The following is a 57,671-nucleotide window of genomic DNA, read 5'->3' as shown; positions in this document are numbered from 1 at the left end:
CATTTTTATGAATTTTACGCCCTTTTAAGATATCGGCGGCTATTTTAAGATCTTCTAAACGCCCATTTGTGCAAGATCCTATAAATACAATGTCGATTTTTACCCCTTCTATAACTTGATCTTGCTCTAAATTTACATAAGATAAAGCATCAAGCAAAGATTTTTGCTCGCTTTGATTTTTAAAATCACTTATTTTTGGAATTTTTTCATCTATGCCAATCACTTGCGAAGGATTTGTTCCATAGCTAATTTGTGGTTTTATCTTGCTTACATCTAGAGTAATACTCTCATCATATTTTGCTCCTTCATCGCTTCTTAAACTCTTCCAATACTCACAATACTTTTGAAATTCTTCTCCTTTAGGTGCAAATTCCTTTCCCTTAATATACTCAAAAGTGATCTCATCAGGAGCTATCATACCTACTTTAGCTCCAAATTCTATAGCCATATTACAAAGAGTCATTCTAGCTTCCATACTTAAATTTCTTATAAGTTCTCCGCAAAATTCTATAGCATAACCTGTGCCTTTTGCCGTGCCGTATTGTGCGATCAAATACAAAATCAAATCCTTAGCATAAACGCCTTTTTGAAACTGCCCTTTACATTCGATTTTCATAGTTTTAAGTTTGGCTTGTTTTAAAGTTTGCGTTGCCATGACATGCTCTACTTCACTCGTGCCTATACCAAAGGCTAAAGCTCCAAAAGCCCCATGTGTTGCCGTATGAGAATCCCCACAAACTAAAGTAACCCCAGGTAAAGTAAAGCCAAGCTCAGGACTTACTATATGAACTATGCCTTGATTTTTATCTCCAAGTCCTAAAAGCCTTACTCCAAATTCCTTAGTATTTTGCATCAAAGTTGTAATTTGCTCTTTTGCCATATCAGAACAAGCATTTAAATCCACACTTTTAGTTGAAACATCATGATCTATAGTAGCCAAAGTTAAATCCGCTCTTGCCATTCTACGCTTAGCCATTTTAAGCCCTGAAAATGCTTGAGGGCTTGTTACTTCATGGATTAAATGTCTATCGATATAAAGTATAGGAAGTTCGTTTTTGCCTTCATAAACCACATGAGCATCAAAGACTTTCTCATATAAAGTTTTAGCCATTGTCATTCTCCTTTAAAATTTCTAAAATACAATCCCCCATTTCATCGGTATTTAAATACGACTTAGCATTTAAATCCTTAGTCATTTTTCCTTGTGCCAATGCTAAAGATATAGCATTTTCTATATCCTGTGCGGCTTGTTCTTCTTTGAAACTATACTTTAACATCAAAGCCGCACTTAAAATTTGAGCTATGGGATTGGCTATATTTAAATGAGCTATATCAGGCGCACTTCCACCTGCTGGCTCATAAAGTCCAAAACCTTTATCATTCAAACTTGCTGAACTTAACAAACCCAAAGATCCATTAATGGCAGCTAACTCATCGCTCAAAATATCACCAAAAAGATTTGAACAAAGCATAACATCAAAAATGCTAGGATTTTTTACAATCTGCATCGCAGCATTATCCACATACATATACTCTAAGCTTATATCTTTATAATCTTTTGCAACATTTGCCACCACTTCTCGCCACAAAATAGAACTTGCTAAAACATTTGCTTTGTCGATTAAATGCACTTTTTTCTTTCTTATTCTTGCACTTTCAAAAGCAATATGAGCTATCCTTTCTATCTCTTTTTTAGTGTAAATTTCAGTATCATACGCACTTTCTTTACCTAAATCCTGCTTACCAAAATAAATCCCACCTGTAAGCTCTCTAACACATAAAATATCCACTCCTTTTTGGATAATCTCATTTTTTAAAGGTGAAGCATGAGTTAAACTTTCATAAATTTTACAAGGACGCAAATTTGCAAACAAATTAAAATGCTTTCTTAAAGGCAAAAGCGAGGCTCTTTCAGGTCTTTGATCTATGGGCAAATTATCCCATTTAGGCCCACCCACAGAACCAAATAAAATCGCATCACTTTGCTCACAAAGCTTTAAAGTTTCATCACTTAAAGCCACTCCATAAGCATCTATACTTGCACCACCTATTTTAGCTTCATTAAATTCAAAACTAAAATTGTATTTTTGTGCGATAAAAGTTAAAATTTTTAAAGCCTCTTTCATCACCAAAGGTCCTATACCATCTCCTGCTAGGACAGCTACTTTATAAGTTTTCATGCCATTTTCCTTTCTTCTACTTTTAAAGAGCGATAAATCGCATTGTAAGCACTCACAAAAGCTTGTGCTGAAGCTTCTATAACATCTGTTGAAATTCCTTTTCCATGGAATTTTCTCCCTTTAAATTCCAAATCCACATCCACTTGTCCTTGAGCATCTACCCCTGAACTTTTTGCATTGATACTATAAGCTTTTAGCGCAGGCTTTAAATTCGTTATCCTAGCAATGCAGTTAAAAACTGCTTCAACAGGACCATTTCCTGTGCAAGCTTCAGTTTTTAACTCTTCTTTAATACGCATACAAACACAAGCAGTTGGGATATTGCCACTAATCACGCTTAATTTTTCAATCACAAATTCATTTTCTTCTTCATTTTCATAGCTTAAAAACATCAAAGCTTCCAAATCATAATCATACACTTGACCCTTTTTATCCGCAAGGCGTAAAAAACGCTCATAAACATCATCTAAATTATAAGTATTTTCATCATAGCCTAAATTTTCAAGGCAAGTTTTTATCATAGCCCTTCCACTTCTTGCCGTCATTAACATACGATTTTCATGAATTCCTATGGCACTAGGGCTTATGATCTCGTAAGTTTGCCTATTTTTAAGCACTCCATCTTGATGAATGCCTGAACTATGAGAAAACGCATTGCTACCCACTATAGCTTTATGCGAAGGTATACTTTCATTAGTGATAGCTGAAACTAATTTTGAAGTTTTAAAGATATTTTCACATTTAATATCAGTATAAAAACCTTTTAAATAATCTTTCCTAGTTTTTATCGCCATAACCACTTCTTCTAAAGCACAATTACCCGCCCTTTCGCCAAGTCCATTTATAGTGCACTCTATCTGTCTTGCACCTTGTAAAATAGCACTTAAACTATTGCCCGTTGCCACACCTAAGTCATTGTGACAATGCACAGAAATGATAGCTTTGTCTATATTTGGCACTTTGTTAAATAAAATTTTGATGATATTAGCAAATTCGCTTGGCAGAGTATAGCCTACGGTATCTGGGATATTTATAGTTTTAGCACCTGCTTTTATCGCATTTTCCACCATAAAACAAAGATTATCTATAGGCGTTCTTCCTGCATCTTCGCATGAAAATTCTACATCATCAGTATAAGATCTTGCTCTTATAATCGCTCTTTTTGCCATAGACAAAATTTCATCAAAATCTTTTTTTAATTTATCTTGCATATGCAAAGTCGAAGTGGCTATAAAAGTATGAATTCTAAAATGCTTTGCCACTTTTAAAGCTTCATAAGCCATATCTATATCTTTATCCAATGCTCTAGAAAGTGCACAAATAGTTGAGTTTTTAACCTTAGAAGCGATCTTTTGCACCGCTTTAAAATCCCCTTGTGAAGATACCGGAAAACCTGCTTCTATAACATCTACGCCTAAATTTTCAAGCGCTAAAGCGATTTGTAATTTTTGATTGATACCCAAAGAACTGCCTAAAGCTTGTTCTCCATCTCGCAAAGTGGTATCAAAGATTATGATTTTATTATCTTTCATGATTTAATCCTTTAAAACCAAACAGACTGAATGAATTAAAAATTCAAAAACTTAACAACAACAATAAAAAATTAAAAATGTAAAAAATGATTAAAAATAAAATTGAGTTTTAGAGTGAAAGTTGCAGTAGCAGATTAAAAGTATTGTCTTTACTTTTTTGTTGAACTGAATTTGAAATTTCAAAAATTTGTTTCATCTTTTCCTCCTTTGTTAAAATTAATACTTAATGTATCATATTTTTAGTAAATGTGTTTGTAAAATTCTTAAATTAAGAAAATTATTGATATAATTGTAATTTTAAGTAACAAAAAGGAAGTTGATGTTAAAAGAACTCTTAGAGATTAAAAAAGAAATGGAACCTGTTATCCACGAAGCCAATGTGAAATTAAATGTCCTAGCTCGTGAAGTCATAGTCCGAAAAAAAGAATACGAAATTTATGGGCCTATGGTAGATCGTGTTTATCTTGATAATGCCATTTATGTTAAAGTTATGTCAAGCGGACGCGATGTAAAAACAGACAATGTGACTATAAAAAATGGTTTTTATATGGTTTTTGTTGCCCCTGAAAAAGAAAGTACAAAAGATATCAAAAATAAACTCAAAGTAGCTTATGAAGGACTTGATAACAAATTTATCGCTACACTTATACGCTCTTGCCAACGCTTTAAAGAGATCATAAACAAAACCCAAGCTACACTTGCTAAAGCTTCTAAAATGAATGTGGTAGTAAAAACGAATTTAGGTGAAGCAAGTGCTGCTCTAAAATTTAACATCACTATAGAATATACTAAAGAGAATCAAAAACTCACTCGTGAAAATTCAAAATCAGCAGGAAGTTTCAGAGATACTAAAACTTATATCAATCTTGTAGTAGAAAAAAATACAGATTCTCAAATTTGTGAAAAACTACTTGATGATGTTGAAAAATACTTTATCGGTGGAGGTTGATTTCATTAATGCAAGTTATAAAAACTTGCATTAGATTAAAATTTATAATTATATCCTAAATATACACCATAATTTGTTTGTTTAGGATCGTAAAAGTTTGAACCCACTTTATTTTGATAAAAATTTCTAGAATTATAATGAATTTGCTCTGCTTTAAAGCCTAATTCTATTTCATTATGTGGTGTCAAATCATATAAAGCACCTATTTTCGCTCCATAAAAATAACCGTCAAAATTTTGCGACAAAGATAAAAAGCTTGTTTTTAAGGTAAGATCTGTTCTTGTATATCCTCCATACACACCTAAAACAGCTCTGGTTTTTTCAAAAAGCTTAGGAGTAAAATCATAACCTGTTAAAAATTTATGTGTAGCAAAATCACCTTCGATTTGAATTTTAGGAGTTTTGATAAAATCACTAAATTCATCAGAATAATTATAACCAGCATAAATTCTATGATTTTCATTTAAACGATATCCAAGTTTTAGACCAAACGATGGTATATTACCTGAAATATCTCCATTAAAATTTTGCTTTGTATTCTTATGTTTTAACTCACTTTTTACTTGAGCATGCATCCAAGCTGCATCAGCACCTATAAAAAAACCAGAATTCTCATCTGCTAAAGCCAAATTTGAAAACAAAGTAGCACTTGCGATAATGCTTAATAATTTTTTATTCATAACCTAACTCCTTATAATAAAATTCGATCTAAAAAATTTAGATCTTTTTATATTATATATTCTTCAAAGATTAAATAAGAATTTTTTATAAAATACTTAATCTTTACATAAAAATATGTTAATATTTTACTTAAATATTATTTTGGCACTACCATATCGCTACGACATTCTATCACCGTATGCACATTTCCACGCGGGTTAAAATCCCCCACAACTTTAATCCATTTTGGCTTGAGTTTGTCTTTTAGAGTATTATAAATTTCATTGATACTTGCTTCATGTGAAACATTTCTATACATAAAAGTATTGATATAAAGTTTTATCGCTTTAAGCTCAACCACAAATTTATCAGGCATATACTCAAGATAAATCGTTGCAAAATCAGGATAACCTGAACGCGGACAACAACACATAAATTCAGGCAAGGTGATTTTAATGATATAGTCATTTTTAGCATCATTTGGCCAAATTTCCATATTTTCTACATCAAATTCTTTAATTTCTTTTTCACCATAACGCATGAGCTTTCCTTATTGAAAATTTTTAGAAAATTATATAAAAAATTACTTTTAGAGCAATTGAAAAATAAACATTTTTAGCAAATTGCATAAAAAAGACAAATATTATATTAAATAAAGCTTTTTATACTAGAATAAGGCAAATCTTTCAAAAGGAAAAAAATGAGAAAATCAATTGCAATTATAGGCGGTAGCATCGCAGGACTTAGCGCGGCTTTATTTTTCGCTTCAGCTAAAAATAAAGAACTTGACTTTGATATCACTGTTTTTGATGAGGGTAAAGCAGATTTAAAAGCAGCAGCAATTTACAATGTTCCTTTTTTCCCAAAAGGTGCAAAAGCAGATGAAATTTACACTCACATAAAAGCACAAATTGCTTCTATGCTCGAAGTAAAATACATCGATTCAAAAGTAGTAAGCATAAGCGGAGAAAAAGGAGATTTTACTGTTAATGATGAGCAAGGCTTGGGTATAAAAGCAGATTATATCATCGTAGCAACAGGGGCAAACAAAAGCGATATCAAAGAACTTGAAGATTTTGTAATACCGCATGAGCTTATGCCAAAACCAAACAAATTTTGCTTCAAACATCACGGGAGACAGATTATCAAAGAAGGAATTTACGCAGCAGGACTTGCTTCAGGTGTTACGACTATGGTAGCTTGCGCGATGGGAAGTGCCAATGAAGCAGCTTGCGCGATTTTAAGCGATATCAAAGGTGCAGTAAGCGTATATCACGATACACCTACTACAAGAGTTTAAATCATCAAAGCACAAAAGGTGTGCTTTGATACACATCATAATTGAGCCAATTTGCAAAAATGGTATTTGCATTTGAACGCCAATTGTATTTTATATTGCCCTTTTTATCATAATAATTTTTAGCTTTTTGTATGAAATTATCTCTTACATATTCTTGATGTAAAGTCTCTTTAAAATATTCCAAATGCCCTAAAATAAAAATATTCTTTTCATCTCTTAATAAAGCCGAACCGATTTTTTTATTTCTAAGCAAAATTTTTAATTTCCCTTGTTTTTGTAGTGCTAAAATTTGCTCTTCATCCATGCTAGAATGTCTTGAATGAGGCATTAAAACCTTTTCATCTAAATTTGTTAAAAGCAGATCAGGCGAAACTTTATCATGCTTATAGACTCCAAAAATTTTCTTATCTAAAGAGATTTTATCCACACCATAAAAGTATTTTAAAGCAGCCATGGCACCCCAACAAATATACATAGAACTTGTTACATTTTGCTTTAAAAAATCAAAAATTTCTAGCAATTCTTCCCAGTAAGCAACCTTTTCAAAATCCATTTGTTCCACAGGAGCTCCTGTAACAATAGCACCATCAAATTTATGTTTTTTAACCTCTTCAAGACCCTTGTAAAATTTTTCCAAATGAGTAAAAGGAGTATTTTTACCCACATAGCTAGTCGTGGCTAAAAGTGTGATATTTACTTGCAAAGGAGAATTTGCAAGTAAGCTTAGAATTTGATTTTCTGTTTCAATTTTTTTTGGCATAAGATTGACAATCAAAATTTCTTGCGGCCTGATATCTTGATGCTTTGCTCTCCTTAATCCCATGATAAAAGCATGCTCTTTTAAAAGCTCATAAGCGGGTATATTTTCTGGAATAATCAGTGGCATTTTTTCTCCTTTATTTAATAAACCTTATTTATGATAAAGCATGGTGGAATTTTTATCTCATTCACTCAATGCAAACACACTTTTAACTTTCTATAGCTTGTTTTAAATCCGCTATCAAATCATCGCTATTTTCAAGTCCTATGCTTAAGCGTATAGTAGCTTTCGTAATGCCTGCTTTTTGGAGTTCTTCTTCGCTTAGTTGCGAATGAGTAGTAGAAGCAGGATGGATGATCAAAGACTTGCTATCACCCAAATTTGCAGCAAGTAAGAAAAGTTGAGTTTTATCACAAATTCTTCTAGCATGCTCATAATCTTTAGCTTCAAAGCTTAAAAGCCCGCTAGCAAAATTTTTATCAAAATATTTTTTAAATAAATTATGATAAGCATTACTTGCTAAAGTAGGATAATTTACGCCCTTGATATCAGGATGAGAATTTAAAAAATTCGCAACTTTTTCAGCATTTTGACTGTGTTTTTCTATACGCACTGCCAAGGTTTCAAGTCCTTGTAAAAGTAACCAAGCATTTTGAGGTGCTAAGCTAGCTCCTAGATCTCTAAGCCAAGTGATGATGACTCTAATACTAAAAATCGGCAAATCAAGTGTATTTAAATTCAGTCCATGATAACTTGGATCAAGAGTGTTAAAAGCTTTATATCTATCGTTATTTTTAAGCAAGTCGTTTAAATCTTTTCTTTCTATAAGTGCTCCACCCAAAGCAGTGCCTTGACCGCTTACATATTTACTTAAACTATGCACGATTACATCCACGCCATGTTTAAAAGGTTGGAGTAAGAAAGGAGTAGCAACGGTATTATCACAAATGCTAACGATTTTATGTTTTTTTGCTATTTGGCTTATTTTTTCTATATCAGCTATGGCAATTTGAGGATTTGAAAGACTTTCGAAAAAAATCGCTTTTGTGTTTTGATCTATAACTTTTTCCAAGCTATCTAAATCATCGATATCAAATTCCCTAGCTTCTATGCCAAAATTTTTAAGTGTGTGAGAAATTAAAGTTTGAGTCCCACCATAAATTTTGTTCGAATACGCGACATTATCTCCCGAACTTGCTAAATTGATAAGAGCATAAAAACAAGCTGCCATACCGCTAGTAACAGGAATTCCAAAAGCCCCTCCTTCGATATTAGCAAGTCTTTGTCCTAAAACATCGCTTGTAGGATTGCTAAGTCTTGAGTAAATATTGCCAAGTTCTTGAAGATTAAACCTTGCTGCAGCTTGATCCAAATTTTCAAAATTATACGCAGTGTTTTGATATATAGGCACACTAATACTTCTTTGAGTATCAAAATTATAAGCTCCGTGTAATGCTAAAGTTTCTTTATTGAAATTCATTTTTTATCCTTATTGTGTCAATGAAAAAATGTTAAAAAGCTTTTTATCGGCTTTAAACTAGGCTATTTGAAAATGTAAATTTATAGAATATGAGTATATACGAGCAGATTAAGCGTGCCAAGCACGCATACAGAAAGAAGAAAGCATTAAGTTAAAACTAATATAAGACATTTTTTCTCCTTTCTAAAAAATTATTGATTATTCTATCTTTAAAAAATAAAATTAAAATTAAATTTTAAAAAATTTATATCACATTGCTTAAAATTTTATTGCAACTCACCCCTAGCAAGAGTGAGTTAGCAATAAATTGAAGGCAGTTCAAGCCTAAGCCTAGTATTACAAGACTACCAAGATAGGCTTGTAAAGCAAGGCTTGCTCCCTTAAGGGAGCAAAAAACAATATTTTATAGAATACTAAGCTTAAATTATTGTTTAAGCTGGATTAGAGTTTGAAGCATTTGATCACTCGTTGAAATGGTTTTTGAATTTGCTTGATAACCTCTTTGAATGATAATAAGCTCTGTTAAAGAACGACTTAAATCCACATTTGACATTTCAAGAGCTGAGGTTTTCATCTCACCACGACCTCCTGTTCCTGCTTCGCCTACTACGATATTACCACTATTTGCAGTGACTTTAAAAAGATTTCCACCAATTTCCTCAAGACCTGAGTTATTTGCCACTGAAGCCATTGCTATTTTTGCTACAGCAAAGGTTTTGCCATTAGTAAATTCACCTAAGATATTACCTTTGTCATCCACACGGATAGCATCAGGTTTTAAGTTACCTGAAGTATAACCATCAGTTGCCTGTCCTGTTAGAGTTGAAGCAGAATTTGAGCTTACAAGGCCGTCATTGCTTCCACTTGTTCCAAAGGAAAGTTTGATTTGTTGATTTGGTGCGGCACCATTATTTGGTGAAAAATTTATCGTTCTTGGATTATAATTTGACAAAGATCCATCATTATTAAATCTTGCTGTTCCTACGATGATATTATTTGGTCCTTCGCCTGTAGTGTTAATCTCTGCAGGTTCGGGTACACGGATGATCATTTGCCATTCATTACCCCCATCTTGAGTGGTGCTTTGCTTAACAAACTGCACTTCTAAAGTATGTTTTGAACCTAAGGAATCATAAATTTCAAGTCCTGCTGAAAAAGCAGAAAGTTTTAGAAGTTCACTTTGCTTAACCTGATTGCCTGCAGGGAAAGAACCATCAAGTCCTTTAAAGATTTTAGTAAAAGCATCATTAGTGCTTACTGTTCCTCTTTCATCTGTATAAGCAGTGATATTGAAATTCATATTATGAGAGCCAAAAGTCAATGCTCCCTGACCTGTAACAAGTGTTGGACTATTTGAAGTTTCATTAACATTTGTAAGAGAAAAAGCTCCTGAAGAATTTACTACAACTTTAACATTTTCATTGACATCTGCTGCAGCAAAAGTTCCACTTCCATCATAATCAACCCCATATCTAGCATCTCTTTGTAAAAGCTCTCTTAAATCTTCGGTAGTGTGAAAAGTCCTTATATTGGTATTTAATAAAGAACCATTCATTACTGCATTATAATAATTTTGCGAACCTATAGTAGCAGCATCTGTACCATTCCAAGTAGGGGGATTACCTGGTGTACCTGGAATATAATTAAAACCTCCATCGGGATTATACATAGGAGGAAGAGTTTGAGGCGAAGAACTATAGATATATTTATGCGCTGTTATTATTTGGGCATTTGCTGGACCTGTAAATTGAATTTGGGTAATTGGCCCGGGAGCAGGTGGAGCTGGAGTCAAATTCTGTCCAGTAGCAGTCCATAAAGAAGAACCATTTTTATTAATAGCAGGCTGCTGACCACCGTTACCTTGGTTAAAACTAAATGTTTGAGTATTATTATTCCATACAGCATTCCAAAGTTCACCTGCTGTATTGTTAGCATTAACTACAAGATTGATATTTTTCATATTATCTGTAGTGCCATCGGCATTATCATTGACAAAATCTATACCCGAGCCATCTGCATTTTTAACCGCTCTTACTCCTGTTCCCTCTCTTGCATCCGTTGGTGCGGTAAAGGTATTGATATAAGCGATAGCCTCATCTATACTACCTATAGTATCATTTTGAATAACAACTCCATTAATCACTATATCTAATCTTGTCTTTTGATTACCATTACCCCAAAAAGCAGCAGTTTGATTTTGTTGTAAATTTGAATTAAAAGCATTATAACCTAAAGAATTTGTAGAATATTTAGCATCCGCATAAGATACCCAAATCCCTTGTCCATCTCTTAAATTTAAACCCTGTCCATTAGCATTAAAAAGTGATCCTGCATCCACACCCTTTTCCGTCACTTCTACAGAATTCTTAGAAGTCGTATAAAACTGAGTGGTTCCTGTATCATTTTCATCTTTAGTTTCACCTGTTTTTTGATTAAAACCATGCACAGAATCAAGAGAATACAAAGGACGACTTGCTGTTCCTATATTTAAACCACTATTTAAATTCGCTTTGATGGCTACTTCTGTGGATTGCGCTGCAGGGATATGCATACCTGGATCGATAAAAATATTTTGCGGAGTTCTTGAGCTATCTATACTTTGAGTATCCCAGTTGATATTCCACCCTTGGACAACAAAACCTGCATTATTAACAAAATTTCCATAAGCATCGAGTTTAAAATCCCCGCTCCTTGTAAGATAGTTTGTAAGACCACCATCATCACTCACCATAAAAAAACCATCACCATTTATAGCAACGTCAGTGTTTTTATCTGTGGTTTGAACTGAACCTTGAGAATGAATTCTAGTTGTAGAACTTACTGAAACTCCAAGACCGATTTGAAGTGGATTAGATCCGCCTCTTCCATCAGTTGGAGCTGTAGCGATTTTCACAGTTTGGCTAAACATAGTCCCAAAATCTGCACGGGAGTATTTAAAACCAGTGGTATTAACATTTGAAATGTTATTACCTTCAACATCCATCGCAACTTGATGTGCTTGTAGTCCGCTTACGCCAGACCAAAGTGATCTCATCATCTTAAATCCTTTATAAAATATTGCTTTAAAAAATTTAACGCTTTGGCTTTAAAAAACTTTTGCGTTTATGTGAAGTTTACAAGCAAGTTCTGTTCCAACTTTTGAAATTTTTTATGAAATTTTTTAAAAATTTATAGAAAAAATTTAAAGGTATTTTGGGAGTTTATGAAGCTTTGGGCTTTTGTGTAATGAAAATTACCAAAATCACACCCTAACTCTTAAATTTGCTGCATGGGTTAAAGCTACTGCAATAGCATCTGTGATATCCAAAGGCTTGATATCTTTACTAAGTCCTAAAAGCCTTTTTACCATAAAAGCAACTTGTTCTTTAGTTGCTTTGGCTTTTCCTGTAACGGCTTTTTTTACTTGTAAGGGAGTGTATTCTGCAAAGTCTCCATGAATTTGAAGAATTTTTAAAGATAGGGCTCCGCGAAATTGTGCGAGTTTTAAAACGGTTTTTGGATTGTAAGCAAAAAAGATATCTTCTATAGCCACCTCATCAAAAGAATGATTTTTAAAAATCAAGTCCAAACCCTCACAAAGCTCTGTGATTTGATACTGTAAGGTGCTTGGCTTTATCTTTATAAGTCCTGCTTCTATGAGAATGTTTTTTCCTTTGTTGGCTTCTATGATAGCATAACCACAATTTCTCGAACCTGGATCTATACCTAAAATTTTCAAATTCATACCTTTTGAAAAATAAAATACGAAAGCGGATTTTAACCTTTTTTTATAAAATTTAAGATAAAATTTATACATTATGCAAAATTTAAAGAGAGATTATGAATCCAAGCCAAATACTTGAAAATTTAAAAAAAGAATTAAACGAAAACGAATACGAAAACTATTTATCAAATTTAAAATTCAACGAAAAACAAAGCAAAGCAGATCTTTTAGTTTTTAACGCTCCAAATGAACTCATGGCTAAATTCATACAAACAAAATACGGTAAAAAAATCGCACATTTTTATGAAGTGCAAAGTGGAAATAAAGCCATCATAAATATACAAGCACAAAGTGCTAAACAAAGCAACAAAAGCACAAAAATCGACATAGCTCATATAAAGGCACAAAGCACGATTTTAAATCCTTCTTTTACTTTTGAAAGTTTTGTTGTGGGGGATTCTAACAAATACGCTTATGGAGCGTGTAAAGCCATAATACATAAAGACAAGCTTGGAAAACTTTATAATCCAATCTTTGTTTATGGGCCTACAGGACTTGGAAAAACACATTTACTTCAAGCAGTTGGAAATGCAAGCTTAGAAATGGGAAAAAAAGTTATTTACGCTACCAGTGAAAATTTTATCAATGATTTTACTTCAAATTTAAAAAATGGCTCTTTAGATAAATTTCATGAAAAATATAGAAACTGCGATGTTTTACTTATAGATGATGTGCAGTTTTTAGGAAAAACCGATAAAATTCAAGAAGAATTTTTCTTTATATTTAATGAAATCAAAAATAACGATGGACAAATCATCATGACTTCAGACAATCCACCCAACATGCTAAAAGGTATAACCGAACGCTTAAAAAGTCGTTTTGCACATGGGATCATAGCTGATATAACTCCACCTCAACTAGATACAAAAATAGCCATCATAAGAAAAAAATGTGAATTTAACGATATCAATCTTTCTAATGATATCATAAACTATATCGCTACTTCTTTAGGGGATAATATAAGAGAAATCGAAGGTATCATCATAAGTTTAAATGCTTATGCAACCATACTAGGACAAGAAATCACACTCGAACTTGCCAAAAGTGTGATGAAAGATCATATCAAAGAAAAGAAAGAAAATATCACTATAGATGACATTTTATCTTTGGTATGTAAAGAATTTAACATCAAACCAAGCGATGTGAAATCCAATAAAAAAACTCAAAATATAGTCACAGCAAGACGCATTGTGATTTACCTAGCTAGGGCACTTACGGCTTTGACTATGCCACAACTTGCGAATTATTTTGAAATGAAAGATCATACAGCTATTTCACATAATGTTAAAAAAATCACAGAAATGATAGAAAATGATGGTTCTTTAAAAGCAAAAATCGAAGAACTTAAAAACAAAATTCTTGTTAAAAGTCAAAGTTAAGTGAAAGGATGTGAAAAATAAATTCTAGAGTGTGAAAAAAAGAAATTAAGCAAAGTATGATAAAATACAAATTTGATTATTTTGCTTTGAAGAATTTCACAATTTCAACAAGCTTATTATTACAACGAATTTAAAATTAAAATAAACCAAGGAGAAAAAATGAAGTTAAGTATCAATAAAAATACTTTAGAATCTGCAGTGATTTTATGTAATGCTTATGTAGAAAAAAAAGACTCAAGCACCATTACTTCTCATCTTTTTTTTCATGCTGATGAAGATAAACTTCTTATTAGAGCTAGTGATTATGAAATAGGTATCAACTATAAGATAAAAAAAATCCGCGTAGAATCAAGTGGCTTTGCTACTGCAAACGCAAAAAGTATTGCAGATGTTATTAAAAGCTTAAACAATGAAGAAGTTGTTTTAGAAACCATTGATAATTTTTTATTTATAAGACAAAAAAGCACAAAATACAAACTTCCTATGTTTAATCATGAAGATTTTCCAAATTTTCCAAATACAGAAGGAAAAAACCAATTTGACATTGATTCAAGTGACTTAAGTCGTTCTCTTAAAAAGATATTACCAAGTATTGATACAAACAACCCAAAATACTCCTTAAATGGTGCATTTTTAGATATAAAAACAGATAAAATTAACTTCGTAGGAACTGATACAAAACGCCTTGCAATCTATACTTTAGAAAAAGCAAATAATCAAGAATTTAGTTTTAGTATCCCTAAAAAAGCTATTATGGAAATGCAAAAACTTTTCTATGAAAAAATAGAAATTTTTTATGATCAAAATATGCTTATTGCTAAAAATGAAAACTTTGAATTCTTTACAAAACTTATTAACGATAAATTTCCAGATTATGAAAAAGTTATACCAAAAACTTTCAAACAAGAACTCAGCTTTTCAACTGAAGATTTTATAGATAGTCTTAAAAAAATCAGCGTTGTAACTGAAAAAATGAAACTTCATTTTAACAAAGATAAAATCATCTTTGAAGGTATAAGTTTAGACAATATGGAAGCAAAAACAGAGCTTGAAATTCAAACAGGAGTAAGTGAAGAATTTAATCTTACTATAAAAATCAAATATTTACTTGATTTCTTAACTTCTATAGAAGAAGAAAAATTCACTTTAAGTGTAAATGAACCTAATTCAGCATTTATAGTCAAATCCCAAGGACTATCAATGATTATCATGCCTATGATTTTGTAATAAAACAAGTAAAAGATAAAGGAAAAATATGCAAGAAAATTACGGTGCGAGTAATATTAAAGTCCTAAAAGGCCTAGAAGCTGTTAGAAAACGCCCAGGTATGTATATAGGAGATACAAACATAGGCGGACTTCATCATATGATTTATGAAGTTGTGGATAATTCTATCGATGAAGCTATGGCAGGACATTGTGATACTATAGATGTAGAAATCACTACTAAAGGAAGCTGTATAGTTAGTGATAATGGTCGTGGTATTCCTGTTGATATGCACCCAACTGAAAATATGCCAACTTTAACTGTTGTTTTAACTGTCCTACATGCAGGGGGAAAATTCGATAAAGATACTTACAAAGTTTCAGGCGGTTTGCACGGTGTTGGGGTTTCAGTTGTAAATGCACTCTCTAAAAAACTTGTAGCTACAGTTGAAAGAAATGGAGAAATTTATCGTCAAGAATTTTCAGAAGGTAAAGTTATCAGTGAATTTGGTGTGATAGGAAAAAGTAAAAAAACAGGAACAACTATAGAATTTTGGCCTGATGATCAAATTTTTGAAGTGACTGAATTTGATTATGAAATTTTGGCTAAAAGATTTCGTGAACTTGCATACTTAAATCCAAAAATCACTATAAATTTTAAAGATAACCGCGTAGGCAAACATGAAAGTTTTCACTTTGAAGGTGGAATTTCTCAGTTTGTTATAGACTTAAATAAAAAAGAAGCTTTAACTAAAGCAATTTTCTTTAGCGTAGATGAAGAAGATGTGAATGTTGAAGTAGCTTTGCTTTACAATGATACTTATAGTGAAAATTTACTCTCTTTTGTAAATAATATCAAAACTCCAGATGGTGGAACACACGAAGCTGGTTTTAGAATGGGTTTAACTCGTGTGATAAGTAACTATATAGAAGCAAATGCAAGTGCTAGAGAAAAGGATAATAAAATCACAGGCGAAGATGTGCGTGAAGGCTTGATCGCTGTTGTGAGTGTAAAGGTGCCTGAACCACAATTTGAAGGACAAACCAAAGGAAAACTTGGTTCAACTTATGTGCGTCCTATAGTTTCAAAAGCAAGTTTTGAATATTTGACTAAATATTTTGAAGAAAATCCTATCGAAGCTAAAGCTATAATGAACAAAGCCTTAATGGCAGCTAGAGGAAGAGAAGCAGCGAAAAAAGCTAGAGAATTAACGCGTAAAAAAGAAAGTTTAAGCGTAGGAACTTTACCAGGGAAATTAGCTGATTGTCAAAGTAAAGATCCAAGTGAAAGTGAAATTTATCTTGTGGAAGGGGATTCTGCAGGAGGTTCTGCAAAACAAGGTAGAGAAAGATCTTTCCAAGCTATACTGCCTTTGCGTGGTAAAATTTTAAATGTTGAAAAAGCAAGACTAGATAAAATTTTAAAATCTGAGCAAATTCAAAATATGATTACAGCTTTTGGCTGTGGTATAGGTGAAGATTTTGATCTTTCAAAACTTAGATATCATAAAATCATCATCATGACAGATGCGGATGTTGATGGATCACATATACAAACCTTGCTTTTAACTTTCTTCTTCCGTTTTATGAATGAACTTGTAGCAAATGGACATATTTATCTAGCACAACCACCTTTATATCTTTATAAAAAAGCTAAAAAGCAAATTTATTTAAAAGATGAAAAAGCTTTGAGCGAATACCTGATAGAAACAGGAATAGAAGGTTTAAACTATGAAGGTATAGGAATGAATGATTTAAAAGATTATTTAAAAATCGTTGCAGCTTATCGTGCGATTTTAAAAGATCTTGAAAAGCGTTTTAATGTGATTTCTGTGATACGCTATATGATAGAAAATTCAAATTTAGTTAAAGGAAATAATGAAGAATTATTTAGTGTAATCAAACAATTTTTAGAAACACAAGGACACAATATCTTAAATCATTATATCAACGAAAATGAAATTCGAGCTTTCGTTCAAACTCAAAATGGCTTAGAAGAACTTGTGATCAATGAAGAACTTTTCACTCATCCACTATATGAAGAAGCAAATTATATTTTTGATAAGATTAAAGATAGAGGCTTGGAATTTGATAAAGATATTTTAGAAGTTCTTGAAGATGTTGAAACCAATGCTAAAAAAGGTGCTACTATACAACGCTATAAAGGTTTAGGGGAAATGAATCCTGAGCAACTTTGGGAAACTACAATGGATCCAAGCGTAAGAAGACTTTTAAAAATCACTATTGAAGATGCACAAAGTGCAAATGATACCTTTAATCTCTTTATGGGTGATGAGGTTGAACCAAGACGCGATTATATCCAAGCACACGCTAAAGATGTAAAGCATTTGGATGTGTAAATTTATCATTGAAGAAATGATTTCTTCAATGAGTTTTGTTTTGTAAGAATATAGCTAGAGGAATTCTTCTTCTTGTATCGTATTTTTCTCCATAATATTTTTCAAGATAATTTAAAATTTTTTCTTCATCTTCAGGTTCTATTTCCCAAAGTCCTTCACTATCTTGCATCCATCTTATAGCTGCTAACCAAGCTTTTTTACTTGCATGCATATTAGTAATGAGATTGGATCCATGACAAGCTAAACAATTTGCTTCCACTAAAGGTGAATCAGGATCGATAATCAATCCTGTATCAGGGTTAATTTCAAGATTTTGAGCCCAACTTGCACTTAAAAACAATGCTAAGATCAATATAATTTTTTTCATACTTAAACTCCATAAACATTAACTCTATGGCATGCATTATTGATATATCCTCCTGGATTCCACTGTGCTAAAACCATAGGTTGACTGTTACCTTGACTATCGATAGCTCTTGCCCAAATTTCATAATATCCTTTTGTTGGTATTGATATTTGAGCACTCCATTTTTGCCATGCTAATCTATTTAATGGTTTTTCTACCTTTGCTTTAGTCCATGTTACGCCATAATCATTGCTTACATAAACTTCACTAACTTCAAGTTCTCCAGCCCAAGCTTTACCTCTAACTTCAAATTTTTTATTTGCTTTTATTTCAGAACCATTTTTGATATTAGTAATTACAGATCTTATAGGCATTGATTCTATGATTTTCATCTCGCCTTTATAGTTAAAATCTCCTGGTTTTACCGGATTTACAGGAACTTTATAAGAACCTTCCATTTTTTCACCATCATGAATTTTATTTCTTACTGAAATTTTATAAAGCCATTTACCGCTTGTACTTGCAGGGTAACCACCACAAACAAGTCTAAGTGGATAGCCATTGACTAAAGGAATATCTTTGCCTTCATAAGCCCAAGCTATTAGAGTTTCATCTTGTAAAGCTTTAGAAATAGGAACTCCTCTACTAATAGGTGAAGTTTCTTCACCATTTAATTTTGTATCTATGCCATAATATCCGATATAAACCGCATCATTTTTGATGCCACAATCTTTTAAAATATCTTTTAAACGCACTCCTGTCCATCTACCGCAAGCTACTGCACCATAACCCCATTGAGTTCCTTTTGTGCTAGGTATAACTTCGGATCTACCATTTCCACCGCATTCAACTGTTAAGGCATAAGTATAGGTTTTAAATTTCTTTTTTAAATCTTCTATGGTGTAAGATTTTTTATTGATAATGCTTTCTCCATCGATTTCTAAAGTCCAACCTTTGTGAAGTCTTTCTTTTATCGTTTCTAGGCTTGGTGGTAAGCCATTATTTCTAACAAAGAAATTTTCAGGTTTAGTAAAATCAGAATCAAGAGCATAAATTTCAGTTTCTGCTGTTAATGGTTTTTCGCCATGGTAGATAAGATCTTTTTTACCTTCTATTTTAAAATCAGGCAATTCTTTTGCCAAAGCCTTACTTCCTAAAAAATTCTCAAAAGAAAAATTTGACAATACACTAATGCCAAATAAACCAAGTCCTATATTTTTTAGAAAGTCTCTACGATTTTCTTTTTGATCGTTCTGTTTCATTGAAATATCCTTAAATATTTATATAATCTTTTATTTTATTATAAATTTTAAAAATTTAAATAATTAATATAATTAATTATTTAAATTAAAAAAATTAATTATTTTTATAATTTTACATATTAAAATAAAATCATCATATGTTCGAGTTTTATTACATTTTAACTAAGTTTTTTCTACAATTAAATTTTTAAAATTATTTAAGGAATGATTTTGACTTTACTTACTAATCCTATCATTATCAGTGTTGTTTTGATGACTTTACTTTGTTTGTTTCGTTTTAATGTGCTTTTGAGTCTTTTGATCTCAGCTCTTATTGCAGGTGTATTTTCTCATCTTGAACTCGTAGATACTATGAATATACTTATAAGCGGAATGAAAGAAAATTTAAAAACAGCTCTTAGCTATATACTCTTAGGAGCCATTGCCGCAGCGATTTCAAAGACAAATTTAACTGCATATTTGATTAAGATAGTAAGTCATTTTATATCTCATAAAAAATATTTATTGCTTTTGTCTATAGCTTTGATTTCTTGTTTTTCTCAAAATTTAATTCCTATTCATGTAGCTTTTATACCTTTGTTGATTCCACCTCTTTTAAGTCTTTTTAATAAACTTAAAATCGATCGTAGAGCGGTTGCTTGTGCTTTAACTTTTGGACTTACTACGCCTTATATGGTTTTGCCAGTAGGTTTTGGGCTTACTTTTCAAGATCTTTTAAAAGATAATTTAAATGCAAATAATGTAAGTGCATCTTTAAATGATGTTACAAATACTATGTATTTTGCTGCTATTTGTATGATAGCAGGACTTTTTCTAGCGCTTTTTGTGTTTTATCGTAAGCCAAGAGAGTATCAAGAAGTAGAAATTGCTAAAGTGGATTTAGAAAATCTTGAAATGACGCGTAAGGAATGGGGCGTTTTAGCTGGGCTTGTTTTAACTTTAATTTTGCAAATTTTGACTATGAATTTACCTTTATCAGGGCTTTTGGGTTTTGTTTTAATGGTTATTTTGGGTGGAGTTGAATTTTCAAAAGTCAATGAAGTTTTTGATGATGGGCTTAAAATGATGGGTTTTATAGCTTTTGTTATCCTTGTTGCTGCAGGATATGGAGAAGTTTTAAAAGAAAGTGGATCAGTAGTAGATCTTGTAAATTCAGTCGTTCCTTGGATGGAGCAAAGTAAATTTTTAGCAGTATTTTTCATGCTTTTAATAGGACTTATCATCACTATGGGTATAGGTACTTCTTTTGGAACTATACCTATCATAGCTACGCTTTTTTGTCCTATTTGTTTGGAACTTGGTTTTAGTACAGCACTTATTATATTTATCTTAGGAGTAGCAGGAGCTTTAGGAGATGCAGGAAGTCCAGCCAGTGAAACAACCATGGGAACTACTGTAGGATTAAATGCTGATAAACAACACGATCACATTAAAGATACTTGCATACCAACTTTTATTTTTTATAATGGTCCATTATTGATTTTGGGTAGTATTATCGCCATGTTTTTATAATTTTTGCAAATCTATCAAAATATTTTTTAATTTATTTATTTTTAAGATAAAAATTATATCGATTTTAAAAAAATGTATGCTATAATCCTTATAAAGCTAACAAAATTTAAATCAGTCTTATAAGGAGAGCAAAATGGATTTAGAAAATATCCTAGAAAATAATCAAAGCATAGGTTTATATCACCCAAAGAACGAACACGATGCCTGCGGTATCGCTGCAGTTGCTAATATACGCGGTATTGCTTCTTATAAGGTTATTTGTGATGCTTTAGAAATTTTGATGAATCTTGAACACCGAGGTGGTGCAGGAGCTGAAGAAAATTCAGGTGATGGGGCGGGGATTTTAATCCAAATTCCACATGATTTTTTTAAAACTCAAGAATTGGGTTTTGAACTTCCTAAAAAGGGTGATTATGCTGTAGCACAGATGTTTTTATCACCCAATACTGATGCAAAAGAAGAAGCAAAAGAAATATTTTTACAAGGTTTAAAGGATAAAAAACTTGAATTTTTAGGTTTTAGAGAAGTGCCTTTTAATCCTAGCGATATAGGTGCAAGTGCTTTAAAAGCTATGCCTTATTTTTTACAAGCCTTTGTAAAAAAACCAAGTAAAATAAGTGCAGGACTTGAGTTTGAAAGAGTGCTTTATAGTACGCGTCGACTTATAGAAAAAAGAGCTATTAATGTGCCAAAATTTTATTTTTCAAGTTTTTCTTCACGCACCATAGTTTATAAAGGAATGCTTCTTTCAACTCAATTGAGCGATTTTTATCTTGATTTTAAAGATGTCAATATGAAATCAGCCATCGCTTTGGTGCATTCTCGCTTTTCGACTAATACCTTCCCAAGTTGGGAAAGAGCCCATCCAAACCGTTATATGGTGCATAATGGAGAGATTAATACCATACGCGGAAATGTCGATAGCATAAGAGCTAGAGAAGGCTTGATGCAAAGTGAGTATTTTGAAAATTTAGATGAAATTTTTCCTATCATAGCTAAGCCTAGCAGTGATTCTGCAATGTTTGATAATACTTTAGAATTTTTAGCTCTAAATGGTCGTACTTTAGAAGAAGCTTTTATGATGATGGTGCCAGAACCTTGGCATAAAAATGAAAATATGGAAAGCAAAAAGCGTGCTTTTTATGAATATCATTCTTTATTGATGGAGCCTTGGGATGGGCCTGCTGCTATAGTTTTTACTGATGGAGTGATTATGGGGGCGAGTTTGGATAGAAATGGTTTTCGTCCTTCAAGGTATTATCTTACAAAAGATGATATGCTCATACTTTCAAGTGAAACAGGGGCTTTAAAACTTGATGAAAAAAATATCAAAGCCAAAAAACGCTTAGAACCTGGAAAACTTTTACTCGTTGATACAGCAAGAGGTAGGGTTATAGCTGATAATGAAATCAAAGAGCATTATGCTAATGCTAAGCCTTATAAAAAATGGCTTAAAAATTTAGTTGAACTTGAAAAACAAAAAAGCGGAGTTTATAAACATCAGTTTTTAAAAGAAGATGAGGTTTTAAAACTCCAAAAAGCTTTTGGTTGGAGTTATGATGAGCTTAAAATGAGTGTGGCTGCTATGGCTCAAAATGGTAAAGAAGCTATAGCAGCTATGGGTGTAGATACTCCTTTGGCTATACTTTCTAAAACTTATCAACCTTTGTATAATTATTTTAAACAACTTTTTGCACAAGTAACTAATCCTCCTCTTGATGCCATAAGAGAAGAGATTGTTACTTCTACAAGGATTTATCTAGGAAGCGAAGGCAATTTATTAAAACCTGATGAAAACAATGCAAAACGCGTAAAAATAGCCTTGCCTGTGATAAGCAATGAAGAACTTTTTGAAGTTAAGGCTTTAAATAAATTTCAAGTTAAAGAATTTTCTATACTTTATGATTATTCTAAAAAAACTCTAGAAAAGGCTTTAGATGAGCTTTGCGTTAAGATAGAAGATGAGGTTAAAAAAGGTGTTTCTATTATCATTTTAAGCGATAAAGGAGTGGATGAAAAAAACGCTTATATCCCTGCTTTGCTTGCTGTTTCTGGAGTACATAATCATCTAGTAAGAAAAAATTTAAGAACACATACAAGTCTTATTATCGAAAGTGGTGAACCTAGAGAAATTCATCATTTTGCATGTCTTTTAGGTTATGGTGCGACTGTTATTAATCCTTATTTGGTTTATGAGAGTATACAAAAACTCATTGCCAATAAAGATTTAGATTTAAGCTATGAAAAGGCGGTAGAAAATTTCATCAAGGCAAGTTCAAGCGGCATAGTCAAAATTGCTTCTAAAATGGGGGTTTCTACCTTGCAAAGTTATAATGGCTCTGCACTTTTTGAATGTCTGGGCTTAAGTTCTAAGGTGATTGATAAATACTTCACTTCTACAACTTCACGCATTGAAGGTATGGATTTAGAAGATTTTGAAAAAGAACTCATTGCTTTACACAAACATGCTTTTAACGATACACATAAGGCTTTAGATTCTAAAGGAATTCATGGTTTTAGAAGTGCTAAAGAAGAACATTTAATCGATCCGCTTGTGATTTTTAATCTTCAGCAAGCTTGTCGCAACAAAGACTATAAAAGTTTTAAAAAATACTCGGCTTTAGTAGATGAAAAACAAGTTAACTTGCGTTCTTTGATGGAATTTGATTTTAGTGAAGCTATTAGCATAGATAAGGTTGAAAGTGTAGAAAGTATAGTTAAACGCTTTAGAACAGGGGCGATGAGTTATGGTTCTATTTCTAAAGAAGCACACGAGTGTTTAGCACAGGCTATGAATAAAATAGGTGCTAAATCAAATTCAGGTGAAGGTGGCGAGGATGAAGAACGCTATGAAATCAAAGAGGGTGTGGATAAAAACTCAGCCATTAAGCAAGTAGCAAGTGGGCGTTTTGGCGTGGATTTAAACTACTTAAGTCATGCAAAAGAAATTCAAATCAAAGTTGCTCAAGGCGCAAAACCAGGTGAAGGCGGACAATTAATGGGCTTTAAAGTCTATCCTTGGATAGCTAAGGCTAGATATTCTACTGCAGGTGTGACGCTTATTTCCCCGCCTCCTCATCATGATATTTATTCTATAGAAGATTTAGCTCAACTTATTTATGACCTAAAAAATGCTAACAAAGACGCTAAAATTTCAGTAAAACTTGTAAGCGAAAATGGCATAGGAACGGTTGCTGCAGGTGTGGCTAAGGCAGGAGCAAATTTAATCCTTGTTTCAGGTTATGATGGAGGTACGGGTGCAAGTCCTAGAACTTCTATACCGCATGCGGGAATTCCTTGGGAGTTAGGTTTGGCTGAAACACATCAAACTTTGATTTTAAACAAGCTTAGAGATAGGGTAAGATTAGAAACTGATGGAAAGCTTATGAATGGGCGTGATTTAGCCATAGCGGCACTTTTAGGAGCTGAAGAATTTGGTTTTGCAACCGCGCCTTTGATTGTTTTAGGTTGTACGATGATGAGAGTTTGTCATCTAAATACCTGTCCTTTTGGTATAGCCACTCAAGATACAGAACTTAGAGATCGTTTTAAAGGCAAAGTAGATGATGTGATTAATTTCATGTATTTTATAGCCCAGGAGCTTAGAGAATACATGGCAAGGCTTGGTTTTGAACGCCTAGATGATATGATAGGTCGTGTGGATAAACTCCGCCAAAAAAGTGTGCAAGGTAAAGCAGGAAAGCTAAATTTAGATAAAATTTTAAAATCCTTGCCTACTTATAATAGAACCGCTGTGCATTTTAAAGACTATAAAGATAACAAGCTTGAAAAAACGATTGATTATAGAATTTTACTTCCGCTTTGTAAAAATGCTGTGGAGAAAAAAGAGCCTATCAAACTTTCTTTAGAAGTAGGAAATCAAAGCCGTACTTTTGCGACTATGCTTTCAAGTGAAATTTTAAAAACTTATGGAAAAGATGCTTTAGATGAAGATAGTATCCATATCAAAGCTATAGGCAATGCCGGCAATAGCTTTGGAGCGTTTTTGTTAAAGGGCATTAAACTTGAGATTATAGGCGATAGCAATGATTATTTAGGCAAGGGTTTAAGTGGTGGCAAAATCATAGCAAAAATTTCAAATGAAGCCACTTTTTCACCTGAAGAAAATATCATCGCAGGAAATGCTTGTTTATATGGAGCTACAAAAGGTGAAGTGTATTTAGATGGTATAGCAGGAGAAAGATTTTGTGTAAGAAATTCAGGGGCTTTGGCTGTGGTTTTAGGAACAGGCGTGCATGGTTGTGAATATATGACAGGTGGGCAAGTTGTAGTTCTTGGAGATGTGGGTGCGAATTTCGCTGCTGGTATGAGTGGGGGCGTTGTTTATATCTTTGGAAGACACAATGAAGCTCATGTAAATACCGAGCTTGTGGATATTAAAGATCTTAATGCTAAGGATGAAAAAGAATTAAAAGCTGTGATAGAAAAACATATCACTTATACAGATTCTAAAAAGGCTAAAGATATCTTAGAAAAATTCGATAAAAAAGACTTTTTTAAAGTCATGCCAAGAGATTATGAAAAGATGTTAAAAATGCTTGATCTTTGTAAAAATGAAAAAGATCCAAATTTAGCAGCATTTTTGAAAATCACACAATAAATTTTTAAAAGGAGAAATAATGATAAAAAAAGTAAAAGAAGTGTTAAATAATTCAATTTTTTTTATACCAAATTATCAAAGAGATTATGCTTGGGAAGAAAAAAATTTAGATGATTTGTGGGAAGATTTATTAGAGGCTGAACAAGCAGTAAGTGATCAAATGGGTCATTTTTTAGGAACTATAGTTGTATCTAAGAATTCTAAAAATCCAGAAATCTATGATATTATAGATGGGCAACAAAGAATTACAACAATTTTTATGTTACGGTATGCTTTAAATTTTAGAACGCAAAATTCTCAAAGAAATATTGTATATTTTTGTGATGATAATGATAATTTTAGACTTCAAGTTCAAGATGAAAATAAATTGTTTTTTAATGAAGTTCTAAAACAAGCAGAAAATAATAAAATTAATATAGAGTTAGAAAACAAGGCACAAACACAAGGACAGCAAAAACTTTATAAAGTCTTTAAAGCAATTTGGAGTTATGTTGCAAGTTTGGAATCTGATAAAGCTTTAAAATTATTTAATATCATTGGAAATATGTCTATAATGTGGCTAGAAGAGCAAGACTCTGGAAAAGCTATTAGAATGTTTCAAACAGTTAATGATAGAGGTATCCCACTTTTAATTTTAGACAAATTAAAATCTTTATTGATTTTATATTCAAATAAGTATTGTAAAGGGGAATTAGATGAGGTTATTAATGAAAGATTTGGAAAAATTTTTAAGATTAGCATGAATATTAAAAAGCATAAGACTATTCACTCTTTAGGTGATGTTCAATTTTATCAAGAATTAGAGGCAAGAATTTTTAATTATCATTCCTTAGGAGTGAAAGAAATTGCACATTATAGAAATAGTGCCAATATACATTATAATGAATTAAAGAGAGTGTTGAAAAATAAAGATAAAACTAAAGAAGAATTTAAAAAATGGTTAGACGATTATTCCAAAGACTTATTGCAATTTTTTGAAACTTTTTTAAAAATTCTTGAAAAGACACAAGATAATATTGAGATGTTTAAAATTTTTATGATACTAAAAATTAATCCTTATTTTTATTCTTCTCTTATTAGATTGGAAATGAATAATATATTAGATGATGAATGTTTAAGACTTTTTTCACAAGCAGAAATTATATTTTATTCCTTTGGACAAACTAATGATTCTACTGCTTTTAAACTTGGCGAGGTAACAGAATCAAAAGATGAATTTAAAAATAGAATTATTGATGATTGTAATAAATGTATAAAAAGAGCAGGTTATTATGATATAAATGAATTTATAAGTGAAATTAGTGAAGATAATTATGAATGGGGTAAATATTTTCACTATTTATTTTTAACATATAATAATGTTGGAATTGAAGAGTGTATGAAATTAATAGATGAAAAAATTTATGCTTTTACTATTGAACATATTATACCTCAAAATATAATAAATAATGGTCTATTAAAAAATTATAAATTTGAAAACGAAGATGATTTTAATAAACTGAAAAATACTTTTGGAAATTTAATTCCTTTAGAAAAAATTTTAAATAGCATTTGTAGCGATCGTAGTCTTTTAGATAAGAAAGAATACTATAAAAAATCAAAATTATCTTGTAATTTATCTTTTGCCAATGATGAAAATTTTTTAAATTTTGAAAAAAAACAAATTATTAAAAGAAATGAAGATTTTACTAAATGGGCTAGAAAATTTTTTGTAGATTTTTTGAAAATCACACAAAAATAAGGAGTAAAAAATGGGAAATACAAGAGGTTTTTTGGACTTTAAAAGAATGGATTTTAAAAAAATTGCTCCTAAAGAAAGGATTTTAAATTACAAAGAATTTACTATACCTTTGGATAAAAAAGAACAAGAAATTCAAGGCGGGCGTTGTATGGATTGTGGTGTGGCCTTTTGTCATACGGGTGTGATGAGCGAAGGAAAAGATGTGGGCTGTCCTTTAAACAATCTCATTCCTGAATGGAACGATCTTATTTACCGTTCTTTATGGAAAGAAGCTTATGAAAGACTTGATCTTACCAATCCTTTTCCTGAATTTACCGGTCGTGTTTGCCCTGCTCCTTGTGAGGATTCTTGTGTGTGTGCGATTAATGGAAAAAGCGTAAGCATCAAAAATAACGAGCTAGCCATCATAGAAAATGCTTTTAAAGAAAATTTAGTAAGAGTAAATAAACCTAAGCAATACAATGGCAAAAAAATCGCTATCATAGGAAGTGGACCTGCTGGGCTTGCTTGTGCTAATACCTTAAATTCACTCGGCTACAAGGTAAGCGTTTTTGAAAGAAGCGATAAAATAGGCGGACTTTTGATGTATGGTATCCCTGATATGAAGCTTGATAAAAGTATAGTTGATAGACGCGTTGATTTGCTTAAAAAAAGCGGGATTGAATTTAAAGTGAATGAAAATATAGACAGCAAAGATAAGGTTTCAAAACTTCTAAAAGAATTTGATGCCTTAGTACTTTGCACAGGAGCAAGTAAGCCTATAGATCTTGATATAGAAGGTAGAAAACTAAAGGGCGTTGAATTTGCTCTTGATTTTTTAACGCAAAATACCAAAACTTTGTTAAAAACAGGTAAGGGTGCAGATGCAGCTAAAGGTAAAAATGTCTTGGTTATAGGAAGCGGGGATACAAGTGTTGATTGTATTGCTGTGGCGACAAGACAAGGGGCTAAATCTATAGTGCGTTTTGAAAGAAGTCCAAAAAGACTTTTGCAAAGAAGCCAAAACAATCCTTGGCCTTTAAAAGCTGACATTTTTACTACTGATTATGGTTTAGAAGAAGCCATTGCTATATATGGCAAAGATCCTAGAGAATATCAAAAAATGACAAAGAAATTTTTAGGAAAAACTTATGTAGAAGGCGTTGAAGCAAATGATTTAAAACGCGAGTTTAAAGAAGGTAAAGCTATAAATGTTGAAATTCCAAATTCTAAAAAAACTTATAAAGTGGATTTAGTACTTTTAGCTATGGGTTTTAGCGGGTGCGAAGAAGCTATCGCTAAAAATTTTGGAGTGAAATTAGATGAGAAAAACAACATAAGCACAGAAAATTTCCAAACTACTCATAAAAAAATCTTTGCTTGCGGAGATGCTAGAAAAGGACAATCTTTAGTTGTTTGGGCTATAAAAGATGGTATAGAATGTGCTTTGAGTTTGCATCAAAATTTAGCAAAATAATCATAAAAGTTTAAAACTTTTTCGGTGGAGTTTGCAAATTCCAAATTTAGCTATAAGTTCTTTATGAGCTTTTGTGCCATAGGCTTTGTTTTTTTCAAATTCATAACAAGGAAAGTCTTTAGCTAAGAAATTCATCACCCTATCTTTACTAACTTTTGCAAGTATGCTAGCTGCACTTACTTGCAAAATGCTAGTATCGGCTTTGATTTGTGTTTTTATCCCGTTTATACCTAGGTTGGTGTTTCCATCATATAAGAAGTTATTTTCTGCTTTAAAATGCTTTTTTATAAGCTTTAAGCCTGTTTTTAAACAAGTGCTTAAGCCGAGTGTGTCGATTTGTTCTGAAGAAAAAGCAAGTATGAGATAGTTTGAATTTTTGATGATGATTTCATAAAGTTCTTCGCGTTTTTTTTCGCTTAGTTTTTTAGAATCACACAACCCATCAAGTTTTTTGTTCAGTTTGCAAGCCGCCATCATCATAGGGCCTGCTAAAGCACCGCGTCCTGCTTCATCAATACCGATTAAATTTATATCAAATTCGTTTAAAAGTTCTTTTGTGTCAAATAAAGTTTTCAAATTTTTCTAAAAAGAAGGGCAAAAATGCCCTTTTATTCTACTGTGATATCATTTTTGATTTTTTCAAAAAGCTTATCACCTATGCCTTTAACTTTTTTAAGATCATCAATACTTGTAAAATTTGCTTCTTTGCGGTATTCTAAAATCGCTTTAGCCTTAGCTTCGCCAATACCATTTAAACTTTTTAATTCTTTTAGCGTTGCAGTGTTGATATTTACAGCACCAAAGAGAAAAGCCGTTAAAGCAAAAAATAAAAATAGTAATTTTTTCATTTTCTTATCCTTTTATTAAAAAATAATTATAATATTATCTTAAAAAGGATAAGAATTTCTTAACTTAACCCAAAAATTCACGTTTAAAATACTCTTTTGGTGCTTTACATAAAGGACAGGCTGCTGGAGCTTTTTTGCCACGATGTATATGTCCACATACTTCACAAACCCATAATTCTTCTACTTCGCTATTAAAAAATTCTTCTTCTTCAAGCATTTTTTTAAGTGCTAGATATTCTCTTTCGTGTTCTATCTCTACTTTACCAATAGCTGTAAATAATCTCGCTATAGCCTTTTTACCTTCATCTTCAGCAATTTTTGCAAAATTTGGATACATAGTTGTGTGCTCATAGTTTTCGCCTTCTGCAGCACTTACTAGGTTTTTTGTAGTTACTTCTAAAGGTTTGCCATCAACGATTTCATGATAGGCTTTAAATTCTGCTCTTGCATGCCATTTTTCATTTTCAGCTGCTTCTCTAAAATGTCTAGCAATTGCATGCCAACCTTCTTCTTCGGCTACATCAGCGAATAAATCATATTTGTTTCTTGCCATAGATTCGCCTGCAAAAGCTTTCATCAAATTTACCGCAGTTAAATCTGTAGTGATACATTTCATTTCTTCACCACAACAACTAAGCTTACCGCCACCTACATTTTGAACTTCTACTTCATTACCACATTTTTGGCATTTATAGGTTTCATATTGTCTCATTTTGACTCCTTTTTTGATTATCAAAAAGCATTGTATTATAAAAAAATATTTTTGTCAATTAATAATTTTTATCATTTATGAAAATGTATATCAAAATAAATTTCACAAAAATTAAGCTTTGCTAAATATAATTTTAAAAAATTATTATCAGGAGTTACAATGAGAAGCGATGCGATAAAAAAAGGACATTTAAAAGCACCTAATCGTTCTTTACTTCGTGCTTGTGGTTTGAAAGATGAAGATTTTGACAAACCTTTTATAGGTGTAGCAAATAGCTATATAGACATAATCCCAGGACATTATTTTTTAAATGATTATGCTAAAATCATTAAAGATGAGATACGCAAAAATGGTTGTGTGCCTTTTGAGTTTAATACCATAGGTGTAGATGATGGTATAGCTATGGGACATGAAGGTATGCTTTATTCTTTACCAAGTCGTGAAATCATCGCAAATTCCATTGAAACAGTGATGAATGCTCATCAACTTGATGCTTTAATCTGTATTCCAAACTGCGATAAAATCACTCCTGGTATGTTAATGGGAGCTTTAAGAGTAAATGTTCCAACCATTTTTGTAAGTGGTGGACCTATGGCTTCAGGAGTAACCAAAAAAGGAGAAAAGATCAGTCTTAGCTCTGTTTTTGAAGCCGTAGGGGCTTATGAAGCCAAAAAAATTAGCGAAGAAGAATTTAAAGATATAGAATGTTCAGCCTGTCCAAGTGGTGGATCTTGCTCGGGAATGTTTACAGCAAATTCTATGAATACCTTATGCGAAGCTATGGGTATAGCACTAGAAGGTAATGGAACCATCTTAGCTTTAAGCAAAGAAAGAGAAGAGCTTTTAAGAAAAGCAGCGCGTCGTATTTGTGAAATCGCCTTAGATGAGCGTTTTAAAATTCGCAATATCATCACTCAAAAAGCCGTGCGTAATGCTATGGTAGTAGATATGGCAATGGGTGGAAGTAGCAATACTGTTTTACACATGCTTGCCATTTCGCGTGAAGCAGGGGTGGCACTAGATATTAAAGATTTAAATTTCATCTCAAGTAAAGTTGCACACATAGCAAAAATAGCCCCATCGCTAAATAGTGTTTATATGGATGATATTCATAAAGCAGGGGGTGTGAGTGCAGTTATGGCTGAAATTTCAAGCAGACAAGGACATATTTTAGAACTTGATGCACTGACTATCACAGGAGAAAGTCTCGAAGAACGCTTAAAAAATGCTAAAATCAAAGATGAAAATATCATTCGCAAAGTAGACAATGCTTACTCAAAAGTAGGTGGACTTGCTATTTTGTTTGGAAATTTAGCTGAGCAAGGTTGTGTTATAAAAACCGCAGGAATAATCGGAGAAAGAAAATTTAAAGGCGAAGCTGTTTGTTTTAACTCTCAAGATGAAGCTATAAAAGGCATTATCAAAGGCAAGGTGAAAAAAGGAAATGTTTGTGTGATACGCTATGAAGGTCCAAAAGGTGGCCCTGGTATGCAAGAAATGTTAAGTCCTACTTCACTTTTAATGGGTATGGGTTTGGGTGCTGATGTAGCTTTAATCACCGATGGTCGTTTTAGTGGGGCTACAAGGGGTTTAAGCGTCGGTCATATTTCCCCTGAAGCAGCTGAAGGTGGTCTTATAGGACTTTTAGAAGATGGAGATGAAATAGAAATTGATGTAGATGCTTATACCATCCATGCAAATTTAAGCGAAGAAGAAATCACTCAACGCAAAAAAGAATTTGTATTGCCTCAAAAAGAAGTGCCTTCAAGATGGCTTAGAATGTATCAAAAACTTGTTAGCAATGCTAGTAAAGGTGCGGTTTTAGATATGGAATGAAAGGTTTCCTTTCATTCTTCTATTTCTTTGGTTATACGATTTCTTATATCTCTACGAACTATTTCCATACCCCACAGCCAAACAATATGGCCAAAAATTTCAGATAGGTGTTCATCAAAAGGAATTTCACAAAGTGGTGGAACTTCTGCAATTAAAGGCATTACAATAACATGGGCAAAAAGATAAACAAAAAATCCAAAAACTGCACCTTTCAGTAGGTAAGCCTAGTTGTTCTAGAAAAATTTTAGGTGGAGTAACACGTTCTAAAGCATCTGCTGGCCAAAAAACATTGGGATTTCTTGGAGGAAAAGGTACTTCCCAACCCCATTTAACAATAGCTCCGAAAATACCCGCTAATATACCTATAAAAAAGGCTAAAGTATAGCGCTTTTGAAAGTATTTTTTCATAATAACTCCTTTATGTTTTATACAAAATAAAATTTGAATTTATAATATTTTTATTTAAAACATATTGAAAATAGGAGTATAAAAATCTTATTTAAATTTTAAAATATTCTCTTAAACTTTCGCAAATTTCAAAAAAATTCACCCCATCTATGGTAGGATTTTCTTTAAAAAACTCATGCATTCCTAAAAAACCACTTTCAAGTTCTTTAGACTTTACACCATAACTTATACTAAGTCCTGCTTCTATATAAGCAGCAATTTTATCGCAGTATTTAAGCGCCTTACCATCTATAGCACCAAATTCATTTTCATTAAAAGAGCTTAAACTTCCGCTGCAAAGCTCGATTTTAGCATTTTTATAAGTGCGATTTTCAAACTCATTTTTTACAAAATTTGACTCACCGTTTCTACCTTCTCTAATGCCTAAAATATAAGAAAACTCAGCCCTTAAACCCTCAGGTACAAAGGGTAAAATTCTTTCATTAATAAGTTTCATTTCATAATCATTTATGATATCATGAAGTCCATCAATGCCGTATTTTACAGGGCTGATAATATCACGTGTTAAAGACTCTGGCAAATCATGAAACAAAGCACAATAAAAATTATTCTCAAGTCTTTTATCGCAAGCCTTGATTTTTAGTGAGTAAAAATATCCTAAAATCGCCACCACAAGCATATGTCCTAAAACAGCAGTTTCCGGTATGCGTGGAGTTTGAGCCCAACGCTTTTGAAAGCGAAGTCTTCCGCTAAGATCGATGATTTTGGCTATTTTTTGATTTAAAGCGATTTTTCTAGCTCCTATAAGTTCATAGTAATCTTCTAATTCTTCTTCAACTTTGTTTTTAATCTCATCAATATCATTTAAAAAAGCTGAGGTTTGATAAACTATGTTAAATTCCCATCTTGTAGCAAAATATGAAGCTGCTTTTAAGATAAGTCTTTCTTTAGCATAAGCATTACCGTTTAAATACGCTTCAAAACGCTTTAGAAATTCCCCATCTTCTATATCTTCTATCATAGGTTCGATTTTGCTTAAAACCCAAGCATTAACTTCAGCTTTTTTTTGACGCACGATTTCATGATACACATCAGGGCGTATATCGGTTACTACCACACGACTTAAAAACTCAAAAATTCCCCCTTCTATAATCACTCTCATATCCACATCTTTTTCCATTTTAGCGATAAAATATGCAATGATGAATTTATGAGCTTGTTTGTCAAGTTCAACCAAATTTGCCATTCTTGGATAATCATTCCAACGACTGATAGAAGCGGCTTTAAAAATGTGTTCTATGAGTTTTATGTTTATCATGCTTTTGCCTTTTTTGCAATTTAAATTTAAAAATTTTCGTTAAAATTGTGAAATTATAGCAAATTTAAGGATAAAAATGAGTAAAAAAGCACTTTGTATCATAAGTGGCGGTATGGATAGTACTTTGTGTGCTTATCTGGCCAAAAAAGAAGGTTATGAAATTATCGCTTTGCATTTTGACTATGAACAACGCACTCAAGAAAAAGAAAAAGAATGTTTTAAGCAAATTTGCAAGGCTTTAAAAGTAGAAAAATCTTATATTTTAGATGTGAGTTTTATCAAAGATATAGGGGGTAATGCCTTAACCGATAAAAGTATAGATATCCCTAAAAATGAGCTTTGCATAAGCGATGTCCCACCTATCACTTATGTGCCTTTTCGCAATGGAATTTTCTTAAGCATAGCAGGATCTTTGGCTGAAAAGGAAAATTGTGAGAGTATTTTTATAGGGGTGGTAGAAGAAGATGGCAGTGGTTATCCTGACTGTACTGATGAGTTTATACAAAAGGCACAAGAATTTATCAATGAAGGTACGAGTAAGAATTTCAAAGTTTGTATAAAAACTCCGCTTGTTAGACTAAACAAAGCTAAAATTGTAGAACTAGCCTTAAAAGAAAATGTACCTTTAGAACTTACTTGGTCTTGTTATGAGAGTGAAGATGAAGCTTGTGGGGAGTGCGATAGTTGTTTGCTTCGTTTAAGAGGTTTTGAAAAAGCAGGATTTAAAGATAAGATTAAATATAAGTCCTAGTTTTCACTAGGACTTAAAGCTTAGTTTAAAGTATAAAGCTTGTTTGCTCCATCTTGATAAGAAAGAATATTGATTTTTCCATCTTTAAAGAAAATGCTTCTAGCATTAGTGATAGAGCTTGGGAAAGCGATAGTTTTCACTACTTCTTCTTTGACTGGATCAATTACGGCAATCACATTGTGATTTTTGCTAAGTGCATAAATTTCCCCATCTTTAAAAGTCATAGAAGTTACATAAAGATCGCCTAAAGTTTTACCTTCTTTAAGATTTGCTTTTGGAGTAAATTCTCCTGAAAGAACACGATCTTTTAAAGAAACTTTAGAGATTACAAAAGTTTTAGCGTCTTTGTTGTTTGGAACAGTTGCAAGATAAAGATAATTTCCATCTGTAGTCATACTTGCTACATGGTTAAATTTTGCTCTTACGGTATCAAGTCTTCCGCGACCTAAACTTTCGCCTTGACCTTTAAATTTATCATTGCCTTTTACAAAGTCAGCGTATTGTTTAGCGATATCTTCTTCACTTGCATTAGGATTTTTTGCAAATCTTAAGAAAGATTTGTTTGAGCCCATAAGAATGAATTTATCGTTCATATAAGGTATGATACCGATGATTGGATCGATAGAAGCTGAAAAATAAGGATCAAGTTCAAAACCTTCTTTAACGCTAAAATTATTATCTAAGAAAGCTACATCCCATTTAGAACTTGCTACAAATTCGTTATTGATATAATCAAGAGTATTGATGGCTTTGTCAAAATTTATAGTTTGTTCATTTGTGATTTTAAGCTCATCATTGATTTTTGCAAATGGAGCATTGTTGATATCATTATCAAATTTTATGCCAAGTTTTTCACTTGCAGGTGCAAAAGCATAATCAGGAGCTTTAACATCGCGTTTTCCTAAGAAAGAAATATTTTGCCATAAACCATTCCAACCTTCTTTACTCCAAATGATGTATTTTGGATTTAAACTAAATCTTACAGGATCGCCTTGTCCTACATAAGGAGGAATACCTGTGCTAACAAAGGCTTGGAAAACATTTGATGCTACGATGATAGCACTGATTAAAACTGCTGCAAAGCTAAATTTAGTATATTTTCTAAACTTTTCTCCATTTAGTTCAGCTTCAAAAGCATTAAATTTAGGAGCAAAAGCAAAAATCACACCTAAGAGCAATACAACAGCCCAAAATACTACTTCAGCCCAAAAATAAGTATGGATACCAAAAACTGCTAAACCAAAACCTTGATCTAAATCTCTATGAGCGTGATTACCATAGTGAGCAAAAGATTGATAAAGCCCTACTGCTGTCATGATTAAAAGAGCAGCAAGGTATTTACCTTTCATACCATAACGAACAATGAAAAGCGCCATTACACCGATAAAGATCATTGCTTCTCTTTGTCCCCAGCAAAGCGTGCAAGGACTATCGCCCAACATATAACCAAATATCAAATTTGCAATACCTACAGGCAAGAGTATAATCAAAAAGCCTGCTAAACACATTAGTGTGTAGAAATTTTTTGTTTTATTGATTTCGTTCATTTAGCCCTTCCTTACAGATTCATTATTGTTAATAGTGCGCCTGTTTTGTGGCCAACATAGAAAAAAACCATTAAAAGCCAAGCTACCATTACCAAACCAAAAGCCAAATTTTCTTTTTCTGGTTTTTTGATAATCAGTATCAAGGCGATTAAAACTAATAAAAGTTCAAGAAACTCCATAGTATCTCCTTTGAAATAAAAACTGCTAATTTTACTTGAAAAACATAAATTAAAAATAAAATTTTTATTGAAATTTCACGTTAAGTTAAATTAACGTGAAAAAAGTTACTGAAAGCTACTTAATTTTTCGGAGAGTTTAGAGGCACCATTTAGAACATTTTGAGAGATATTATTGATTTCACATGATAAATCTTTAACAGAATTTGCAAGTTCGTTAACTTTATCTATATTTGTTCCTAAGATAAGCATTTTATCTTTTACTTCCATGCTTTTATCTTTCATGGTTTGGGTTGATTCTATAGAGCTTTCCAATTTATGCATAGAATTTACAAGTTCTTGTTGTAAATCATTGGTTTTTGAAGAGGTTTCTTTCATAGAATCATGGATAAGATCCATTAAGGCTTTGTTGTCATTGATTTGTTGGACTATAGTATTAACAGTAGCATTGATGTTTAAAAGAGATTTACTTGTTTTATCAGCAAGCTGTCCAACTTCATCGGCTACAACAGCAAATCCACGCCCATGTTCGCCTGCTCTTGCAGCTTCAATAGCTGCATTTAGGGCAAGTAAATTAGTTTGATCAGCTATGTCTTTAATGGAGTTTGTGATTTCTATAATATTATCCGCACTTTGGGTTAGATTGTCCATATTGGCTACTATATTTTGTTCTTTTTCATTGTTTTCATTTATTAAATTTACAAGTTCAGATAGAGTAAGTTCTACTTTATCCATTAGTATGTGCATATCTTGCATATTTTCTATACTTTCTTGTGCTAAATTTCCCGCAAGATTGATATGATCATCTAAAACATGAGTGATTTCTTTAACTCCTTGAATTTGTTCATGTTGCGAATTAGAGCTGTTTTCAAGCATCATAGAGTTGTTTTTGAGTTTTTGTGAATTTTGATGACTTGATTTAGCATTTTCTATGGCTTCTATGATTGAGTTTTGAACGGTGGAAATAAATGAATTAATATATTGAGCACTTTGTCCAAGCTCACTTTTTGGATCTATATTTAAACGAGAGTGTAGATTGGCTTCTTTGCTAGCTAAATTAGCGCTTAGTTTTTCTAAAGTATGAATTGGCATGATGACTTTTTTTAGTGTTAATAAAATAAAAAATACAAATAATACAAGAGTAATTCCAAATACTGCTAAAGCGATATAAAATTTAAATAAATTAGATTGTTCTATAGTATTTTGGGTAAAAGTGTTAAGTTGTTTTAACTCTTTCATGAGAGAATTATTCTCATAAATAGAAGAATTATCTTGCATAATAGAAATTTGCTTTACAATCATGTTATAGTGTTTTAAAAAAAGTTGTAAATTTTCACTTTTTGTATCATTTTTGATTTCTTTCATAAGATTGTTGAGTTGATTTAGTGTTGTTTTTTGTAAAATATTTTCAGTTGAAAGAACGCTTAACATAGAACTCATTGTTTTATAGTTGTTTTTATTTGTTTCATGGTTTTGTTCCAATTCTTCAAAATAATTTTTAGCTAGTTCAAATAAATAAAGTTTTGAATTTACTGCTATGGAATTTGCGGATTTAAAATAATTAAGCTGGATTAATTTGGCATTAAAAATTTCTTCTGCTTTGTTTATGTCAATCCCAAAAGTTTTAAGTTTTGTAAAGTTTTCTTGCATTTTTTTTATTGCTTGAACACTTGGATCGTAGTTGATAAAATTAAAACTATTTTGAAAAACAGAATTGATTTTTTCATCTGAAATTTCTAGTTGTTGAACTATGTTTATCAATTCTTTATTATCTTTAGATGAAGAATAGTTATTAAAAATAATACCTAATAAAACAAGAATGAAAGCTAAAACTAGTGTAGATAAAATAATAAATTTTATCAAAAATGAACTTTTTTTATTTGTCATGATATTCTCCTGTTAAGCTTTCTAAGAATGCAACTATATTGTCAACTGTTTCTTGATCTAAAAATTTTCCTAGTTGATAGTAAGCCATAAACTGAACACAAGCATCTAAAGTAGGTATAGATCCATCATGAAAATAAGGTGCGGTTTTGGCTATATTTCTAAGACTAGGAACTTTAAATACCATTTTATCAGCTTCTCTTTTTGTGATTTCATAGCGCCCTAAATCTTCTTGGTTTGGGTATTCTTCAAAAATACCGATTTTTTGAAACATATTCCCACCTATATTTTGACCTTGATGACAAGAGATGCAGCCATTAGCTTTAAAATCTTCGTAACCTTTTTTAGCTTGAGCTGAAATAGCATTTTGATCCCCGCTAAGATAGCGATCAAAAGGAGAATTTGGAGTGATCAAGGTTTTTTCAAATTCGGCGATTGCAAGAGCTATGTTTTCTACCGTAACTTCTCCATAAAGTTTTTTAAAAGTTTTTACATAATTTTCATTTGAATTAACTTTTTGTAAAAGAAGTTCAGGACTTAGCCCCATTTCTTTAGGATTGAAAAAAGGTACTGTAGCTTGTTCTGCTAAATCTTTAGCTCTACCATTCCAAAATTGCACAAAATTAAATACAGAATTAAAGGTTGTAGGAGTGTTAAAGGGTTTATCGAGTTGATTATCAACTCCTATTGAAAATTCAAGTCCATCAACGCCGTGTTGATCAAGCCTATGGCAAGTATTGCACGAAACTTTTCCATCTTTGGATAAACTTTTATCCATATAAAGACTTTTTCCAAGTTTAGCTTTTTCTTTATCATAAGAGATGGAATTTGGAATAGGGGTTATCATATCTACTGCAAAGACTATATTTGCATAAGATAAACATAAAATCATTATTATTTTTTTCATGGTAAATTTCTGCCTTAATTTAAGTTTTTAAAATGCCATTATAGTGTAATTTTAGTAAATTGTTTAATAATTGATATTTTTTATTTTATTGCAAAGTTCTCCTAAATTTTCTATGACGCAACGTACTTTATCTCCTGATTTTAAAAAAGTAGGTGGATTTAACCCCATACCTACTCCACTAGGAGTTCCCATAGATATAATACTTCCAGCTTTTAAAAGCATGCCTGCGCTAAGTTCTTCTAAGACATAAGCAATATCAAAAATAAACAATTGAGTGTTAGAGTTTTGGCGTAGTTCATCATTGACATAGCTTTGAAGTTGGAGTTTAGGAGGATAAGAAATTTCATCTACGCTTGTGATATAAGGTCCCATTATAGTGCTACCTTCAAGACTTTTTGCTCGGTAGAATTGTTTGTGGCGTTTTTGAAGTTCGCGAGCTGAAATTTCATTGATAATAGTATAGCCAAAGATATAATCTTTTGCATCTTTAGCTTTGATTTTATAAGCATCTTTACTTAAAATAAATGCAAGCTCACATTCATAATCAAGCTGAGAAGTTACATCTGCATGTAAAGGTATATCGCCAAAAGGTGGCGTAGCTTGATTGCAGCGTTTTCCAAAATATACAGGATATTCTCTCTCTTCAAATTTTTCACCCTTAAATTTGGCAGATTCTTTGGCATGATCTAAAAAATTAATCCCAAGACATATAATATCTTGGCGAGGTTCTATAATAGGGGCTAGATAATTTTCTTTTGGAATTTCATAGGCTATTTTAGAATCCAAGTCTGTAAGCTTGTGTTTAAATTTATCAAAATAGATAATAAATTCATTCATATCGTTAGTTTCAATGCCAAGATCAGTAAAACTTACAATTTTTCCACTAGAATTTAGTACTCCTAGATTGTGTTTTTGACCCTGTATAAAATTAACAAATTTCATTGGAAAATCTCGCTTTTTTATTTAATTATACTTAAAGTTTTAGCAAGAATTATTTTTTTGTTTTAAAATTTGGTAAAAAAGTGATTGATTGTAGCGTAGTGAAACATCATTTTATTTTATGGAATTGTTGAAAATTTCTTTTATGTTTATTTTTGAGTTGATATCAAAATTTTGATTTTTATATTGAAATTTCAAACGATAAGAATGCAAACACAAACGCAAGGCACCTGTAAGTTTTAAGCGTTCTTTAGGATTTAATTTTTCATCTAAAATACTTTCGATTTGTTGTTTGCTAAGCCCATAAAGTGGATCGCCTAAAATGGTATGATTTTTATAGTGTAAATGCACTCTTATTTGATGTTGTCTGCCTGTTAAGGGTTTACAAAGTAAAAGAGTAGCGTTGATTTTAGGAAAGTATTCTAAAATTTCAAATTCAGTGATAGCTTGTTTTCCTTCTTTGCAAATTTGCATTCTTGTTTTTACATCATCGTAGTTTTTAGTTAAATTTATAGCTTTATCAACTATAAAATTTTCTTCTATTTTTCCATGAGCTAGAGCAAGGTATTCTTTTTGAACTAGTTTTTTTTCAAACAAGCTTTTAAGATCAATTTGAGCTTTTTTATTTTTGGCTATAAGTATAAGTCCGCTCGTTTCTTTATCGAGCCTGTGTGCTACGCAAGCTTCTTTTCCCCAAAGATGCCAAATTTCATCACTAAGACTGTATTTGCAATGTCTACCATTTGGATGGCTTAAGATCCCACTTTCTTTTTCAAGTATGGCAAAGTCTTCATTTTCAAAGACAATTTCTACTCCTTTGGGATTGTTTTCATAGACTATAAGCTCTACTAAACCATTTAAAATTTTATTCTTTTCTTCTACTAAAATTCCATCACAAAAAAGTCTTTTTTTGTCTATGAGTTTTTGTGCTTCATTTATGCTAATTTTTAAATTTTCCATAAGGACTTGAAACGCCTTTTTTCCATTGTTTGAGAGTTTTATTTTTATGTAGGCCATTTAATAACTTTCTTAGGATAATTTGATATAATTTCTGTTTTTTAAAATATAAAATTATAGCTAAAAAGGTTTCAAAGATGGTTGAAAGATATAGCAGAGAAATCATGGCTAAAAAATGGGACATGCAAGCAAAATACGATGCGTGGTTAAAAGTAGAATTAGCCGCTGTAAAAGCTTGGAATAAACTCGGTCTCATTGATGACACAGACTGCGAAAAAATTCTTAAAAATGCAAAATTTGATATTGCAAGAATAGACGAAATAGAAAAAACCACAAAACATGATGTTATAGCTTTTCTTACAAGTGTAAGTGAAAGTTTGGGAGAAGAGAGTCGTTTTGTGCATTATGCAATGACAAGTTCTGATTGTATAGATACAGCTGTTGCTTTACAGATAAAAGAGAGTTTGGAGCTTATTTTAGAAGATGTTTCTTTGCTTTTAGAAGCGATCAAAAAGCGTGCTTTGGAGCATAAAAACACCTTAATGGTAGGAAGAAGTCATGGAATTCATGGAGAACCTATTACTTTTGGTTTGGTGTTAGCTATTTGGTATGATGAAATTTCGCATGCAAAAGAGCTTTTAGAACATGCAAAAGAAGTGATAAGCTATGGAAAAATCAGCGGTGCAATGGGAAATTTTGCTCATGCTCCTTTAGAATTTGAAGAAGAAGTTTGTAAAAATTTAGGTCTTAAGGCCGCTCCTGTTTCAAATCAAGTGATCCAAAGAGATCGTTATGCTCAGGTTATTTCTGCTATTGCGATTTTAGCTTCAAGTTGTGAGCAAATCGCTGTAGCCATAAGACATTTTCAAAGAACTGAAGTTTATGAGGCTGAGGAGTATTTTAGTGTAGGACAAAAAGGAAGTTCAGCTATGCCACATAAAAGAAATCCTGTTTTAAGTGAAAATATCACAGGACTTTGTCGTGTGCTTAGATCTTTTGTAACTCCAGCTTTGGAAAATGTTGCACTTTGGCATGAAAGAGATATATCTCATTCTAGTGTTGAAAGATTTATTTTGCCTGATGCTTTTATCACGGCTGATTTTATGCTTATGCGTCTTACAAATTTGATTGATAAGCTTTTGGTTTATCCTGAAAATATGATGAAAAATTTAAATCTTACAGGCGGGCTTGTATTTTCAGGGAGGGTGCTTTTAGAACTTCCATTTAAAGGCATTAGCCGTGAAGAAGCTTATAAAATAGTTCAAAGAAACGCTATGAAAGTTTGGGCAGATTTGCAAAATGGCAAGGCTGCTATCAATGAAAAAAATGAAAGTTTGTTTTTGTTAGCGCTTTTAAGCGATGAAGATTTAAGAAAAAGTTTGAGCGAAGAGGATGTAAGAAAATGTTTCGATTATAACTACTATACAAAAAATGTTGATGCAATTTTTAAAAGAACATTTAAATAAAAAGCAAGGAAGGCAATGAAAGTTATTAAAAGAAATGGTCGTACAGAAGAATTGGATGTTTCTAAGATCAAAAAATGCACCTCTGATGCTGTAAAAGATTTAGAAGGTGTGAATTTAAGCGAACTTGAACTTGATGCAAAGATTCAATTTCGTGATGGAATTTCAACTGAAGAGATTCAAAAAACTTTAATTAAAACTGCAGTAGATAAGATAGATATTGATTGTCCAAATTGGACCTTTGTTGCAGCTAGACTTTTTTTATTTGATTTATATAAAAAAGTTAATGGTATGAATCGCTATAATCATTTGCGTGAGTATTTTCAAAAGGGTGAAAAAGAAGGAAGAATTTTACTTGGTCTTAAAGAAAAATATGATTTAGATGATTTAAATGCTTATATTAAACCTGAACGCGATATGCAATTTACTTATCTTGGTATTAAAACTTTATATGATAGATACTTGATTAAAGATAGTAAAGGTATGCCTATAGAACTTCCTCAACAAATGTTTATGGCCATTGCGATGTTTTTAGCGCAGAATGAATTTAATCCTCAAGAATGGGCGAAGAAATTTTACGATCTTATTTCTAAATTTGAACTCATGCTTGCAACTCCGACTTTATCTAATGCAAGAACAACGCGCCATCAGCTTAGTTCTTGTTATATAGGATCAACCCCTGATAATATTGAAGGTATTTTTGATTCTTACCAAGAAATGGCTTTGCTTTCTAAATTTGGTGGCGGTATAGGTTGGGATTGGTCTAAAGTGCGTGCTATGGGTGGAAGCATAGATGGGCATAAAAATGCCGCAGGAGGGATTATACCTTTCTTGAAAATTACTAATGATATTGCCGTGGCAGTAGATCAGCTAGGAACCAGAAAAGGAGCTATAGCTGTTTATATAGAACCTTGGCACATGGATATAAGTGATTTTATTGATTTGCGTAAAAATTCAGGTGAAGAAAGACGCCGTGCTCATGAACTTTTCCCTGCTTTATGGATCAATGATCTTTTTATGAAGAGAGTAAGAGCTAATGATAAATGGACTCTTTTTGATCCTGCAGATACAGCAGATTTATGTGATTTATATGGCGAGGCTTTTGAAAAACGCTATGAAGAATATGAAAAAGATGAAAGCATTACCAAAGAAATCGTAGAAGCTAAAGAGCTTTGGAAGAAAATTTTGCTAAATTATTTTGAAACAGGCTTGCCATTTTTATGTTTTAAGGATAGTGCTAATAGAGCAAATCCAAATGCTCATGTAGGAATTATTAGAAGTTCAAATTTATGTACTGAAATTTTTCAAAATACCGAGCCAAATTATTATCAAATTAAAGTAGTTTTTGAAAATGGAGATGAACTTCATTTTGATGAAGAACAAAAAGTTGCGATCGATGGGGGATATGAAAAACCAGCCAAAAAAATCTCAACTTTAGATAGTATTGATGGTAATAAAGTTTATATAGTAGAAAAATATAAAAATGATGGAAAAACAGCCGTTTGTAATCTAGCAAGTATAAATCTTAGCAAAGTATATACTAAAGAAGATATAGAGCGTGTTGTGCCAACGGCTATTCGTATGCTTGATAATGTGATAGATTTAAATTTTTATCCTCATAGAAAAGTAAAAGATACAAATTTAAAATCTCGCGCCATAGGTCTTGGAGTCATGGGTGAGGCACAAATGCTTGCTGAAGCTAAGATTTATTGGGGAAGCGATGAGCATTTAAATAAAATCGATGAGATTATGGAACAAATTAGCTTTGAGGCTATTAATGCGAGTTCAAATTTAGCTCTTGAAAAAGGTTCTTATGAGGATTTTGAAGGATCAAATTGGAGCAAGGGGATTTTTCCTATTGATGTAGCAAGTCCTAAGGCTAAAGCTTTAACTTTAAGAGAGGGCTTATTTGATCAAAGTGAATGCGACTGGGTTAAACTTAGAGAAAAAGTTAAAAAAGATGGTATGAGAAATGGTTATTTGATGGCCATTGCACCTACTTCTTCTATTTCTATTTTGGTGGGTACTACGCAGACTATAGAACCTGTTTACAAAAGAAAGTGGTTTGAACAAAATTTAAGTGGTATGATACCTGTTGTTGTGCCAAATTTAAGCCTTGATACTTGGCAATACTATACTCCAGCCTACGAACTTGATCAAAAAATTCTTGTAAAGGCTGCTGCTGTGCGTGGTAAATGGATCGATCAAGGGCAGAGTTTAAATATCTTTTTATCGCTTGATAAAGCAAGTGGGGGATATTTAAATGAAATTTATCAACTCGCTTGGGAGCTTGGAGTAAAATCTACTTATTATCTAAGAAGCGAAAGCCCTGATAGTGAAAAAGTCAATGTTGCAGATCGTAGCATAGAATGTGAAGGTTGCCAATAAATACTAAAACCCAATGAAAAATATTGGGTTTTAAGAGATTAAGAATTGTAAATTTCTTTATCTAGGGCTTTTAGATTTTTTGCAGTACAAAGTGCCGAAGTCATAGCTCCTGAGACATTACTTGCTGTTCTTGCCATATCTATAATAGGATCTATAGCTAAAATCAAACTTAGCATGACAAAATTATTACCAAATCCAATCCCTGCTAGCATAATAGAAGCTGCCATAGTTGCACTTCCAGGTACTCCAGCTATACCCAAGGATCCAATAACAGCTACCAAAACTATCATTAAAGCAAATGTAAAATCAATATGTGTATGTGTAGCAAAAGCTACAAAAACTGCCGCTAAAGCTGGAAAATATCCCGCACAACCATTAAGTCCTGTTGTTGTACCTATAGATGCTACAAAATTAGCTATAGCTGAATTAACTCCAAATTTATTTTGCAAAGTTGAAGTAGTCATAGGCAAAGTGCCCAAAGAAGATCTTGAGCTAAATGCAAATAACCATACAGGAAATGCTTTTTTTGCATATTTTATAGGGTTTAGCCCTTGTGAAGCAAGAAGTAAAAAATGCACCCCGAACATTATTAACATAGCTATATAAATAAGCATTATAAAAAGTCCAGCTGTTTTGATAGCTTCAAAACCATTGCTTAAAAGCACATTAGCCATCATACAAACTACAGCATAAGGCATAAATCTAATAACTGTAGCAGTCATGTTCATCATAATATTATAAAAGGTTAGGATAAAATTATGAAAACTTTTAAAGGCTTGTTCATACTCTTCTTTTTTAGAAATTTTTTTAGCACTAATTCCTATAAAAAAAGAAAAAATAACAATAGCTATAATATTTTCTTTATTAATAGCTGCAATGATGTTGCTAGGTATTAGCCCTAGTATAATATTTGAAAAAGTTTGAATTTCGCGAATTTGTTTATTTCCTTCATATATAGCAAAATTACTTCCTAAATCAAAACTATAACCTAAAAATATACCCAAGGTTGCAGCTATGGCTGTGCTAAAGAGTATCCAAAAAAGACTTATTCCAAGCAAGGAGGATATTTTGATATTTTTATCAATTTCTATAATTACTTTTATAATGCAAATGCTTACAAGAGGAACAACCAGCATTTTTATAAAAGCTACAAAAACAGAACTTACAAATGCAAACCAATGTTTTGTTTCGCTATACCAAAGAATATTACTTGCTTCTTTAGCATCTGGAAAATTTGCCAAATATTGCAAAGCAAAACCAAACCCCAAACCCATTAAAAGCGCAAATAGCATGCGAAGAGAAAAATTGATTTTTATATCCCGCATTTTTTTTAATGCGTAAAAAACAACACAAAGCATAGCAAGAGTAGTTATAGTATGAGCTTGTGAAAGCATTAGAAAATCTTGAAAAAATTGTTTATCCATAAAAAGTCCTTATAAGAAACTATAATCAAGCACAAGGTATATGAAAATATACTTGCGTAAAGCTTGATTTTATAAATGGTAGCATAACAATATTTTAAATAAGATAAAATTAGTATGATTTATTCTATATCTTTATGTAAGCAATGTTCAAATATAAATTTGTGTTCTTGTGGCAAGGCTTCAAATAAAGCATTTGCTAAATTTCTAATCTCCCAAAGAGCTGATTTTGAACTACGCAAAGAAATGAAATTCTGCAAACTTCTTGCATTAATCGTTAGTGTAAGTTCAGTTTTATAGCTTTCTGGTAAGCAGTATTTGGCTATATCTAGACTAATGCTTTTTTGTAAAATAGTGCGTAAATTTTCTAAGGCTTTAATGCTTGCGTTATCAACCTCTTCATTGCCACAAAGCACAAGATAACGGCTTGCATTTTCAAAATCTCCTATTTTAAATTCAGCTTCATTGCGAAGTTCTTTTAAGGTATAACGCGTGCTTTTTACACTAGGACTAGTGTGACGGTGTCTTGCAACTTCTTGTAAGCAAGCTCTTGAAATTCCTTGTATATAAAAAGTATAGTTTAGATGTTCTAAGGTTGAAGCGTGTTTGAATTTGTTGCCTACGCGATCGATAAGTTCTTTATCTTTTTCGCCACCGCAATCGCCTTTTTCAAAGCTTTGCCAACAAGTTCTTGTTGCATGAGAACAAACAGATAATGGAGTGTGAAAAAGTAAAGTGATTTGCATGCTTATTCCTTTTTTGATAAAAATATTTTTTGTAATTCTTGCATTTTTTACTTAAAATTCTAATGAAATAAAAAGTTTTATCAAGCTATAATTAGATAAAAAAATAAGGCTTATTATCAATGAAACAAACAAAATATATTTTTGTAACAGGTGGAGTTTTAAGTTCTTTGGGTAAAGGGATAGCCGCTGCTTCTATCGCAACACTTTTAAAAAATTCAGGGCTTAAAGTGAGTATTTTAAAAGCTGATCCTTATATCAATGTTGATCCAGGCACTATGAGTCCTTTTGAGCATGGAGAGGTTTTTGTAACTGATGATGGAGCAGAAACGGATCTTGATTTGGGGCATTATGAGCGTTTTTTGGATGAGAGTTTATCTCAAGATAATAACTTCACTACAGGACGGGTTTATCAAAGTGTGATTGAAAAAGAAAGGCGTGGAGAATATCTTGGCAAAACCATTCAAGTTATCCCTCATATAGTAGGAGAAATCAAAGATCGCATTAAAAAAGCAGGAGAAGGCAAAGATATACTTATTGTTGAAATAGGCGGAACTGTTGGGGATATAGAAGGCTTGCCTTTTTTAGAAGCTATTCGTGCTTTGCGTTTGGAAGTGGGTAAAAATAATGCTATGAATATTCATCTTACTCTAGTACCTTTTATTAAGGCTGCAGGGGAATTAAAAACAAAGCCAACTCAACATAGTGTAGGCGAGTTAAGACGCATAGGTATTAGTCCTGATATGATTATTTGTCGTAGTGAAAAAGCTCTTGATAGAGATTTAAAAGATAAAATTGCTATTTCTTGTGGGGTGGAAAAAAATTGCGTGATAGAAAGTGTTGATGCGGCTAGTATTTATCAAATTCCACTTAATTTTTTAAAGCAAGATATTTTAAGTCCTATTGCTGAAATTTTGGATTTGAAAAATTTAAAACCTAATATGGAAAATTGGGACTCTTTGGTAAAAAGAGTTATAGCTCCAAGCAATGAAGTTAAAATCGCTTTTGTAGGCAAATATGTGGATTTAAAAGAAAGCTATAAAAGCCTTACTGAAGCTATTATACATGCAGGTGCAGCCCTAGATACTAAAGTGGAGTTAAAATGGGTAGATAGTGAAAAACTTGAAAATATGGAAAGTTCTGAAGTATTTAAAGATGTGAGTGGAATTTTGGTTGCTGGGGGATTTGGATATCGTGGTGTAGAAGGTAAGATAAAAGCCATTCAATACGCAAGAGAAAATAAAATTCCTTTTTTAGGAATTTGTTTAGGTATGCAGCTTGCTTTGGTGGAATTTGCTAGAAATGTATTAAAACTTAAAGATGTAAATTCAAGTGAATTTAATGAAAAATGCCAAAATCCTGTGGTTTATTTGATTGATGAATTTATGGATACAAATGGAGAAAAACAAATTCGTACTGCAAAAACTCCTTTAGGTGGAACTATGCGTTTAGGGGCTTATAAATGTGATATCAAGGAAAAATCCCTTTTGGCTAAGGTTTATAATGAAGTAAAGAGTGTAAAAGAACGCCATCGTCATCGCTATGAAGCAAATCCAAAATATAGAGCAGATTTTGAAAAACACGGTTTGATTGTAAGTGGTGAAAGCAAAGGATTGATTGAAGCAGTTGAGCTTAACTGTCATCCTTTTTTCTTGGCTGTGCAGTTTCATCCAGAATTTACATCAAGACTTGAGCATGTTAATCCTGTGATTTGCAGTTTTATCAAGGCAGCTATAAACTATGAAGATAATTAATAAAAATGAAATTAAAAAAATTTTGGCTTCACGCTTTGAAAAAGATTTGCATACCAAACTTTGTGATCTGCCTTTGCCATGCTGTTTAAAGGATGCATATAAAGCAGCTAATCGCATCAAAGAAGCTGTAGAAAAAAATGAGAAAGTCGCCATAGTAGGAGATTATGATGTTGATGGAATCATTTCTTGTGTTATTATGGCAGAATTTTTCGATGATATAGGTTTTGATTATATTATAAGAATTCCAAATCGTTTTAAAGATGGATATGGATTAAATGCTGAGATCATCAACGAACTTGATGTAAATTTAATAATAACAGTAGATAATGGAATAGCTGCTCTTGAAGCAGCCAAACTCTGTAAAGAAAAAAATATAGATTTGATTATCACTGATCATCATATGCCTCAAGATGTTTTACCTGATGCTTTTGCCATTATCAATCCAAAGCAAAAAGATTGTGATTTTCCAGAAATTGAAATTTGTGGAGCTCAAGTCGCATGGTATTTGATAGCGGCTTTAAAAGAGGTGTGCAAGCTTAAATATGACATGTGTAAATTTTTAGAACTTTTGGCGATTGCAATTGTTGCAGATATGATGGAACTTAGAGATTTAAATCGTGCTTTAGTAAGGCGTGGCATAGATCATATTAACAAATCTAAAAGGGCTGCTTTTAGGGCTATTAAGCATTATTATCAAAAGGATAAATTTGCTCTTGATAATATAGGATTTTTAATTGCTCCGCTTATAAATAGTGCTGGAAGAATGGATGATGCAAGTATTTCTTATGAATTTTTACACACTAAAGATTTTAATAAAGCTTTAGAATATCTAGAGCAAATTGTTAGTTTTAATGAAAGTCGTAAAGATGAAGAAAAACAGCTTTTTGAAGATAGTTTAAATCAAATCGATGAAAACGATTCTTGTATTGTGGTATCGGGTTTAAATTGGCATGAAGGTGTTTTAGGGATTGTGGCAAGTCGTTTAGCTAAACATTTTAATAAACCTGCTTTTGTATTTTCTCAAAATGAAGAACACCTAAAAGGCAGCGCAAGAAGTGTTGGCAAGATTGATATTTTAGCTTTAATTTCTAAGACAAATTCTATATTAAGCAATTATGGTGGTCATAAAGGTGCTGCTGGAATCAGTTTAAACTCTGAAAATTTTGAACAATTTAAAAATAAAATCAAAAAAGAATGTTCGCAAATTTCTGAAAGTGAATTTTTGGATACAGATGAAATTTTAGGAATCTTAGAACCTAGCGAAATTGATTTTGAAATGCTTGAAATTTTAGAATCTTTTGAACCTTTTGGACATAAAAATCCACGACCTTTTTTTGTTTTAGAAAATCTTTGTGTAAAAAATAAAAAACTTCTAGGTAAAGATGAAAAACACTTAAAGCTTGTTTTAACTAAGGAAAATAAAACCATAGAAGCTTTATTTTTTAATTTTGATAAAGAGCCAGAATTGAATCAAAATATTTCTTTGCTTGGAAGTATTTCTAAGAATGAATTTAGGGGAATGGTAACTCCACAATTTGTTATTAAAGAAATTTTATAAAATTTATAAAATTTTTATTTATTATTTATTAATATTATATAAGTTTCATTAATGAAACGAATTTTAACAAAATAAGGGGAGAATTGTGAAAAAGTTACTATTGTGTGTATTAGTATTTTTATCTATAGGAGCATGTATGGCAGAAGCTAAACCAAAGATTGCTATTTTAGCAACAGGTGGAACGATAGCAGGTTCTATTGATAGTGCTGTTGCCACAACAGGTTATACGGCTGGAGTTGTTGGCGTAGATGTTTTAATCAAAGCGGTTCCACAAATTCAAGATTTAGCTAATATTAGTGGGGAACAAATAGCAAATATCGATAGTTCAAATATGCGTGATGAAATTTGGCTAAAGCTCGCTAAAGAAATCAATAAGCTTTTTGCCGAAGGGGTGGATGGTGTGGTTATAACTCATGGTACTGACACCATGGAAGAAACTGCTTATTTTTTAAATTTAACCATTAAAAGTGATAAGCCTGTAGTTTTAGTTGGCGCTATGCGTCCATCAACTGCTATAAGTGCAGATGGACCAAAAAATCTTTACAATGCTGTAGCATTAGCTGCTGATAAAGAGTCTAAGGGCAAGGGTGTTATGGTAGCTATGAATGATAAAATTTTAAGTGCTAGAGGTGTGGTAAAAACCCATAGTTTAAATGTTGATGCTTTCTCTTCTCCTGATTTTGGGGATTTGGGTTATATAGTAGATGGTAAAGTCTTTTTCTATAATAATGTTATTAAAGCTCATACAAAAAACGCTCCTTTTGATGTAAGCAAACTCACAAGTTTACCAAAAGTAGATATTCTTTATAGCTATTCAAATGATGGTAGTGGTGTCGCTGCAAAAGCTTTATTTGAACATGGAACTAAGGGCATAGTTGTTGCAGGAAGTGGTGCAGGAAGTATACATGAAGATCAAAAAAATGTTTTAAAAGAGCTTATGAAAAAAGGACTTAATGTTGTTGTAAGTTCAAGGGTTGTAGCAGGTCGTGTTGCTGTGAGTGATTCAGATGAAAAATTAGGTTTTATTAGTGCTGAAGATTTGAATCCTCAAAAAGCAAGAGTTTTACTTATGTTAGCGCTTACAAAAACAAGTGATCCTAAAAAAATTCAAGAGTATTTTTTAAAATATTAAATTTTTTAAATATTTCTAAACTTAGGGAAATTATCTTCCCTAAGTCAAGCCTTTTAATCCTAATAATAGTATATTATATCTTGCATTTTTTATTATCATTAAAATATAGCCCCCATTTTTCAACCCACCAAATACTTATATAAATACTTACACAAATATTTATACTATTTAATCCTTTATTTAATCCCCTTTTAAGTTTAATTGGTTATACTTTCATTTCCTTTTTTGAAAAAAAGGACTTAAAATCTTTTAAATTATAAAGTTTCACTAGCTTAGTAGATTTTATAAATTAACTCTTTTGGTTTTTATTTTATAAACTAAAAGCTTTTTTATAAATCTTGTTTTTTAATTTAAAAACTTTTCTTTTAAAAATGATTTTTTGTTTTGTTCTTTTAAATTAGTATTGTTATTCAAATCTTATTAGTCAATCTTTGAAATCTAAATAAGTGATCGATTGAGCCAGATAAAGATTTAGGCATAAGCAATTATGTAAAATCTATTCAATCTAATAATTAAAAAGATTAAAAGCTTTTCTTTTAATCTTTCATAACTTTTTCTTTGAAGAAAAAGATTAAACTATCTATAATTTTTATGGAGAGTTTGATCCTGGCTCAGAGTGAACGCTGGCGGCGTGCCTAATACATGCAAGTCGAACGATGAAGCTTTTAGCTTGCTAGAAGTGGATTAGTGGCGCACGGGTGAGTAAGGTATAGTTAATCTGCCCTACACAAGAGGACAACAGTTGGAAACGACTGCTAATACTCTATACTCCTGCTTAACACAAGTTGAGTAGGGAAAGTTTTTCGGTGTAGGATGAGACTATATAGTATCAGCTAGTTGGTAAGGTAATGGCTTACCAAGGCTATGACGCTTAACTGGTCTGAGAGGATGATCAGTCACACTGGAACTGAGACACGGTCCAGACTCCTACGGGAGGCAGCAGTAGGGAATATTGCGCAATGGGGGAAACCCTGACGCAGCAACGCCGCGTGGAGGATGACACTTTTCGGAGCGTAAACTCCTTTTCTTAGGGAAGAATTCTGACGGTACCTAAGGAATAAGCACCGGCTAACTCCGTGCCAGCAGCCGCGGTAATACGGAGGGTGCAAGCGTTACTCGGAATCACTGGGCGTAAAGGGCGCGTAGGCGGATTATCAAGTCTCTTGTGAAATCTAATGGCTTAACCATTAAACTGCTTGGGAAACTGATAGTCTAGAGTGAGGGAGAGGTAGATGGAATTGGTGGTGTAGGGGTAAAATCCGTAGATATCACCAAGAATACCCATTGCGAAGGCGATCTGCTGGAACTCAACTGACGCTAAGGCGCGAAAGCGTGGGGAGCAAACAGGATTAGATACCCTGGTAGTCCACGCCCTAAACGATGTACACTAGTTGTTGGGATGCTAGTCATCTCAGTAATGCAGCTAACGCATTAAGTGTACCGCCTGGGGAGTACGGTCGCAAGATTAAAACTCAAAGGAATAGACGGGGACCCGCACAAGCGGTGGAGCATGTGGTTTAATTCGAAGATACGCGAAGAACCTTACCTGGGCTTGATATCCTAAGAACCTTATAGAGATATGAGGGTGCTAGCTTGCTAGAACTTAGAGACAGGTGCTGCACGGCTGTCGTCAGCTCGTGTCGTGAGATGTTGGGTTAAGTCCCGCAACGAGCGCAACCCACGTATTTAGTTGCTAACGGTTCGGCCGAGCACTCTAAATAGACTGCCTTCGTAAGGAGGAGGAAGGTGTGGACGACGTCAAGTCATCATGGCCCTTATGCCCAGGGCGACACACGTGCTACAATGGCATATACAATGAGACGCAATACCGCGAGGTGGAGCAAATCTATAAAATATGTCCCAGTTCGGATTGTTCTCTGCAACTCGAGAGCATGAAGCCGGAATCGCTAGTAATCGTAGATCAGCCATGCTACGGTGAATACGTTCCCGGGTCTTGTACTCACCGCCCGTCACACCATGGGAGTTGATTTCACTCGAAGCCGGAATACTAAACTAGTTACCGTCCACAGTGGAATCAGCGACTGGGGTGAAGTCGTAACAAGGTAACCGTAGGAGAACCTGCGGTTGGATCACCTCCTTTCTAGAGTACAAAGTAATAAGTCTCACAACTATTACTTCAATATATAAACTCAATTGATTCTTGTTTAGATTTCAAAGATTGATGATAAAGCTAATTGTTTATGGGGAATTAGCTCAGCTGGGAGAGCGCCTGCTTTGCACGCAGGAGGTCAGCGGTTCGATCCCGCTATTCTCCACCATTTATTAAGGGCCTATAGCTCAGCTGGTTAGAGTGCACCCCTGATAAGGGTGAGGTCACAAGTTCAAGTCTTGTTAGGCCCACCATAAAAAAGATTTGAATAAAGAAGCTTTAAAATCTAAAGCAAGTATATAAAGTAGATTAAATATATAAACTCTAAATACTTAGATTTATTTTTATCTTTAGCTATAAAAGAATATACTTTAGATAGATATAAATAACATATACATTATGTATTTATATTTATAATGATTATATTAATATATATACTTCCTTTAGGTTTTAAACCTAATGTTCTTTTTAATTATCATTGTTAAGAGTCACAAGCAAGTTTTAATAAAAACAATTTTACAGGACTTGTTAAAGGATAAAACCTATTTATCTTTTCTTTAGTTATTACTACTAAAGACAAGTTTCAAACTCACAGCTTAGTTGAGACTAAATCATTTAGTTTTATATTAAGTGTTTGAATGCTTTCCGTCTTAAGATAAAGAAGTCTTATCATAAAAACTTTAACAAGGAAGTGATGCGTTTTAGAATCAATAATAAAAGGTAAAAAAGGTAAGCTACTAAGAGCGAATGGTGGATGCCTTGACTGGTAAAGGCGATGAAGGACGTACTAGACTGCGATAAGCTACGGGGAGCTGTCAAGAAGCTTTGATCCGTAGATTTCCGAATGGGGCAACCCAATGTATAGAGATATACATTACCTATATAGGAGCGAACGAGGGGAATTGAAACATCTTAGTACCCTCAGGAAAAGAAATCAATAGAGATTGCGTCAGTAGCGGCGAGCGAAAGCGCAAGAGGGCAAACCCAGTGCTTGCACTGGGGGTTGTAGGACTGCAATGTGCAAGAGCTGAGTTTAGCAGAACATTCTGGAAAGTATAGCCATAGAGGGTGATAGTCCCGTATGCGAAAAACAAAGCTTAGCTAGCAGTATCCTGAGTAGGGCGGGACACGAGGAATCCTGTCTGAATCCGGGTCGACCACGATCCAACCCTAAATACTAATACCAGATCGATAGTGCACAAGTACCGTGAGGGAAAGGTGAAAAGAACTGAGGTGATCAGAGTGAAATAGAACCTGAAACCATTTGCTTACAATCATTCAGAGCACTATGTAGCAATACAGTGTGATGGACTGCCTTTTGCATAATGAGCCTGCGAGTTGTGGTGTCTGGCAAGGTTAAGCAAACGCGAAGCCGTAGCGAAAGCGAGTCTGAATAGGGCGCTTAGTCAGATGCTGCAGACCCGAAACGAAGTGATCTATCCATGAGCAAGTTGAAGCTAGTGTAAGAACTAGTGGAGGACTGAACCCATAGGCGTTGAAAAGCCCCGGGATGACTTGTGGATAGGGGTGAAAGGCCAATCAAACTTCGTGATAGCTGGTTCTCTCCGAAATATATTTAGGTATAGCGTTGTGTCGTAATATAAGGGGGTAGAGCACTGAATGGGCTAGGGCATACACCAATGTACCAAACCCTATCAAACTCCGAATACCTTATATGTAATCACAGCAGTCAGGCGGCGAGTGATAAAATCCGTCGTCAAGAGGGAAACAACCCAGACTACCAGCTAAGGTCCCTAAATCTTACTTAAGTGGAAAACGATGTGAAGTTACTTAAACAACCAGGAGGTTGGCTTAGAAGCAGCCATCCTTTAAAGAAAGCGTAATAGCTCACTGGTCTAGTGATTTTGCGCGGAAAATATAACGGGGCTAAAGTAAGTACCGAAGCTGTAGACTTGCGCACAACTTAGATTATTTAAGTTTAGAATATGAGAAACTAAGTTATATTTTTACTGATTTTTATAGAGTAAAGATAGAAATAAAACTTAGTAAAATCAGTAAAAATATTCTTAGGCTAAAGTTAAGTAGTTTAAGTTGTGTGCAAGTGGTAGGAGAGCGTTCTATTTGCGTCGAAGGTATACCGGTAAGGAGTGCTGGAGCGAATAGAAGTGAGCATGCAGGCATGAGTAGCGATAATTAATGTGAGAATCATTAACGCCGTAAACCCAAGGTTTCCTACGCGATGCTCGTCATCGTAGGGTTAGTCGGGTCCTAAGTCGAGTCCGAAAGGGGTAGACGATGGCAAATTGGTTAATATTCCAATACCAACATTAGTGTGCGATGGAAGGACGCTTAGGGCTAAGGGGGCTAGCGGATGGAAGTGCTAGTCTAAGGTCGTAGGAGGTTATACAGGCAAATCCGTATAACAATACTCCGAGAACTGAAAGGCTTTTTGAAGTCTTCGGATGGATAGAAGAACCCCTGATGCCGTCGAGCCAAGAAAAGTTTCTAAGTTTAGCTAATGTTGCCCGTACCGTAAACCGACACAGGTGGGTGGGATGAGTATTCTAAGGCGCGTGGAAGAACTCTCTTTAAGGAACTCTGCAAAATAGCACCGTATCTTCGGTATAAGGTGTGGTTAGCTTCGTACTAGGATTTACTCCGAAAGCGAAGAAACTTACAACAAAGAGTCCCTCCCGACTGTTTACCAAAAACACAGCACTCTGCTAACTCGTAAGAGGATGTATAGGGTGTGACGCCTGCCCGGTGCTCGAAGGTTAATTGATGGGGTTAGCATTAGCGAAGCTCTTGATCGAAGCCCGAGTAAACGGCGGCCGTAACTATAACGGTCCTAAGGTAGCGAAATTCCTTGTCGGTTAAATACCGACCTGCATGAATGGCGTAACGAGATGGGAGCTGTCTCAAAGAGGGATCCAGTGAAATTGTAGTGGAGGTGAAAATTCCTCCTACCCGCGGCAAGACGGAAAGACCCCGTGGACCTTTACTACAGCTTGACACTGCTATTTGGATAAGAATGTGCAGGATAGGTGGGAGGCTTTGAGTATATGACGCCAGTTGTATAGGAGCCATTGTTGAGATACCACTCTTTCTTATTTGGGTAGCTAACCAGCTTGAGTTATCCTCAAGTGGGACAATGTCTGGTGGGTAGTTTGACTGGGGCGGTCGCCTCCCAAATAATAACGGAGGCTTACAAAGGTTGGCTCAGAACGGTTGGAAATCGTTCATAGAGTATAAAGGTATAAGCCAGCTTAACTGCAAGACATACAAGTCAAGCAGAGACGAAAGTCGGTCTTAGTGATCCGGTGGTTCTGTGTGGAAGGGCCATCGCTCAAAGGATAAAAGGTACCCCGGGGATAACAGGCTGATCTCCCCCAAGAGCTCACATCGACGGGGAGGTTTGGCACCTCGATGTCGGCTCATCGCATCCTGGGGCTGGAGCAGGTCCCAAGGGTATGGCTGTTCGCCATTTAAAGCGGTACGCGAGCTGGGTTCAGAACGTCGTGAGACAGTTCGGTCCCTATCTGCCGTGGGCGTAAGAAGATTGAAGAGATTTGACCCTAGTACGAGAGGACCGGGTTGAACAAACCACTGGTGTAGCTGTTGTTCTGCCAAGAGCATCGCAGCGTAGCTAAGTTTGGAAAGGATAAACGCTGAAAGCATCTAAGCGTGAAGCCAACTCTAAGATGAATCTTCTCTAAGCTCTCTAGAAGACTACTAGTTTGATAGGCTGGGTGTGTAATGGATGAAAGTCCTTTAGCTGACCAGTACTAATAGAGCGTTTGGCTTATCTTTAATAAAGCATCACTTCCTTGTTAAGGTTTTTAAGAAAGCTTTGAATATAGATAATATTTAGAGTTTAATAGAAATCTTTCAAGTAGAGTTTGTATTAGAACTTGCTCTTAACATTGTTTTTTAAGTATTCTATATAAAAACTTATCAAAGATAAAAGATAAGAAAAAAATAAAGAAAAACAAAAGAAGAAAGAGAATAAAGAAAAAAGTAAAGAAATAAAAAGATTAAGCTTTATTCTTAAATTCAATCTTTCAAAGAATATTTAAATAACAATGTCCGTGATTATACAGATGTGGAAACGCCTTGCTCCATCCCGAACCAAGAAGCTAAGCACATCGTGGGTGATGATACTACGCCTTACTGGCAGGGGGAAAGTAGCTCATTGCGGACTTGTTAAATGTCTTCATTACTTACTTTATATATATAAATCCTATGTTTATTTTTATTGTTGTTTTAGATGGTGCTTAGAATCGTGTTTAAAAAAAGAGTTTGTTACTGGTTAGGGTTTTTAGAGAGAATAGGGTGTTTTTAGGGGTTTGGAA

At 33.0% G+C, this 57,671-nt stretch carries 39 protein-coding genes, 2 tRNA genes, 3 rRNA genes and 1 pseudogene (1 of these 45 running past the window's edge); 21 read left to right on the top strand and 24 right to left on the bottom strand.

The window, feature by feature from the left end:
- The 3 genes in view from leuC to leuA are tightly spaced (each overlapping or abutting the next) and all read right to left on the bottom strand, a layout consistent with a single transcriptional unit that may run on beyond the window.
- Nucleotides 1–1,117, bottom strand: partial view of a 3-isopropylmalate dehydratase large subunit gene (gene leuC / locus AJN56_RS03790; RefSeq protein ID WP_079254199.1) — the 5' portion only. 296 nt of this gene lie to the left of the window's left edge; 1,117 of the gene's 1,413 nt are visible here — the first part of the coding sequence; it begins with the start codon at nucleotides 1,115–1,117; its stop codon lies beyond the left edge, outside the window.
- The gene (gene leuB, locus AJN56_RS03785) at nucleotides 1,104–2,180 is read right to left on the bottom strand and encodes a 3-isopropylmalate dehydrogenase (RefSeq protein WP_052785883.1); all 1,077 of its coding nucleotides are present in this window, start codon (nucleotides 2,178–2,180) and stop codon (nucleotides 1,104–1,106) included. The genes leuC and leuB overlap by 14 nt, the downstream gene beginning before the upstream one ends.
- On the bottom strand, nucleotides 2,177–3,712 hold the full coding sequence (gene leuA, locus AJN56_RS03780) for a 2-isopropylmalate synthase (RefSeq protein WP_002868995.1): 1,536 nt from the start codon (nucleotides 3,710–3,712) through the stop codon (nucleotides 2,177–2,179). The genes leuB and leuA overlap by 4 nt, the downstream gene beginning before the upstream one ends.
- 319 nt (nucleotides 3,713–4,031) lie before the next feature.
- On the opposite strand from leuA, the gene AJN56_RS03775 reads away from it, so the two are divergent.
- Nucleotides 4,032–4,661: a hypothetical protein gene (locus AJN56_RS03775; RefSeq protein ID WP_002853105.1), complete on the top strand. Its 630-nt coding sequence runs from the start codon at nucleotides 4,032–4,034 to the stop codon at nucleotides 4,659–4,661.
- Nucleotides 4,662–4,696: 35 nt separating this feature from the next.
- Here AJN56_RS03775 and AJN56_RS03770 read toward each other — a convergent pair whose 3' ends face one another.
- Together AJN56_RS03770 and queF are read right to left on the bottom strand one after the other, a co-directional pair.
- Nucleotides 4,697–5,341: an outer membrane beta-barrel protein gene (locus AJN56_RS03770; RefSeq protein ID WP_070246175.1), complete on the bottom strand. Its 645-nt coding sequence runs from the start codon at nucleotides 5,339–5,341 to the stop codon at nucleotides 4,697–4,699.
- 137 nt (nucleotides 5,342–5,478) lie between these two features.
- Nucleotides 5,479–5,862 carry a preQ(1) synthase gene (queF, locus tag AJN56_RS03765; protein WP_002834281.1) on the bottom strand — a complete coding sequence of 128 codons (384 nt, stop codon included), beginning with the start codon at nucleotides 5,860–5,862 and terminating at the stop codon, nucleotides 5,479–5,481.
- 159 nt (nucleotides 5,863–6,021) lie between these two features.
- Between queF and AJN56_RS03760 the strand changes: the two genes are divergently transcribed.
- Nucleotides 6,022–6,621: an NAD(P)/FAD-dependent oxidoreductase gene (locus AJN56_RS03760; protein ID WP_002868994.1), complete on the top strand. Its 600-nt coding sequence runs from the start codon at nucleotides 6,022–6,024 to the stop codon at nucleotides 6,619–6,621.
- A 4-nt stretch (nucleotides 6,622–6,625) separates the two neighbouring features.
- On the opposite strand, the gene metA is transcribed toward AJN56_RS03760, so the two are convergent.
- From metA to ruvC, 4 genes are all read right to left on the bottom strand, one after another.
- Nucleotides 6,626–7,507, bottom strand: coding sequence for a homoserine O-succinyltransferase (metA, locus tag AJN56_RS03755; protein WP_002783526.1), 882 nt, complete (start codon nucleotides 7,505–7,507; stop codon nucleotides 6,626–6,628).
- Nucleotides 7,508–7,589: 82 nt separating this feature from the next.
- Nucleotides 7,590–8,861, bottom strand: coding sequence for an O-acetylhomoserine aminocarboxypropyltransferase/cysteine synthase (locus tag AJN56_RS03750; RefSeq protein WP_070246177.1), 1,272 nt, complete (start codon nucleotides 8,859–8,861; stop codon nucleotides 7,590–7,592).
- 424 nt (nucleotides 8,862–9,285) lie between these two features.
- A complete protein-coding gene (gene flgE, locus AJN56_RS03740) occupies nucleotides 9,286–11,898 on the bottom strand; it encodes a flagellar hook protein FlgE (protein ID WP_002800515.1) in 2,613 nt (870 codons plus the stop codon).
- A 204-nt stretch (nucleotides 11,899–12,102) separates the two neighbouring features.
- Nucleotides 12,103–12,585: a crossover junction endodeoxyribonuclease RuvC gene (gene ruvC / locus AJN56_RS03735; RefSeq protein WP_011050020.1), complete on the bottom strand. Its 483-nt coding sequence runs from the start codon at nucleotides 12,583–12,585 to the stop codon at nucleotides 12,103–12,105.
- Nucleotides 12,586–12,680: 95 nt separating this feature from the next.
- Here ruvC and dnaA point away from each other — a divergent pair, with 95 nt between their 5' ends.
- The 3 genes from dnaA (at nucleotide 12,681) to gyrB (ending at nucleotide 17,568) form a co-directional block, all read left to right on the top strand.
- The gene (gene dnaA / locus AJN56_RS03730) at nucleotides 12,681–14,003 is read left to right on the top strand and encodes a chromosomal replication initiator protein DnaA (protein WP_002855575.1); all 1,323 of its coding nucleotides are present in this window, start codon (nucleotides 12,681–12,683) and stop codon (nucleotides 14,001–14,003) included.
- 159 nt (nucleotides 14,004–14,162) lie between these two features.
- On the top strand, nucleotides 14,163–15,230 hold the full coding sequence (gene dnaN / locus AJN56_RS03725; protein ID WP_002855594.1) for a DNA polymerase III subunit beta: 1,068 nt from the start codon (nucleotides 14,163–14,165) through the stop codon (nucleotides 15,228–15,230).
- Between the two features lie 28 nt (nucleotides 15,231–15,258).
- On the top strand, nucleotides 15,259–17,568 hold the full coding sequence (gene gyrB, locus AJN56_RS03720) for a DNA topoisomerase (ATP-hydrolyzing) subunit B (RefSeq protein WP_002868990.1): 2,310 nt from the start codon (nucleotides 15,259–15,261) through the stop codon (nucleotides 17,566–17,568).
- 25 nt (nucleotides 17,569–17,593) lie between these two features.
- Here gyrB and AJN56_RS03715 read toward each other — a convergent pair whose 3' ends face one another.
- Together AJN56_RS03715 and AJN56_RS03710 are read right to left on the bottom strand one after the other, a co-directional pair.
- A complete protein-coding gene (locus AJN56_RS03715; protein WP_002855595.1) occupies nucleotides 17,594–17,935 on the bottom strand; it encodes a monoheme cytochrome C in 342 nt (113 codons plus the stop codon).
- Between the two features lie 2 nt (nucleotides 17,936–17,937).
- Nucleotides 17,938–19,176: a sulfite oxidase gene (locus AJN56_RS03710; protein WP_002853131.1), complete on the bottom strand. Its 1,239-nt coding sequence runs from the start codon at nucleotides 19,174–19,176 to the stop codon at nucleotides 17,938–17,940.
- Between the two features lie 204 nt (nucleotides 19,177–19,380).
- Between AJN56_RS03710 and AJN56_RS03705 the strand changes: the two genes are divergently transcribed.
- The 4 genes from AJN56_RS03705 (at nucleotide 19,381) to AJN56_RS03690 (ending at nucleotide 28,506) form a co-directional block, all read left to right on the top strand.
- Nucleotides 19,381–20,688, top strand: coding sequence for a Na+/H+ antiporter family protein (locus tag AJN56_RS03705; RefSeq protein WP_010790719.1), 1,308 nt, complete (start codon nucleotides 19,381–19,383; stop codon nucleotides 20,686–20,688).
- A 133-nt stretch (nucleotides 20,689–20,821) separates the two neighbouring features.
- Nucleotides 20,822–25,309 carry a glutamate synthase large subunit gene (gltB, locus tag AJN56_RS03700; protein ID WP_070246179.1) on the top strand — a complete coding sequence of 1,496 codons (4,488 nt, stop codon included), beginning with the start codon at nucleotides 20,822–20,824 and terminating at the stop codon, nucleotides 25,307–25,309.
- A 19-nt stretch (nucleotides 25,310–25,328) separates the two neighbouring features.
- On the top strand, nucleotides 25,329–27,050 hold the full coding sequence (locus AJN56_RS03695) for a DUF262 domain-containing protein (RefSeq protein ID WP_002868987.1): 1,722 nt from the start codon (nucleotides 25,329–25,331) through the stop codon (nucleotides 27,048–27,050).
- A 10-nt stretch (nucleotides 27,051–27,060) separates the two neighbouring features.
- Nucleotides 27,061–28,506 (top strand): glutamate synthase subunit beta, encoded by a 1,446-nt coding sequence (locus tag AJN56_RS03690; RefSeq protein WP_070246181.1) that lies wholly within the window; start codon nucleotides 27,061–27,063, stop codon nucleotides 28,504–28,506.
- Here AJN56_RS03690 and AJN56_RS03685 read toward each other — a convergent pair whose 3' ends face one another.
- From AJN56_RS03685 to AJN56_RS03675, 3 genes are all read right to left on the bottom strand, one after another.
- Nucleotides 28,507–29,082, bottom strand: coding sequence for a ribonuclease HII (locus AJN56_RS03685; RefSeq protein ID WP_070246184.1), 576 nt, complete (start codon nucleotides 29,080–29,082; stop codon nucleotides 28,507–28,509).
- Nucleotides 29,083–29,114: 32 nt separating this feature from the next.
- A complete protein-coding gene (locus AJN56_RS03680; RefSeq protein WP_002855574.1) occupies nucleotides 29,115–29,354 on the bottom strand; it encodes a ComEA family DNA-binding protein in 240 nt (79 codons plus the stop codon).
- 64 nt (nucleotides 29,355–29,418) lie between these two features.
- The gene (locus tag AJN56_RS03675) at nucleotides 29,419–30,066 is read right to left on the bottom strand and encodes a ferritin family protein (RefSeq protein WP_070246186.1); all 648 of its coding nucleotides are present in this window, start codon (nucleotides 30,064–30,066) and stop codon (nucleotides 29,419–29,421) included.
- Between the two features lie 159 nt (nucleotides 30,067–30,225).
- On the opposite strand from AJN56_RS03675, the gene ilvD reads away from it, so the two are divergent.
- Complete coding sequence (gene ilvD, locus AJN56_RS03670) at nucleotides 30,226–31,902, top strand: dihydroxy-acid dehydratase (protein WP_070246188.1); 1,677 nt, start codon at nucleotides 30,226–30,228, stop codon at nucleotides 31,900–31,902.
- Nucleotides 31,903–31,913: 11 nt separating this feature from the next.
- Here the strand turns inward: ilvD and AJN56_RS03665 are convergent.
- Nucleotides 31,914–32,310: pseudogene (locus AJN56_RS03665) on the bottom strand (DUF1440 domain-containing protein).
- 91 nt (nucleotides 32,311–32,401) lie between these two features.
- Entirely contained in the window at nucleotides 32,402–33,628 is a 1,227-nt protein-coding gene (locus AJN56_RS03660) for an HD domain-containing protein (protein WP_002853125.1), read from the bottom strand.
- A gap of 76 nt (nucleotides 33,629–33,704) precedes the next feature.
- Between AJN56_RS03660 and queC the strand changes: the two genes are divergently transcribed.
- Nucleotides 33,705–34,379, top strand: coding sequence for a 7-cyano-7-deazaguanine synthase QueC (gene queC / locus AJN56_RS03655; RefSeq protein ID WP_002859730.1), 675 nt, complete (start codon nucleotides 33,705–33,707; stop codon nucleotides 34,377–34,379).
- 20 nt (nucleotides 34,380–34,399) lie between these two features.
- On the opposite strand, the gene dsbI is transcribed toward queC, so the two are convergent.
- From dsbI to AJN56_RS03625, 6 genes are all read right to left on the bottom strand, one after another.
- Entirely contained in the window at nucleotides 34,400–35,926 is a 1,527-nt protein-coding gene (gene dsbI, locus AJN56_RS03650; RefSeq protein WP_002787430.1) for a disulfide bond formation protein DsbI, read from the bottom strand.
- A gap of 11 nt (nucleotides 35,927–35,937) precedes the next feature.
- The gene (dba, locus tag AJN56_RS03645) at nucleotides 35,938–36,105 is read right to left on the bottom strand and encodes a disulfide bond formation protein Dba (protein WP_002779270.1); all 168 of its coding nucleotides are present in this window, start codon (nucleotides 36,103–36,105) and stop codon (nucleotides 35,938–35,940) included.
- A 105-nt stretch (nucleotides 36,106–36,210) separates the two neighbouring features.
- Nucleotides 36,211–37,989: a methyl-accepting chemotaxis protein gene (locus AJN56_RS03640; protein ID WP_002865311.1), complete on the bottom strand. Its 1,779-nt coding sequence runs from the start codon at nucleotides 37,987–37,989 to the stop codon at nucleotides 36,211–36,213.
- Entirely contained in the window at nucleotides 37,979–38,893 is a 915-nt protein-coding gene (locus AJN56_RS03635; RefSeq protein ID WP_002865312.1) for a cytochrome-c peroxidase, read from the bottom strand. Before AJN56_RS03635 ends, AJN56_RS03640 begins: the two co-directional genes overlap by 11 nt.
- A gap of 63 nt (nucleotides 38,894–38,956) precedes the next feature.
- A complete protein-coding gene (locus AJN56_RS03630) occupies nucleotides 38,957–39,835 on the bottom strand; it encodes a fumarylacetoacetate hydrolase family protein (RefSeq protein WP_052804621.1) in 879 nt (292 codons plus the stop codon).
- A 111-nt stretch (nucleotides 39,836–39,946) separates the two neighbouring features.
- Nucleotides 39,947–40,849: an RluA family pseudouridine synthase gene (locus AJN56_RS03625; protein ID WP_010891825.1), complete on the bottom strand. Its 903-nt coding sequence runs from the start codon at nucleotides 40,847–40,849 to the stop codon at nucleotides 39,947–39,949.
- A 77-nt stretch (nucleotides 40,850–40,926) separates the two neighbouring features.
- On the opposite strand from AJN56_RS03625, the gene purB reads away from it, so the two are divergent.
- Nucleotides 40,927–42,255: an adenylosuccinate lyase gene (gene purB, locus AJN56_RS03620; RefSeq protein WP_002865088.1), complete on the top strand. Its 1,329-nt coding sequence runs from the start codon at nucleotides 40,927–40,929 to the stop codon at nucleotides 42,253–42,255.
- 15 nt (nucleotides 42,256–42,270) lie between these two features.
- Complete coding sequence (locus AJN56_RS03615) at nucleotides 42,271–44,640, top strand: ribonucleoside-diphosphate reductase subunit alpha (RefSeq protein ID WP_002868981.1); 2,370 nt, start codon at nucleotides 42,271–42,273, stop codon at nucleotides 44,638–44,640.
- Nucleotides 44,641–44,678: 38 nt separating this feature from the next.
- Here the strand turns inward: AJN56_RS03615 and AJN56_RS03610 are convergent, their stop codons facing one another.
- Both AJN56_RS03610 and thyX read right to left on the bottom strand, forming a co-directional pair.
- A complete protein-coding gene (locus AJN56_RS03610; RefSeq protein ID WP_002868980.1) occupies nucleotides 44,679–46,064 on the bottom strand; it encodes a cation:dicarboxylate symporter family transporter in 1,386 nt (461 codons plus the stop codon).
- A 119-nt stretch (nucleotides 46,065–46,183) separates the two neighbouring features.
- Entirely contained in the window at nucleotides 46,184–46,807 is a 624-nt protein-coding gene (gene thyX / locus AJN56_RS03605; protein ID WP_002853111.1) for an FAD-dependent thymidylate synthase, read from the bottom strand.
- 119 nt (nucleotides 46,808–46,926) lie between these two features.
- Here thyX and AJN56_RS03600 point away from each other — a divergent pair, with 119 nt between their 5' ends.
- The 8 genes from AJN56_RS03600 to rrf all read left to right on the top strand — a co-directional run bounded on the left by AJN56_RS03600 (nucleotide 46,927) and on the right by rrf (nucleotide 57,520).
- Nucleotides 46,927–48,558, top strand: coding sequence for a CTP synthase (locus tag AJN56_RS03600; protein ID WP_032586424.1), 1,632 nt, complete (start codon nucleotides 46,927–46,929; stop codon nucleotides 48,556–48,558).
- A complete protein-coding gene (recJ, locus tag AJN56_RS03595; RefSeq protein ID WP_002868979.1) occupies nucleotides 48,545–50,116 on the top strand; it encodes a single-stranded-DNA-specific exonuclease RecJ in 1,572 nt (523 codons plus the stop codon). The genes AJN56_RS03600 and recJ overlap by 14 nt, the downstream gene beginning before the upstream one ends.
- Before the next feature lie 100 nt (nucleotides 50,117–50,216).
- On the top strand, nucleotides 50,217–51,248 hold the full coding sequence (locus tag AJN56_RS03590) for a type II asparaginase (protein ID WP_215425522.1): 1,032 nt from the start codon (nucleotides 50,217–50,219) through the stop codon (nucleotides 51,246–51,248).
- Between the two features lie 588 nt (nucleotides 51,249–51,836).
- Nucleotides 51,837–53,349, top strand: a 16S ribosomal RNA gene (locus AJN56_RS03585).
- Nucleotides 53,350–53,451: 102 nt separating this feature from the next.
- Nucleotides 53,452–53,527 (top strand) — tRNA-Ala (locus AJN56_RS03580).
- A gap of 8 nt (nucleotides 53,528–53,535) precedes the next feature.
- Nucleotides 53,536–53,612, top strand: a tRNA-Ile gene (locus AJN56_RS03575).
- A gap of 473 nt (nucleotides 53,613–54,085) precedes the next feature.
- Nucleotides 54,086–57,129, top strand: a 23S ribosomal RNA gene (locus AJN56_RS03570).
- Between the two features lie 274 nt (nucleotides 57,130–57,403).
- Nucleotides 57,404–57,520, top strand: a 5S ribosomal RNA gene (gene rrf, locus AJN56_RS03565).
- The 16S, 23S and 5S rRNA genes sit together here with 2 tRNA genes alongside, the layout of an rRNA operon.
- Nucleotides 57,521–57,671: the final 151 nt, after the last annotated feature.

Origin of the sequence: Campylobacter sp. BCW_4319 (genome assembly GCF_001764435.1) — a bacterium.
Classification (GTDB): domain Bacteria; phylum Campylobacterota; class Campylobacteria; order Campylobacterales; family Campylobacteraceae; genus Campylobacter_D; species Campylobacter_D jejuni.
Note: the sequence above shows the minus strand (reverse complement) of the source record. Positions and strands in the feature narration are given on the sequence as shown.

Bases quoted from the DNA above. Each gene is read 5' to 3' on its own strand.
- dnaA (WP_002855575.1), top strand. From the start codon at position 12,681: ATGAATCCAAGCCAAATACTTGAAAATTTAAAAAAAGAATTAAACGAA.
- queF (WP_002834281.1), bottom strand. From the start codon at position 5,862: ATGCGTTATGGTGAAAAAGAAATTAAAGAATTTGATGTAGAAAATATG.
- AJN56_RS03635 (WP_002865312.1), bottom strand. From the start codon at position 38,893: ATGAAAAAAATAATAATGATTTTATGTTTATCTTATGCAAATATAGTC.
- dnaN (WP_002855594.1), top strand. From the start codon at position 14,163: ATGAAGTTAAGTATCAATAAAAATACTTTAGAATCTGCAGTGATTTTA.
- AJN56_RS03630 (WP_052804621.1), bottom strand. From the start codon at position 39,835: ATGAAATTTGTTAATTTTATACAGGGTCAAAAACACAATCTAGGAGTA.
- gyrB (WP_002868990.1), top strand. From the start codon at position 15,259: ATGCAAGAAAATTACGGTGCGAGTAATATTAAAGTCCTAAAAGGCCTA.
- AJN56_RS03690 (WP_070246181.1), top strand. From the start codon at position 27,061: ATGGGAAATACAAGAGGTTTTTTGGACTTTAAAAGAATGGATTTTAAA.
- thyX (WP_002853111.1), bottom strand. From the start codon at position 46,807: ATGCAAATCACTTTACTTTTTCACACTCCATTATCTGTTTGTTCTCAT.
- AJN56_RS03680 (WP_002855574.1), bottom strand. From the start codon at position 29,354: ATGAAAAAATTACTATTTTTATTTTTTGCTTTAACGGCTTTTCTCTTT.
- AJN56_RS03610 (WP_002868980.1), bottom strand. From the start codon at position 46,064: ATGGATAAACAATTTTTTCAAGATTTTCTAATGCTTTCACAAGCTCAT.
- AJN56_RS03625 (WP_010891825.1), bottom strand. From the start codon at position 40,849: ATGGCCTACATAAAAATAAAACTCTCAAACAATGGAAAAAAGGCGTTT.
- AJN56_RS03750 (WP_070246177.1), bottom strand. From the start codon at position 8,861: ATGAATTTCAATAAAGAAACTTTAGCATTACACGGAGCTTATAATTTT.
- AJN56_RS03660 (WP_002853125.1), bottom strand. From the start codon at position 33,628: ATGATAAACATAAAACTCATAGAACACATTTTTAAAGCCGCTTCTATC.
- dba (WP_002779270.1), bottom strand. From the start codon at position 36,105: ATGGAGTTTCTTGAACTTTTATTAGTTTTAATCGCCTTGATACTGATT.
- AJN56_RS03705 (WP_010790719.1), top strand. From the start codon at position 19,381: ATGATTTTGACTTTACTTACTAATCCTATCATTATCAGTGTTGTTTTG.
- AJN56_RS03710 (WP_002853131.1), bottom strand. From the start codon at position 19,176: ATGAAACAGAACGATCAAAAAGAAAATCGTAGAGACTTTCTAAAAAAT.
- ilvD (WP_070246188.1), top strand. From the start codon at position 30,226: ATGAGAAGCGATGCGATAAAAAAAGGACATTTAAAAGCACCTAATCGT.
- AJN56_RS03770 (WP_070246175.1), bottom strand. From the start codon at position 5,341: ATGAATAAAAAATTATTAAGCATTATCGCAAGTGCTACTTTGTTTTCA.
- ruvC (WP_011050020.1), bottom strand. From the start codon at position 12,585: ATGAATTTGAAAATTTTAGGTATAGATCCAGGTTCGAGAAATTGTGGT.
- AJN56_RS03600 (WP_032586424.1), top strand. From the start codon at position 46,927: ATGAAACAAACAAAATATATTTTTGTAACAGGTGGAGTTTTAAGTTCT.
- AJN56_RS03695 (WP_002868987.1), top strand. From the start codon at position 25,329: ATGATAAAAAAAGTAAAAGAAGTGTTAAATAATTCAATTTTTTTTATA.
- AJN56_RS03760 (WP_002868994.1), top strand. From the start codon at position 6,022: ATGAGAAAATCAATTGCAATTATAGGCGGTAGCATCGCAGGACTTAGC.
- flgE (WP_002800515.1), bottom strand. From the start codon at position 11,898: ATGATGAGATCACTTTGGTCTGGCGTAAGCGGACTACAAGCACATCAA.
- AJN56_RS03715 (WP_002855595.1), bottom strand. From the start codon at position 17,935: ATGAAAAAAATTATATTGATCTTAGCATTGTTTTTAAGTGCAAGTTGG.
- recJ (WP_002868979.1), top strand. From the start codon at position 48,545: ATGAAGATAATTAATAAAAATGAAATTAAAAAAATTTTGGCTTCACGC.
- AJN56_RS03615 (WP_002868981.1), top strand. From the start codon at position 42,271: ATGAAAGTTATTAAAAGAAATGGTCGTACAGAAGAATTGGATGTTTCT.
- queC (WP_002859730.1), top strand. From the start codon at position 33,705: ATGAGTAAAAAAGCACTTTGTATCATAAGTGGCGGTATGGATAGTACT.
- leuB (WP_052785883.1), bottom strand. From the start codon at position 2,180: ATGAAAACTTATAAAGTAGCTGTCCTAGCAGGAGATGGTATAGGACCT.
- metA (WP_002783526.1), bottom strand. From the start codon at position 7,507: ATGCCACTGATTATTCCAGAAAATATACCCGCTTATGAGCTTTTAAAA.
- dsbI (WP_002787430.1), bottom strand. From the start codon at position 35,926: ATGAACGAAATCAATAAAACAAAAAATTTCTACACACTAATGTGTTTA.
- purB (WP_002865088.1), top strand. From the start codon at position 40,927: ATGGTTGAAAGATATAGCAGAGAAATCATGGCTAAAAAATGGGACATG.
- AJN56_RS03640 (WP_002865311.1), bottom strand. From the start codon at position 37,989: ATGACAAATAAAAAAAGTTCATTTTTGATAAAATTTATTATTTTATCT.
- gltB (WP_070246179.1), top strand. From the start codon at position 20,822: ATGGATTTAGAAAATATCCTAGAAAATAATCAAAGCATAGGTTTATAT.
- leuA (WP_002868995.1), bottom strand. From the start codon at position 3,712: ATGAAAGATAATAAAATCATAATCTTTGATACCACTTTGCGAGATGGA.
- AJN56_RS03675 (WP_070246186.1), bottom strand. From the start codon at position 30,066: ATGAGACAATATGAAACCTATAAATGCCAAAAATGTGGTAATGAAGTA.
- AJN56_RS03775 (WP_002853105.1), top strand. From the start codon at position 4,032: ATGTTAAAAGAACTCTTAGAGATTAAAAAAGAAATGGAACCTGTTATC.